This window comes from Serratia sp. CY32780, assembly GCF_052169135.1.
GTDB lineage: Bacteria > Pseudomonadota > Gammaproteobacteria > Enterobacterales > Enterobacteriaceae > Serratia > Serratia sarumanii.
In genome coordinates, this window is the sequence record NZ_JBJNLI010000001.1 from 2,471,470 (window position 1) to 2,529,002 (window position 57,533).

A 57,533-nucleotide genomic window follows, 5' to 3' on the forward strand; every position below is an offset into this window, starting at 1 on the left:
TACCTCTGTGAATCTTGATAGATTGCACATCCTAAATGTCTCAGTTCCTTTTTTTGTTTTTGGAATGTGGTAAACCTGTTTATTAAAGTTATAATCCACAGCCATATGAACACTGTAGTCATCAAAATGAGGATTTATTATTATATAATCATTGCTATTTTTAGGATATTTTACAGCAGCTATAACACTAGGTTCTAAAACATTAAACTCACCTTTCTTAGTATTGCAATCCTTGCATGTCAGTGCATAATTATGCGGCTCGTAGGTGAATTGAGGGTGTGTGTCTTTGGGGATAATATGATCTATATCCCAGCAATACCCATGGAAGTCTTGCCTGAATCTATTGCAATAAGCACAATGATAATCTTGCTGCGCAAGATAATGCTTTCTTATCGCTCCCCTCAGCTTAACTCTAATTTTGTCAGTTCCATCCCAGTGGCCTGAATCACCATCAAAAGTCTCCACATGTCTGAGTAAGTCACCTTTGAACTCGATTGCTTGCAATATCATTAAAATCCCCTTAAATTAGCAATAGCTTTAATTTGTTTGTACATTACCAATACAGGATCGCAGTCATCTATTTTTTCATTTCTAATTAAATTTTGAACACCATCAATAAAATTTTCATCTTCATAATTTATCTCAATTTTTTTTGTCTGTTTAGTGAGAATTAATAATAACTTATTTATTATTGCCTCATTATCAAAACCAGGGCTTTTAAAAATATCCACTAGTTGATGAGCAGCGGATTTTCTTCTATACGATGATGCTGAATGTAACTCTTGCCAATTTGTTGAAATTATTTCCCCAGTTGTTGAAATATGATTTCTGTTATTTTTATGCATAGGATTTAAATTTAACAAAGACACTATGCAACCATTATTGCTCTGTAGTCCTGAAATTATTTGTGGCGAGTGTGTCGCAATAAAAATATGACTTTGCAGATTTGATGGACATAAGCAGTCTAGAAACTTCATATAGTTTATTTGCCACTCAGGGTGAAGACTATTTTCTGGTTCATCAATGCAAATCAAAGAATTTTTTTTCGCGAAAATAGATATGAGTATTGCATTTAAAAGTAAAGATTGTTGTCCAGAACTAAGGTCATGATGGCTTACCCATTTCAAAGAGTTGTCACGCTGAACTTTTATTTTTGCAGGGGCAATAAAACCCACTGCTATTCCGATTCTTAATAAGTCAGTATTAGTCTGTTCTGATAGAATCTGATATCTAGGGGAATCAAAGTGTAAAACACCCTCTCCTAAGCTAATTGTTTTATTGTCAATAAAATCATAAAAATTGAAAAATTCTTCAATATCACTTGAACTAATGTGATTCATCCTGGCGAGATAAAGGAACTCCCTAGAGAGGGAATGAACAACTGAGACATGACTAGGTTCATTTAATTCCTGACGCTCGTACGCATCCTTTATTTTACAAACTCTATCAACATTTAATTCCAAATTAAATCTAATCTCAGGGTGTATTCCGATCATGGAAAAAGCTTTAAAGCATCTTTCTTTATCCTGTATGGTTCTCACCGTTTTGTTATTGATTTCATTTTGTGTATTAGTTATTTCCCTTAATGATAATTGGATTACTTCATTTAAGGCCCTCCCTACTTCCAAGGTAGGATCTGCTTGGATATAATAATCAGGATTATAGATTTTATTTTTTTCCAAGAAGGTTTTTTTTAGCGCAAACTTATTATATCGAGCATTGCATATGGCAATTATTCTCGATGGTTGCGATTTTGACGAAGAAGAAACTTGACACTCTTTACTTTTCTTAGGGTTGATAAATAGAAAGCTATTAATAGCTTTGCTTAGTAAAGTAGACTTACCACACCCATTCTCACCTGTAATTAATGTGTAAAAGCTCTCATTATTCAATTTATTGTCAATGCTAACTATAACGTCATCTTTTCTGTGATTTTTTATTGTATCAAGCTTAAACATTATGATCTCCCTATATTAAGTTAGAATCGTATTCGTAGGCTTACGATTTAACCTTCTATCTTCTATTATATTTTTTAATTTATAACTTGTGAATATAATTTTTCACCCTACGTGAATTATAAAAAAAGTACGCGCGTATCGTCCACTAAAACAATGCGTACTTTTCAACGTCCGCTCCTGGCACAGGGCTGCTGTTGCAGCCCTGATAACCTTAGACTTCAATCGATTCAGAAATCTCTAACGCATCATCGACTTCAATGCCCAGATAACGGACCGTGCTTTCCAGTTTCTTATGACCTAACAGGAGTTGAATCACACGAAGATTCTTAGTTTTCTTGTAGATCAGGTAAGGTTTTGTTCTTCTCATGGAATGTGTACTGTAAAGCGAATCTTCGAGACCAATTTTTGCTACCCACCCATGAAAAATTCGGTTGTATTGCCGGGGTGATATGTGTTGGTTAGTACCGACCCGAGATCGGAACAGGTAGTCTTTACTGCGTAAATTGCCAAGCTTTATCAATGCAGAAACAGCCTCTCTTGTCCCTTTGGTTATCTCAAATTGGACAGGGCTGCCGGTTTTCTGTTGTAGCACCGTAGCTCTGCTTGAAACAGAGCTACCATATGCAACATCAGATACTTTGAGTTTTACCAGATCACAGCCTCGAAGCTTACTATCAAGGGCCATATTGAACAGAGCCAAATCGCGCGTTTTACCTTCCAGCTCAAGCCTGATTCGGATCCCCCAGATATGAGATATCTGAAGTGGTCTTTTTTGGCCGATGATACGGTCTTTGTTCCACGGTGATGTGTTCATACTCAAATCTCCTGAAATGTGGGTGATCTGAGTATGGCTGTCCCTCATGAGTGAGAAGCGGACATCTTTTCCTATAACGGGCTGCACGCCTTAATAACCATTGGTCATCCACAATATTTTAGCTACATCATCTAACCCGTCTGGAAGATGTTCCCTATACTAGTTGAGATATGAAGGAAATGCTGCTTTTTGCAAATCATCAAGTATCGCAATAACTTCAGTGCCTAACCCACATGCCAGAGGCCCTCTAAAGGAGAATGGTATGATCATGCAGGATACTTACATTCCCATCGATAATTAAATTATCCCTCAGGCTGTACACCAAGATGAGTACGGTTCATCTCAATAAAAACTATGTTTTACAGTATGTTGTGGATCATTAATGTCACCATCAACCCGACAACGGCTGATATTTTTGAATAAAGCTCCTAAAGAGTGATATATATATGCCGATAACTAAGTAAATATAACGTCTATTGCCTGAGATTGGATATATACCTCATGAATGAGAAAAGTATTGTCGGAACAACCGCTGGTATAATTGGCAGCTCTGAAAATTACGCAGACAATGTAGTCTTGGGGGCAACCAGAGGTCATGGATTTGCTGCTGAAAAAGCGAATCACCTTAAGGATGTGATGTCAGGGAAAAATGCAAAGATTGTTGGCGGTGACAATGTCAAAAATGGCGCTGACAGACTGGTGGATGGCATTCACATACAAACAAAATATTGTAATTCAGGCTCAAAATGTATCAGTGAATGTTTTGAAAATGGAACTTTCCGCTACTTAAACACTGATGGTACTCCTATGCAAATAGAAGTACCGTCAGATAAATATGATGATGCGGTGAAGGCAATGGAGAATAGAATAAAAAATAATCAGGTGCCAGGTATAAAAGATCCAGAATTAGCGAAAGATATTGTCAGAAAAGGTTCATTCACATATGAACAAGTAAGGAATATTGCTAAATTTGGTACTATTGAAAGCTTAACTTATGATGCAATAAACGGCATTAAGTTGGCTGGTACTGCAATGGGAATCTCTGCGGCTGTTTCATTCGCTGTCGCTCTATGGAATGGCGAAGACTGGGATAAAGCTCTTGAATCATCTTGCTATGCTGGATTAAAAGTGGGGGGTGTAGCCTGGGTTAGTAGCATCATTACTGCTCAACTTGGCAGAACAGGTATAGAACAAAGTTTGCGTGGCGCTACAGATTGGATCGTTCAGCAAATGGGGCCTAAAGCTGCCGCATGGATTGCAAATGGTTTACGATCAGGTAATGCGATTTATGGTGCCGCTGCGATGAACCACGTTAGCAAACTTTTGCGCGGGAATATCGTCACAGGTGTTGTCACTACTCTGGTTATATCTTCGGTAGATTTTGTTCGAATGTTTCAGGGCCGATGCTCAGGCGCTCAATTATTCAAGAATGTTACAGCTACTGCATCTGGAGTTGCTGGCGGAACAGGTGGCTGGATGGCAGGCGCTGCTGGAGGAGCCGCATTGGGTTCACTTATTCCTTTCGTTGGCACGGCTGCAGGCGGAATCATCGGGGGGTTACTAGGTGCGTTTGCCGGTGGTACGGCTGCAAATGCTGCAGTTTCAGCTATTCTCGATGAGTTTATTGAGGACGATGCTAAAGAAATGCTTAAAATAGTTGAAGAAGCATTTGGTGAACTTGCTTTTAATTATCTGTTAAGTGAGCAAGAGGCAAAGTCAGTTATTGATGGTTTTAAAGAGAAGGACGTACCAGATTTTTTGCGAGATATGTATGCATCTTCTGACCGCCCGTTGTTTGCAAAAAATGAATTTGAACCAATGATTATAAATATTGCTAAGAATAGGAATGTTATTTCTCTACCTACTGATGCTCAACTATTACAAAAAACCGCAAAAATCATAGATACCCTTGTAGCAGCTTAATTATTCAGTGTGTATTAGCTCAGGTATGAGCTAATACATCACATTACGTCCATATCATTCCCAAATAGAATATTAATTCGTTTAATAGTAATTAAATTTTTATGCCTCATTAGGTTTGGGAATCGGAACATGAACCAACTGAAAGCAACCTTTGGTGACAGAGCCCATCTGATCTGCCCCCTGTTGATTAACATGGGCTGGCACTAGCAACGTCCGCTTCTGGCAAAACGGACTTCCATGCTCGACTTCTCCCGTAGAAAACTCCTTACCCACTCCCCCCTAGCACCGCCCCCGCCCTTTCCCTACAATAAGGGATCTGTTGAGGCATAACGCAAGGAAAGACGGTGTCGAAAGCCAATCCCAATGCCACTATCGTGGATATCGCCCGCCGCGCCAGGGTGACCAATATCACCGTTTCCCGCGCCTTCAATAAGCCCGAGCTGGTCAAGCCGGAAACCCGCGAGCGCATTCATGCCATCGCCAAAGAGCTGAACTATGTGCCCAACGCCTTCGCGCAGGGGCTGAAAAGCAGCAGCAGCCAGATTATCGGCATCGTCACCAGCAGCATGTACAACCCGTTCTATTCCGGCCTGATCAAGACCGTGTCGCGCATTGCGCGTCAGCAGGGTTACCAGATCATGCTGTTCGACACCGACGGCAGCGAGGAGGCGGAAATGCGCGCCATTCAGGCGCTGTTCGGCTATAAGGCGCGGGGCATCCTGCTGTCGGCGGTGCGCGACGACAAGCGCTACCGCCCCGCCTATCTCGAGCTGGCCGTGGTGTACGGCGTGCCGCTGATCCTGATCGACCGCGATCTTTACGATCAGCAGCTGAGCGGCGTGTTCCTCGATAACCGCGAGATCGGCGTGCTGGCCGGGCGCTATCTGGCGGAGCAGCCGGAGAAGAAGCTTTTGATTATCGGCGGCCCGGCGGATTCGGAGATTACGCTAACGCGCACCGCCGGCATCGTCGCGGCGCTACAGGGCAGCGGGCGTGAGATTCATATCATCAACGGCGACTACGATTTCACCTCGCAGGAAAGCGAGGTGCGCGCCTATCTGGCGCAGCCGGAAAACCGCCCGGATTACATCATCGGCCTGAACGGCATCATCACGCTGGGTGCCATCGCCATCTGCCACGAGATGGGTCTCTATCAGCAGGTGAAGTTCTTCTCGATAGACGAGCCGCCGCGCGCCGGCGCTTACGGCCTGCACATTCCGGGGGTGTATCACGATACGCAAAAGCTGGGGGAGATCGCCGCGGAGCTGCTGTTCAGCGCCATTAATAGCCCGCGCGGCGAGTTGCCGGTGCGCAGAGAGTTCTTCACCGGCTCGCTGTTGAATCGCTGACGGGCGCTATTGCCCGTAGTAGGCGTGTTTGCCGTGCTTGCGCAGGAAATGTTTGTCCAATAGCTCCGGCTGCATCGGGGCGATGGCCGGCGCCAGCTGGCGCGTCGCCATCGCCATGATCGCCACCTCCTCCAGCACCACCGCGTTGTGCACCGCATCCGCCGCGTCCTTGCCCCAGGCGAACGGGCCGTGGGAGTAAACCAACACTCCCGGCACCTGCTGCGGATCGCGCCCCGCCTGACTGAAGGTCTCAATAATCACCTTGCCGGTTTCCCCCTCGTAATCCCCGGCGATCTCCGCCTCGCTCATCGGCCGGGTGCAGGGAATGTCACCGTAAAAGTAGTCGGCGTGGGTGGTGCCCAGCGCCGGGATCGGCTGCCCGGCCTGCGCCCAGATGGTGGCGTTGCGGCTGTGGGTGTGCACCACGCCGCCGATATCGGCGAAGGCGCGGTACAGCGCCAGGTGGGTGGCGGTGTCGGATGAGGGCTTGCGGTGCCCTTCGCGCACCTTGCCCTCCAGATCCACCACCACCAGATCCGCCAGCGTCATCGCCTCGTAGGCGATGCCCGAAGGCTTGATCACCACCAGCCCGCTCTGGCGATCGATCGCCGAGACGTTGCCCCAGGTAAAGGTCACCAGCCCGTATGCCGGCAGGCTGAGGTTGGCGGCCAGCACCTGCCGCTTGAGTTCGTTCAGCATGCGATGCCTCCCTCATTCATCTGTTGTTCGATCCAGGCCTTGGCCTGGGCGATGCGTTGCTTGTCCTGCCCGTCTTCGCGCGCCCACATCTCCAGCAGGTAGGGGCCGCGATAGCCGAGCGCATTGAGCACGGAAAAGGCGTGGGCGAAATCCACGCAGCCCTCGCCGAACGGCACGTCGCGGAACTGCCCGGCGCTGCCCTGCCCCACCGCGACGGTGTCTTTGAGGTGCATGGCGGTGATGCTGCCGATGCCCAGCGCCAGCTCGGCGGCGACGTCGTTGCCCCAGGCGCTGAGGTTGCCGAGATCGGGATACACCGTGAACCACGGGCTGTTGACGTGGCGGGCGATGTCGCGCCATTTACTGATGCTATTGATGAACGGCGTGTCCATCACCTCCACCGACAGCATCACCTGCGCCCTGGCGGCCTGCGCCGCCGCCCACTGCATGCCCTCGATAAAGCGCTCGCGGCTGTGGCGATCGGCGGGTTCGTAATAGACGTCGTAACCCGCCAGCTGGATGTTGCGGATGCCGAGATCCGTCGCCAATTCCAGCGCCTTGCTCATCAGCCCCCGCGCCCGCTCGCGGGTGGCGGCGTCATGGCTGCCGAACGGATCGCGCCGGTGCGCCGACAGGCACAGGCTCGGCACCGTCACCCCGCTGTCGAGCCGCGCCTGGATAAACGCCAGCCGCTGGCGGCGATCCCAGTCCAGCCGCTGCTGGCGCGCCGGCTGTTCGTCGATCGACATCTCCACGAACTCAAAGCCCAGCTCGGCGGCGGTGGCCAGCCGCTGCGGCCAGCTCAGTTCAGCGGGCAGCGCCTTTTCATACAGCCCCAGACAGGCGGCGTTAGTCGTTTGCATCAGTCACCTCACTCAAAGCCTGAGCGACCGCCAGATAGCGCGCCTGCTGGGCGCGCAGGCGCCGATGGGCGGCGGTCGCGGGATAATAACAGCGCAGTTTGGGCGGCGCGGCGGCGATCGCTTCGGCGAACCCGGCGTACTCCCCGGCGCCGACGGCGGCGCACAGGGCAGCGGCGCGGCAGCCGCTCTGGCGCGTTTCCACCACCTCAAGCGGCAGGTTGCCGGCGTCGGCGTACATCTGCATCCAGACCTCGGACTGCGTCGGCCCGCCGGTCATGCGTACCCGCTCGATGCGCGGGTTCAGCTGCACCATGCGCTCCTGATGGATCAGGTGCGAGAACACGATGCCCTGGTAGATCGCCTGCACTACGTCCGCCATCTCGTGGTGGGCGCTCAGGCCAATCAGCCCGCCCGGCGTGTTGCCGCCGAGGTTGGAGCCGTACAGATAAGGCAGGAACAGCAGCCCGCTGGGCTGCTCGCGGCGCTCGGCCACCCAAGCGTTGAACTGGGCGTAGCGCTGCCGGTCGTCGGCGCAAAACTGGCGCAGGAACCAGGCCAGGTTGCCGGCCGAGGTCGGGCTGCCTTCGTGCACGAAATAGCGGCCGTCGATGCAGTAGCGCCCCCAGGCGTAGGGATAATCGGCGGGAATGATGCGCTCGGTCACGCAGGTGGCGATCGACCAGGTGCCCGCCACCGCGCTGAGCGTGCGGTCGTCCGCCACGCCGGAGCTGAGCGCCGCGCCCACCACGTCGAATAGGCCGCCGTACACCGCGGTGCCCGTTCGCAGGCCGCACTGCGCCGCCGCCGCGGCCGTCACCCGCCCGGCCAGCTGCGCCGAGCCGATCACCGGCGCGGTCTTCTCCTGCGCCTCTTCGATGCCGAAGGCCGCCATCAGCATCGGATCGTAAGCGCCGCTGCGCTGGTTAAACAGATTGCTGCCGGAGATGTTGGTCACCTCGGCCGCCGCCTCGCCGGTGAGGCGAAAGCGCAGGTAGTCGTGTGCCATCAGGATGCGATCGACGGCGGCGTACTGCGCCGGTTGCCGCTGCTTCAGCCAGCGCAGCAGCAGCGCCGGGTGGCTGGGCCACAGCGGCTGCAGGCTGCGCGGGTAGGTCTGCGGGCCCACGCCGGTGCGGCGCAGCTCAGCCGCCGTGGCCGCCGCGCGGTTGTCCGAAGAGAGAATGCCGTTGCCGACCGGCTTGCCGTGGCGGTCGATGGCGTACAGCCCTTTGCCGTGCGCCGAGAAGCTGACGCCGCGCACCTGCCCGGCCTCCAGCCCCGCCGCGTGCAGCGTCTGGCGGATCGCCGCGCAAACGTCATCCCACAGCGCGTCCATATTGCGTTCGCTGAAGCCCGGCTGGGCGGCGATCGCCGCGCCGTCGCGCTCGGCGATCGCCAGCTCTTCGCCGCTTGCCCGGTACAGCCCGGCCTTGATCACCGTGCCGCCGACGTCTATGCCAAGAAAGACTGCCATCGCGCCTCCTATTTGCGCCGCACGGAGCTGAGGTAGATGGCGGCCAGGATGATGCCGCCCTTCACCACGTTCTGGATATACGGCGACACGTTCATCAGATTGAGGCCGTTGTTGAGCACCCCGAGCATCATCGCCCCCACCAGCGTGCCGACGATGGCGCCGCGCCCGCCGGAGATCGCCGCCCCGCCCAGCACCACCGCGGCGATGGCGTCCAGCTCGAAGCCTTCGCCGGCGTTGGGCTGCCCGCTCATCAGGCGCGAGATCAGCACCAGCCCGGCCAGCGCGGCGGTCAGGCCGCTGATCACGTACACCAGCATCTTGTAGCGCGGCACGCGGATGCCGCTCAGCCGCGCCGCCTCTTCGTTGCCGCCCATCGCATAGACGTAGCGGCCGAACGGCAGTTGGTTGAGCATCAGCCAGGCCAGCACGTACACGCCGAGCATGATCAGGATCGGCACCTGGATGCCCAGCACCGTACCGCGGCCGAAGAAGGAGAAGACGTCGGGCAGGCCGGAGATCGGGTAGCCGCCGGTATAGAGCAGCGCCAGGCCGCGGGCGATGCCCATCGACGCCAGGGTGACGATGATCGGCGGCATGCGCAGATAGGCGATGCAGGCGCCGTTGGCCAGGCCGAACAGCGCGCCGACCGCCAGCGCCGCCACCATCGCCAGCGGGATCGGCACCGCCGCCAGCATCAGCCCGGCGGCGACCGAACCGGCCAGCGCCATCACCGGCCCCACCGAGAGATCGATGCCGCCGGTCAGGATGGCGCAGGTCATGCCCACCGCGATGATGGCATTGATAGACACCTGGCGCGCCACGTTGGTCAGGTTGTTGACGCTGAGGAAGCTGTCGTTCAGCAGGCTCATTAATACGAACAAGATCACGAAGCCGATAAACGGCAAGACCGCCGGGTGATGCAGCAGTTTTTCCCAGCGCTTGCCGAGGCTGGGGCCGGCGGCGCGGCGCGCCACGGCGGGTTGTTCAATTCCGATCATAAGGCACTCCCGGTCGCGTGAAGCATGATGTGGTTGGATTCGATGTCGTCGCCGGTCAGCTCGGCGACGATGTGGCCGCCGCGAAACACCAGCACGCGGTCGCACACGCCGATGATCTCCGGCAGTTCGGAGGAAATCATGATGATGGAGATGCCCTGCTGGGTCAGTTGCTGCATCAGCTGGTAGATCTCGGCCTTGGCGCCCACGTCGATGCCGCGCGTCGGCTCGTCGAAGATCAGGATGTTGCAGTCGTTGTTGAGCCAGCGGGCGATCACCACCTTCTGCTGGTTGCCGCCGCTCAGGGTGCTGACGGCGGTCTCGGCGTCCGGGGTTTTCACCCCCACGGCGCGGATCAGCCGCTGCACCACGTCGCGATCCTTGCGGGCGCTGACGAAGATCTTGCCGCGCCGGTGGTGCCGGTTGAGGGTGATGTTCTGCGCCACCGAGAACGGCAGCACCAGGCCCTCAGTTTTGCGGCTCTCCGGCAGCAGGCCGATGCCCTGCGCCAGCGCCTGCGCCGGGGAGCGCAGCGCCGCCGGTTGGCCGCCGAGGCTGACGCGTTTGCGGTGGCAGCGGCTGGCGCCGATCAGCGCCGAGACGGTCTCGGTGCGCCCGGATCCCACCAGCCCGGCGAAGCCGAGGATCTCGCCCTTGTGCAGGTGGAAGCGGTCGGTCGCGCCGTGCTTCTCGCGCTGGATCTCCGCCTCCAGCAGCACCGTCGCGGTATCGACCGGGTGCTGTTTCACCGGGAAGGCGTTCTCGATTTTGCGCCCGACCATCAGCCGCACCAGCTCTTCCACGTTGGTGTCGCCGGTAGCCAGCGTTTCGATGTAAGCACCGTCGCGCAGCACGGTGATGCGATCGCAGATGGTGAAGATCTCGTCCAGGTGGTGCGAGATAAACACCATGCCGACGCCCAGCAGCCGCAGATCGTTCATCACGCTGAACAGGTGCTCGGCCTCGCCCGGCGTCAACGTGGCGGTCGGTTCGTCCAGCACCAGCACCCGTGCCTCCAGCGACAGCGCCTTGGCGATCTCAACGAACTGCTGCTGCGCCACGCTCAGCTGCTCCACCGGGCAATCGAGATCGATAGCCACCGTCAGCCGCTTGAAGATCGCCTCGGCCTTGCGCCGCATCGCCCACCGATCCAGCAGGCCCCAGCGGTTCCTGATCTCCCGGTTGAGGAAGATGTTGTCGATGGCGCTCATGTAGGGAATCAACGAGAATTCCTGAAAAATAATGCCGACGCCGGCCTCGATCGCCTGGCGATAGTTGTTAAAGCGGCGCTGCTCGCCGTCGATAAAAATATCGCCCTCGTCCGGCTGATAGATGCCGCACATGATTTTCACCAGCGTCGATTTGCCGGCGCCGTTTTCGCCCAGCAGGGCGTGCACTTCGCCGCGTTGAATGGCCAGATCGATGCCGTCCAGCGCCTTCACGCCGGGAAAGCTCTTCTTTATTCGCTTCAGTTCCAGTAAAGGTGTCACCGCATTGCCCTCCGCGCCGAACGCCCCGCCGCAGCGGGGCGAACCTGGCCGCTGTTACCAGCTAAAGCCGGCCGCATTGCTGCGGTCGATCAGCTTCACTTTCACCGGCACGGTTTTCGGCACCGTGGCGCCCCAGTAGCGGGCCAGCGCAATGCCGAGCGCGATGCGCAGCTGGTCGCGCGGGAACTGCGCCGAGGTGGCGATAAACGGCGAGTTCGGCTTGAGGATCTCTTTGATGGCTTCCGGCTGGCCGTCTACGCTCACCAGCTTGACCTTGGCGCCGTTGCTTTCGATCGCCGCCAGGGCGCCGAGCGCGCCGACGTCGTTGACGCTGAAGATGCCCGCCAGATCCGGCGCCGACTGCAGCATGTTTTCGGTCACGGTCAGCGCGGTGTCGCGCTCCTGCTTGCCGTTTTGCTTGGTGACGATCTTGATGTCGGGGTATTTCTTCATCGCCGCTTCAAAGCCGCGCACGCGCTCCAGGATCGGCACCACCGGGATGCCGTCGAGGATCGCCACCTTGCCTTTGCCGCCCAGCGCTTTCGCCAGGTACTCGCCCGCCTGGAAGCCGGCGTCGTAGTTTTCCGAGCCGACGAACGAATCCAGCGGCCCTTCCGCCTGGGCGTCGATCGCCACCACCACCGCGCCGGCCTTATGAGCGGAGATCACCGCCGACTGCACCCCCACCGAATCGGTCGGGTTGATCAGCAGGATGTCCACCTTCTTCTGCAGCATGTCTTCCACGTCGCCGATCTGTTTGGCGACGTCATGGCGCGCATCGGCCACGTACACCTTGGCGCCGATATCCGCCGCCGCCTGATCCAGCGCCTGCTTCATGGTGACAAAGTAGTCGTTGTTCATTTCCTGGAACGACATACCGATAGTGATTTGCTTGGCCAGCGCCCCATGGCTGGCCGCCAACATTCCACCGGCGACGATAAAAGGCAGGGTCTTTTTGAATAATGAAAACATAGCCAATTCTCCTGTAGGGAAGCTTCTTGTTGTGGTTATCAGAGCAACAGCATGTCTTTACGTTTGGCCGACCGGCCGGCCCCCCATTGCGAGCGGGCCGGCGATCGTGACTGCAACAACGGTACAGCGGGAGGGTCAGGGAACCAGGATCACCTTGATGGAGTCGGTCGAGTCCGCCAGGGCGAAGGCTTCGTCCCAGTCGTTCAATGAATAGCTGTGGGTAACCACGCCATTGGAGGTCACCAGCCCGCGCTCGAACAGATCGATGGCGATTTCGTAGCTGTAGGGCGCCAGGTGCGCGCCGCGAATGTCCAGCTCTTTGCGATCGCCGATGATCGACCAATCGACGGTGGTTTCCTTGCCGAACACGCTGAACTCCACGAAGCGGCCCAGCTTGCGGATCATCTGCAGCCCCTGGGTGACGCCGATCGGCGCGCCGGTGGCCTCGATATACACGTCGCAGCCGTAGCCGCCGGTCAGCGATTTGACGATCTGGTCGGCGTCTTCCTTCAGCGGGTTGATCACCACGTCGGCGCCAAATTCTTTCGCCAGCGCCAGCCGCTCGTCGATGGCGTCGATCACGATCAGTTTCTTCGGAGTCTTCAGGCGCGCCACCTGCACCATGCACAGCCCGAGCGGCCCGGCGCCGGCCAGCACCACCACGTCGTCCAGCTGGATGTCGCCGCGCGCCACGGTGTGAATGGCGCAGGCCATCGGCTCAATCAATACCGCGTCTTCATGGCTCAGGCTTTCCGGGATCTTGTGCACGATGGCGTTCTCGGAAAAGCGCATGTACTCGGCCATGCCGCCCTCCGCCACGTCTTTTTGGAAACCGTAAATGTTATGCGTCTCACACATCCAGTAACTGCCGGATTTGCAGTAGCGGCACTCCCAGCACGGCACGATCTGCTCGGCGATCACCCGCTCGCCGAGCTGGTATTTGCCTTCCGCGCCCTCGCCCAGCGCGGCGATGCGGCCGTAGAACTCGTGCCCCGGCACCACCGGCGGTTTGACCCACGGGTTTTCCCCCCAAAACATCTGCGCGCCGTTCTTGCACTTGCAGTCGCCGGCGCAGATGCCGCAGCCTTCCACCTTGATCACCAGCTCGCGCGCCTTCGGCAGCGGGGTGGGCACCTGTTCGAAACGATAGTCCTGCGGGCCGTGGCAAACGACCGCGCGCATTTTTTCCGGCAACTGGCTCATCTCTTCCTCCAATACACTCATTAAACGCTTGAATTTTATTAATGTTGACGTTGTCATTTTTATCCAACAAAAAACAACAAACGTTATAAAGTGATAAATTTCAATTGATTAATCATCAAACACCCAGGAAAACCAAAAATGACAACGTGAACATAGAGAAAAATATAACCAAAGCTGCAAAAATAATTATTTGAGCGAAATCACATATCGTTAACATTGCGGCTAAAAATGCTACAAATGCGGATCGCGATCCCATTTACGGGATCGGCGATCCGGGGAGATCCGCTAAATCAGCAGGCGCACGCGATCGTAGATCTGGCGATCTTCCGGCCGCGACGATCGCGCCTGCTGGCGCAGGGTGCGCACCAGCGTGTCGATAAACGCATGGGCGGCGGCGCTCAGAATGCTGTTGCGCCGGGTGACGATATTCAGCTGCACCGGCCGGCAGCTCTCCCGCAGCGCCAGCGGTTGCAGGCGAGAGGCGAACTGCGGCAGCGCGACAATCGGCTGCGGACAGCAGGTACACATTTCGGCGAACTCCACCAGAGCCTGCAGCATGCCGAACGAATGCGCCTGGATAATGCGCTGGCGCGGCAGGCGCACGCCGTGGCGGAGAAACACCTCGTCGAACAGCGCATCGAAACTTTCCGGGGTATAGCTCATCACCCAATCCTGCTCCAGCAGCTGATGCAGCGAGGTACTGTGCGCCAGCGGGTGGCCGCGCCGCACCATGTACGCCGTTTCATACTCCAGCAGCGGCTCGCAGTGGAACTCCTGCGGCGCCGACGACGCCGGCAGCGGCGTGATGGCAAAGTCCATCGTGCCCTCGCGCAGCTGCGACTGGGCATTGGCCATCAGGCTTTCCGACAGTTCCAGCCGCACCGCCGGCACCTTGCTGCGAAACGCCATCACCGCCGGCGGCAGCACCGTCAGTATCAGCCAGGGGGTGATCGCCGCCTTGACCAGATCCGCCGTTCGCCCGCGCAGCGCCGCCATTTCCCCTTGCGCTTGCTCCAGCTGGTTCAGCACCAGCCGGGCGTGCGCCAGCAGGGTTTTGCCGTAGGGGGTAAAGCCCAGCCCGGTTGGGGTGCGGATCAGCAGCGGCAGCGCCTGTTCCTGCTCCAGTTCGCGCAGCGCGCGGGTCACCGCCGCCTGCGACAGCCCCAGATGCCGCGCCGCCGCGCGAATGCTGCCGCTGTCGGCGCTGGCCACCAGCGCCTGCAGTTGGTGTAGTTTCACGTTCACCTCCTGACAATCATCGGTTGTCAGCATAACCGAACGGCGGCTACCCGGCAAAAACGGAGTTTGCTAGTCTCGATGCCTACCCCTCTGCCCCATTCCCCGCCCGTTGGCCGGGACCCTTTGCCGGAGACCGTGATGAGCCCTTCACTCGTACTGCCTGAGATCGCCGCCGTTCATGATGAGATGGTCGCGCTTCGCCGCCACATACACGCCCACCCGGAGCTGGGATTTAAGGAGTTCGCGACGTCAGAGCTGGTGGCGCAGCGTCTGGAGGAGTGGGGTTACCGCGTCACGCGCGGCGTAGGACAAACCGGCGTTGTCGCCACATTGCAGCGCGGGCCGGGAAAATCACTCGGCATCCGCGCCGACATGGACGCCCTGCCGATCGCCGAAACCACCGGCTTGCCGCATGCCAGCACCCATGCCGGGGTGATGCACGCCTGCGGCCACGACGGGCACACCGCCATGCTGCTGGCGGCGGCGCGCTGTCTGGCGCGGCAGCCCAACTTCAGCGGCACGCTGCACCTGATCTTTCAGCCAGCGGAAGAAGGCGGCGGCGGCGCCAGAGTGATGATTGAAGACGGCCTGTTTGAACGCTTCCCCTGCGACGCGGTGTTCGCCATGCACAACGTGCCCGGCTTCCCCACCGGCCACCTGGGCTTCGCCAGCGGCCCCTTGATGTGCTCGGCCGATACGGTGCACATCACCCTGCACGGCCACGGCGGCCACGGCGCGGTGCCGCAAAGCACCGTCGATCCGGTGGTGGCCTGCGCGGCCATCGTCATGAGCCTGCAAACCATCGTGGCGCGCAATATCGATCCGCAGGAAACGGCGATCGTCACCGTGGGAGCGATGCAGGCCGGCCAGGCCGCCAACGTAATCCCGGCGACCGCCACCCTGACGCTCAGCGTGCGCGCGCTGACGGCGGTGGTGCGCGCGCGGCTGGAACAGCGCATCACCGAGCTGGTCACGGCGCAGGCCGCCAGCTTCGGCGCCCGCGCGGAGATCGACTACCGGCACGGCTATCCGGTGCTGGTGAACCACCCGGCAGAAACCGAACTGGCGCGCGCGGTGGCGCTGGACTGGGCCGGAGAGAGCCAGGTTATCCCCACGCTGCGGCCGTTTACCGCCAGCGAAGATTTCGCCTTTATGCTGGAGAAGTGCCCAGGCAGCTACATCTCGATCGGCAACGGCCCCGCCACGCCGGGCAATTCCCTGCACAACCCCGGCTATGACTTCAATGACGACAACCTGTCGGTAGGCGCCACCTACTGGGTCAAATTGGTCGAGCGCTTTTTGGCTCGCCCCACTGTTTAATCGCCAACGCTGAGGAAATGACATGAAAACCATCAAAGGGCTGTTGTTGCTGCTGCCGCTGGCCGCGAGCTTTCCCGCGCTGAGCGGCGAATTCAGCGGCAAGGTGATCAAGCTGGGCATCGATCCCACCTTTCCGCCGCTGGAATATAAAAACCCGCAGGGCAAGCTGACCGGCTTCGGCGTCGATATCGCCCAGGCGCTGTGCGACCAGATGCAGGCCAAATGCGTGTGGGTGGAAAGCAGCTGGGACGGCATGATCCCCGGCCTGCAGGCGAAGAAATTTGATGCCATCGCCTCGTCGATGACCATCACACCGCAGCGCCAGCAGCAGATCGCCTTCTCCAGCAAAGTCTCCAACGCCCCGGCGCGGCTGGTGGCGCATAAGGGCAGCAACCTGCAGCCTACCGCCGCCTCGCTGAAGGGCAAATCGGTCGGCGTGCAGCAAGGCTCCAGCCAGGAGGCCTATGCCAACGCGCTGTGGCGCCCGGCCGGCGTTAACGTGGTCGCCTACCAAAGCCAGCAGGAGGTGAACGAAGATCTGGCCAACGGTCGTCTGGATGCGTCGCTGCTGGCCAGCGTCAGCGCCAGCGAGTTCTTCAAAACGCCCGGCGGCAAAGATTTCGCCTTTATCGGCGCCGAACTGAACGACAGCAAATACTTCGGCGTCGGCGACGGCATCGGAGTGCGCAAAGAGGATACCGCGCTGCTGAACGCCTTCAACACCGCGCTGCAGGCGATCCGCGCCAACGGCACTTACAAGAAAATCAACGACAAGTATTTCGACTTCGACATGTACGGTGCGGAGCAGTAACCAGCGTTCCCCGGCGGTCACCTGCAGATCCTGCAGGATGGGGAGGCGCCTTCGGCCGCCGGGGAACGCCCCAACGGAAACGGCAGTGTCGGCAAGAACGGAAAATCAGGCGGGATAAGGATGCGGGCCAGGCAGGACGCCCGGCCCGCTAAAGCGGGTTACTTCACTTCGCCCATCGCTTTCAGCTTTTTGGACAGCTCGCGGCGCTCTTTGGACAGATCGGCATTTTTGATGATGTAGTCATCAACGCGATCTTCGTAGTCGCTGCGCATGTTGGCGATGATGCCCTGAATGTCTTCGATGCTCATGCCGGGCTTGATGTACTCACTCAGGTTGTCGAGCAGCAGCACGCGCTTCTGGTTATCACGAATTTTCTTTTCGTTGTCGACGATCTCGCGTTGCAGTTTGTTTTTGCGGCGGAACATACGCACAAACTCCAGCACGTCCTGGAAACTCGGCTTATTTGCATTATCCATCTTTATACCCTTGCTTTAGTAATACACAGATTCATTTGCTTACGGCCACATGGCACCAAGATACAGGTTTGTGGCGGTCCGGCACAACAGTGATTGCCTTATCTTACCCACTTTGCCCCGGCGGCCAAAACCCAAAGCGCCGCCTTCATGATCTGACCCCTTATTCGCGCCCGGCGGCGGTGCAGACCAGGAGCAGATCCCCCAGCTCTTCCAGTTGCTGCGCCAGCTCCATGCTGAGCCAGACATAGCCGTAAATCGGCGCTTCGCCGTGCTGGCCGAGGCTGACCTCCTGCATCAACGTTTTCAGCTCGCCGGCGATCTCCGCCAACTGCCCCGCCGCCGCCTGCCGCTGTTCCTGCGGCCCTTCGCGCATCAGCACCGCCAGCGATTCCAGCGAGCTCAGCGTCAGCAGCTGGGTGCTGCGCAGCGTGCGGGCGTTCAACATGATGAAGTGCGTTTCACGCGAGGCCCAGTAGGCGTCGGCCATCAGCTCCAGCGTGCATACCAGATTGCGGCTGAGGGTTTGCACCGCCTCGAACACCGCTTTGGGGATGCGGGTTTCCTTACTGGCGGGCACGATCAGGCTGCGCAGCTTCACCACCTGATTCAACAGATCCTTGAGCTGCGGCTCCAGCCGCGGCCGCTCGATAACGTTCGGCGAAAAATAGGCGCCATAGAGGCGGGCAGCGGTTTGCAGGCAGTCCGCCATTTGCATGCGCCACAGAATATAGGCGCGCTGTGGGTAGATGCTGGTGAACAGCAGCGCCAGCAGCGAGCCGAAGATAACGTCGCCGCTGCGCCACAGCGCGGTGTGCATGTCGCCGGCGCCCGCGCCGCACACCACCGCCAGCGTGATCCCCACCAGCAGCGCCATATACGGCCGCTTGCCGAGCGTCAGGTAACCGCAGACGAACATCACCACGCCGCACCAGGCCAGCATCAGCGGCAGCGAATAGAGTTCCAGATACAGGGCGATCAGGCCGGAAGCGGCGCCGAACACCGTGCCGGCAATGCGTTGCAGCGCCCGCTGCAGCACGTTACCCCAAAATGAGATCGGCCCCATCACCACCACCAGGGTGATCAGCGGCCAGGTGCCTTCGGGCACCGCCAGCAAGCGGATCAGCAGAAAGGTCAGGATAAACGCCAGCCCGATGCGCACGCCGTGAACGATGCGATAGTGCCGATAGGTCAGCAATTCAAGGGAAGAGATTTTTCGATCGAGGCGCACGATGCCTCCGATAAAGACCAGCCAGGCCGCTATTTTAGCGGAGGAAACCCGGCAAGGAAAAGGCGAATGAGGCGTCCCCCATTCGCGGTCAGGCTCAGGCGGCGTACTTGTCGACCAACGCGCGCAGAGCGGCGGCGGTTTCGACATCCATCACGCCGTCATACTTCTGCTGGCGGAAGTGCAGCTGGAACGCGCGCACCAGCTGGCGATAGCCTTCTGCGGTATTGGCCGCCGAGGTATCGTAGCCGTATTGGGCGAACAGTTTCAGCAGCTCGGCCTGCGCCGGCAGGCCCTGGCGGCAGTATTCCTGCTGGCGCTGCTGCTTGGTCGCCTCGTCATACCAGGCGCCGACGCCGGCCTGATACAGCTGCTGCCACGGGAACTGCGGGCCCGGATCGCTCTTGCGGCCCGGCGCAATGTCGGAGTGCGCCACCACGTTCACCGGCGAGATGTCCGGATAACGCTGCAGGATGTTCTGCGCCAGCTGGGTAACCGCCTCGATCTGCTGCGGGTTGAACGGCGGGAAGGTGATGTTTCCACCGTCGCCGCTCGCCAGGTTGACGATCTCGATGCCGATCGAGGTGTCGTTGATATTGCTGCGGGTGCCCCAATGGCTGGCGCCGGCATGCCAGGCGCGCTCGTTCTCATCCACCAGATTGAAAATGCGCACGCCGCTGAAGCCAGCGGCCTGATAGGTGGCTTCGGTCGGATCCGGCACCAGATAGTGTGCGCTGACCGATTTTCCGGTCAACGACTTCACCGAGTCGGCGAAGTTTTGCGCCGTGTAGTGCAGCACCAGAAAACGCACGCGGTGGCCGAAGCTGGCGACCGATCGGTAGCTATTGTAATCAATCTTGTACATCGTAAAGTCCCTCTCTCGCTTGATTTCACTGAGCGGCCCCTCATCATGACAGGCCACCCCGCACAGGTGAACCTTTGGCTCACCCTTTTTGTTTTAGCTAATTGCTAAATTATGCGCAAGCGTTTTTTAGCAAAACCGTTATTTACCTTTTTGCTAAAGAGTGCGATCATGGCACGATGGAAACTAAAGAAATCAGGCGCAACAATCTGCGCGAATTGATGGCCCGCTACGCCCGGCAAGGCGTCAACCAGAATGAATTCGCCACGCTGGTTGAGTCTTCCGCGCCGACGCTGAGCCAAATCATCGGGGAAAAATCCTCCCGCAATCTTGGCGACAATCTGGCCAGGCGGATCGAGGCCAGGCTGAATTTGCCCAAGGGCTGGTTCGACGTGTTTCATGAAAAGCAGCTGGTGCGCCCGTTTGACAACGTGGCGGCGGAGTCGGACTTCCAGCCCGCCCGTTTGAAACCGGTGGTATGGGAAGATACCGAACAAGACAAGGAAGAGTTTGTGGAGATCCCGCTGCTGGATATCGATTTTTCCGCCGGCGACGGCTGCTACGAAATCGTCGATCGCGAGGAGTTTTCGCTGATCTTCCGCCGTTACTATCTGCACAAGATGGGGGTGGCGGTCAACGCCGCGCGCATTATCCGCATCTCCGGCTCCAGCATGGAGCCGCGTCTGCAGGACGGCGACGTGGTCGGCATCAACACCGACGATACGCGCATCCGCGAAGGCAAGACCTACGCCATCCGCCACGGCAATTTGCTGCGGGTGAAGGTGCTGATCGAGCAGCCGGACGGCGGCGTCGTCATCCGCTCCCTCAACCGGGAAGAGTACCAGGACGAGCATCTCAGCTATCAGCAGCGCAAGGAGCAACTGGTGGTGCTCGGCCGCGTCTTCTGGTCCTCTTCGTCCTGGTAGCGGAGCAACCTCGGGCGCCCAGTGCGCCCGGTGGTTATTTGAAGTCCACCACCATCTGCTGCTGGATAGACAGCCCGCGGGTCGACTGCACGCAGCCGGCGATATAGTCGGTAAAGCGCGGCGGCTTCGGCATGCCCAGCTTGAGGATCTTTTCGTTGCTGAAACGCACGTTGAGCATGGCGAACGATCCGTACAGGCGCATCGCCTTGAGCATCAGCCGCTCGTTGCACGGGCCGAAAATGTCTTTCAGCTGGCGGCGCATTTTCACCAGCGCGTCATACGTCACCTGCGCATACTCATCGCCCACCGGCGCCTTTTCCAGCGCCGCCGCCATGGCGCGGTCGATTTCGGCAAAGCTGACGCTGCTCTCCTCACCGGCGGAGATGTGATAAACGTCGTTCTCCAGCGTTTCGCTGTTCATCAGCATCACCAGCGCATCCGCGCAGTAGTCCGCCGGGATCACATCGATATTGTCCTGCAGCGAGCACATGAATTTGCGCAGCATCAGCGCCATGCCGAACACCCAGAAAATGCTGCTGGAAGGTTGGCAGCCCAGGCGGGTGTGGCCCACCACGATCGACGGACGAGCGATGGTCAGCGGCAGTTGTGGGCAGCGCTGGCGCATCAGCTGTTCGATGGTGGATTTGGAACGGGTGTATTCCACCAGATGCTCGGCGTCTTCCTCAAACTCGCCGCTCTCCGCCACCAGCGAACCCGGCTCCGGCGAACAGGACATGGCGGTACCAACGTGCAGGAAACGTTTTAATCCCGGCACCTGCGCCATTCTTTCGGCAAAGGCCAGAGTGCCTTCTACGTTTACCTTCCAAATGAGCGGGTTATTACCAAATGAAGCAACGGCCGCGCAGTTAATAACGTGCGTGACTTTGTTAATACGTGCGTCAGTTAAAAAGTCGGCTGGCTCGGAAAGGTCGCCCAACAATATATTTTCTATCGTAATTTTAGACAGCAGGTTCGCGTCGATATTAAACTTTTCCATATTCGCGCGAATACGGGCCAGCCCTTGTTGTGCATCGTCGGCGCGCACCAGAAAAAGATAATTAACAGACTGATTTTCAATCAATAATTTCTCGAGAACCGCACCACCCAAAAAGCCGGTAGCGCCGGTCAACAGTAGCGTTTTCATAATTGTCATCCACATTGGTATTGAATGTGGGAGATTGTATCTGCGGGTATTTAAACAAATATTAAATAGAATTACGGCGCCAGAAATCACTTCTCTTAATATTATCTTAAGGAATCTTTTGATACATCCAACGTGGATTTAGTAACAAAAGAATCTCATCTATTTTATGATTAATCTCTGCCGTTTAAATACCATTGATGTAGCACCTGATTTAATTTAGCGGTCAATGTTATTTCTCTTATCGTCCGTGGAGGACTTATGACCTATAACCAAAAAATCTGGTTGGGGGTTTTGCTGCTGTGCGCCCTGTTTTGGGGGGCGGTGATAAGCGGCGCCTGTTCGCTGTATAACCGGGCGGATCGCTTCCAGGCTCACCACCCGGAGAGCGAGCTCGCCGCTCGCCACAGCCAGCCCCCTTGCACGCAACCCAGCTCACAGGCATCAAACGCCCCCCGGAATGGGTAGGGACAAGACCCGCTAACGATCCTATTATGCCCTAAGGTTAACAGGGAGATAACGATGGCTCGAAAGCTGGATAGCTTACCGCAGGCACAACGCGAAAAAATAGAAACCGATTTGCTGGCCATCAGCGTGATCTACAATGAGCGCTACGGCATCGCCTCGACCCAGGCGGAAACGGAACGACAGATCCCCGACCACCTGCTCCCCTACTTTCATCAACGGCTGGATTACTATCGCCGTGCGTAATTGCGCGCATTTCGCTAACCGTCGCTTGGCATCGCTCCCTACACCGTTACAATAGGAACATATTGTATCCGCCACTGAAGAGACGCGATTTTGAGCAGCAAGGCAACGGCCACATTTTATATTCACGATTACGAAACCTTCGGCAAAAGCCCGTCGCTGGACCGCCCGGCGCAGTTTGCCGGCGTGCGCACCGATATGGATTTCAACATTATCGAAGAGCCGCTGGTCATCTACTGCGCCCCGGCCGACGACTACCTGCCGGAACCCGAGGCGGTGATGATCACCGGCATCACGCCGCAGGTGGCGCGCGCCAAAGGCGTTAACGAAGCCGAATTCACCCGCCAAATCCACCAGGCTTTCAGCGTGGCCGGCACCTGCATTCTCGGTTACAACAACATCCGTTTCGATGACGAAGTGAGCCGCAATATCTTCTATCGCAACTTCTACGATCCCTATGCCTACAGCTGGCAAAACGGCAACTCGCGCTGGGATCTGCTGGATGTGATGCGCGCCTGCTACGCCCTGCGCCCGGACGGCATCGTCTGGCCGGAAAACGAAGACGGCTTCCCCAGCTTCCGCCTGGAGCATCTCACGCGCGCCAACGGCGTCGAGCACACGCAGGCTCACGACGCAATGTCGGACGTTTACGCCACCATCGCCATGGCCAAGCTGGTCAAACAGGCGCAGCCGCGGCTGTTCGATTTCCTGTTGCAGCACCGCAACAAGCACAAGCTGAACGCCCTGATCGACGTCGCCGAAATGACGCCGCTGGTGCACGTCTCCGGCATGTTTGGCGCGGCGCGCGGCAACACCAGCTGGGTGTCGCCGTTGGCCTGGCACCCGGACAACAAAAACGCGGTGATCATGTGCGATCTCGCCGGCGATATGACGCCGCTGCTGACGCTGAGCGCCGAGCAGCTGCGTGAACGGCTGTACACCCGCCGCGACGATCTGGCGCCGGATCAGGCGCCGGTGCCGATCAAGCTGGTGCACATCAACAAATGCCCGGTGCTGGCGCCGGCCAAAACCCTGCTGCCGGAGAACGCCGAGCGGCTGGGCATCGATCGCCAGGCCTGCCTGCAAAACCTGCAGCTGCTGAAACAGCACCCGGAAGTGCGTGAGAAAGTGGTGGCGCTGTTCGCCGAAGCCGAGCCGTTCAAAGGCTCCGACGACGTCGACGCCCGGCTGTATGACGGCTTCTTCAGCGACGCCGACAAGGCGGCGATGAGGATTATCCAGCAGACCAAGCCGCAGAACCTGCCGGCGCTGGATCTGGCCTTCAGCGACGGCCGCATGAAAGAGCTGCTGTTCCGCTTCCGCGCGCGCAACTACCCGAATACGCTGGACGATGCCGAACAGCGCCGCTGGCTGCAGCACCGCCAAGAAGCGCTGAGCGCGGAGCGCGTGCAGAGTTACCTGCTGCAGCTCGAATCGCTGTATAACCTGCACGAAGGCGACAAAGAGAAAACCGCCCTGCTGAAAGCGCTGTTCGATTACGGCAAAGAGTTGGTGGGGTAAACCCGCAGCAAGCAGAAAAGGAAAAGGCCGCAAATGCGGCCTTTTTTGTGGCTGAGGAGACGGCTCGCGCTTAGGCGGCGTCTTCGCTCGCTTGCGGCACCGGCAGACGGAAGCTGCGGGTGACGAAGGCCAGGTAGATCAGACCGATGGCCGCCCAGACCAGGCCCAGCGTCATCGAGCTGGCTTCCAGGTTGATCCACAGCGCGCCGACGGTCAATGCGCCCAGCACCGGCAGGATCAGGTAGTTGAACGTGTCTTTCACGGTGCGGTTCATCTTGTCGCGAATATAGAACTGCGAGATCACCGACAGGTTGACGAAGGTGAAGGCCACCAGCGCACCGAAGTTGATCAGCGCGGTCGCGGTCACCAGGTCAAACGACACGGCGGACAGCGCGATGGCGCCAACCAGCAGCACGTTCAGCGCCGGTGTACGCCACTTCGGATGTACATAGCCGAAGAAACGAGTCGGGAACACGCCGTCGCGGCCCATCACGTACATCAGACGCGAAACGCCCGCGTGCGCCGCCATGCCTGACGCCAATACCGTCACGCAGGAGAACACCAGGATCACCGACTGGAAGAATTTGCCCGCCACGTACAGCATGATTTCAGGCTGCGACGCGTCAGGATCCTTGAAGCGCGAGATGTCCGGGAAGTACAGCTGCACAAAGTAAGACACCACGATAAAGATGATGCCGCCGATCAGCGCCGTCAGGAAGATGGCTTTCGGGATCACTTTTTCCGCGTCTTTGGTCTCTTCAGACAGCGAGCTGATGCCGTCGAAGCCCAGGAACGAGAAGCACAGGATGGTCGCGCCGGTAATCATCGGCACCACGTGCGCGTTATCGGACCAGAATGGGCGACTGCTGACCAGCGTACCGGCGCCTTCGCCGTGGTAAACGCCGTTGATCACCAGGCCGAGGAACACGATCATGATCGCCACCTGCACCACCACGATGATGGAGTTCAGGTTAGCCACCAGCTTGATGCCGCGCAGGTTGAAAATCGTCATCAAGCCGACCAGCACCGCCACGAAAATCCAGGACGGAACGCCCGGGAAGATCGCTTCCAGGTAAATCTTGGCCAGCAAAATGTTGATCATCGGCATGAACAGGTAGTCCAGCAGCGATGACCAGCCCACCATAAAGCCGACGTGTGGGCTGATGGCTTTCTGGGCGTAAGTGTAGGCGGAACCGGCGGAAGGGAACTTCTTCACCAGCTTGCCGTAGCTCAGGGCGGTAAACAGGATCGCCAGCAGAGCGAAGGCGTACGCGGTCGCGACGTGACCATCGGTCAGGCCGGATACGATGCCGAAGGTATCGAAGATGGTCATTGGCTGCAGATAAGCCAGGCCCATCATCACTACCGGAACCAAAGTCAGGGTTTTACGCAGCTGAGTGCGCTGAGCCGGAGCGGCGTTGAGGGTGTTATCGGACATTGTTCAGCCCCCCCTTACCTTGAGCCTTGCGGATGGCGGACACGCCAAGACTTAAGGTTGCGGGGAAACTTCGCAACGAGCGACTTAATTCTAAAAGAAGGGGATTGTAAGCTGGATAACGGGTCGAGGTAACCTCGGCTGCTCCATAGTCGCTGCGGCCACAGCGGAAACCGGCGGGCACCGGTGCTAAAGTGAAAAATTGCCCCATCTTTCTAATCCTCATGAGTCACGACCATAAAGTTTTGTTTGATCGTGCACGAAACTATTTATCTATCCGGATCGGTGTCCGGCCTCGCTTGGTGTATGAAACGCTACGTTGGTAAAACTTAATGCAAAAAAAATAACCGACGCGTTAAAACGTCGGCTATCTGCATTTGAGATATTTTGCACCAGAATGCCTCCGGATGACAAGATCCGGAAGCCCTCAAATACAAATTCTTTTTGTCGATCGAACGGAAAACCGGCCCGGCAGGCGAATTAATCCACTACCGGCAGGCCGGTCGGCCGCACATACCTCTTACTTTATACGCCCATTCAGGCATTTTTCAACATCCAGTCAATCTCGGTTTCCGTCACTCGCCGCTCGAACTGCAGCAGTTCGTCGGTCTTGCAGGCGTGATAAACCTGGGTGAAACGCTCGCCCAGATAGTGGGTCAGCGCGTGCTGATGCTCAAACTCGTACAGCGCGTCGCTCTGGCGGATCGGCAGCGGCAGCCCCTCCTGCTCCAGCCCGTTGCCGGTCACCGGCTCAGGCAGCGGCAGCGCGTTGTCCAGCCCGTACAGCATGCCGGCCAGGATCGCCGCCATCACCAGATATGGATTGGCGTCGGCGCCGGCCACGCGATACTCCACCCGATGGTTCTCCGGTTCGCCGCAGGGAATGCGCAGCGCCACGGTGCGGTTGTTGTGGCCCCAGGCGGCCTGGATCGGCACATACATCCCAGGCTGGAAACGCCGGTAGGCGTTGACGTTCGGCGCCAGCAGCGCCATCGACGCCGGCATCAGGGTGATCATCCCGGCCAGCGCCTGTTTCAGCAGTGGCGAATCCTCGCCTTCGTCGTCGGCGAACAGGTTGTTGCCCGCGCCGTCCTGCATGCTGACATGCACGTGCATGCCGCTGCCGGCATGATCCTCGTAGGGCTTGGCCATAAAGGTGGCGTGCATGTCGTGGTTCTCGGCCACCAGCCGCACCAGCCGTTTCAGCGCCAGCGCGTGGTCGCAGGCCAGCAAAATATCGTCGGTATGACGCAGGTTGACCTCGAACTGCCCCGGCGACGCCTCCGCCACCGCGCCGTCCGCCGGCAGCCCCTGCAGCTTCGCCAGCGCGTCAATGTCGTTCAGCACCTCGGCGAAATGGTTCAGGTTATCGACGGAGTACACCTGGCTTTGGGTGTTGCGCTCCTGGGTGCCGGGCGCGCACGGCGGCTGCAGATCGCCCTCCGCGTCGCGCTGCCGATCGATGAGATAAAACTCCAGCTCTACCGCTGCCACCGGGAACAAGCCGCGCTGTCGCAGCGCCTGCCACACGCGGTTCAACACATTGCGGGGTTCAACGTCAAAGGGAGTGCCATCTTCATCCAGCATGGTCAGCAGCACCTGGCCGATATGCTGCGGATCGGCGGCCGACGGCGTCAGCGAGCCGGGTACCGGCAGGCAAATGCGGTCCGGCTCGCCGAGGTCTTGCCCAAGGCCGGTCTCCTCCACCACGTTGCCGAGGATGTCCATGGCGAACACCGACGCGGGGAAGTAGCTGCCTTTTTCCAGTTTTTTCAACCCTGAGACGGGTATGCGTTTGCCGCGGAAGGAACCATTGAGATCGGTGAGAAGGATATCGACATACTGCGTGGCGGGATGGCGTTCCAAATAATGAGCAACCTCATTTTGGAACGCGCTACTTCGCCTCTCTTCATGATGCTGTGCAAAATGTTCAACTGCTGCGCTATTGGTTTGCATATGTCACCCGCCATTATGCTCTTAAGGCGCGTTGGCGCCCGTCCGCCGTTCGATTCAACACATGATTGGATTTCTCGCCAGGCTGCGCCGCTGCCGGGCGCTCAAAATAACATCCACACCATGAAACATAGTCTTAACAGAATAGGTTTGCAAATGTTACAATCCTGTTTGATTATTCGCCGCCGGCTGCTAAATTGATAAAATATTGACCGAAAAGGCCTTGCCGCCATTTTTACGTCAACTATTTCGTCCAACGCACCGAGAGTGAACATGGGCAATATATTTTCCAAACCTGCCCTAACTACCGATATCATGCAGCATCGTTATCGCCCAGACAGGCGCCCGATAGCGATATTCATGTCTGCCTGTCGCCCCTACCAGAAGGAAGTACCGCTATGAGCGAAGCCAGCTTGGCACCGGGCAAACGCCTGTCGCAGATCCGTCAGCAATTGGGTTTGTCGCAGCGCCGGGTCGCCGAACTGTCCGGGTTAACCCACAGTGCGATCAGCACCATCGAACAGGACAAGGTCAGCCCGGCCATCAGCACGCTGCAAAAGCTGCTGAAGGTGTATGGCCTGTCGCTGTCTGAATTCTTTGCCGAACCGGAAGCCGTCGACGAGCCGCGCGTGGTGATCGACGCCGAGGATCTGATTGAGATCGGCAGCCAGGGGGTGTCGATGAAGCTGGTGCACAACGGCAGCCCGACGCGTAACCTGGCGATGATGCTGGAAACCTACCAGCCCGGCACCACCACCGGTGAAAAGATCAAGCACCAGGGCGAAGAGATCGGCACCCTGCTGGAGGGCGAGATCGTGCTGACCATCAACGGCCAGAGCTACTGCCTGACCGCCGGCCAGAGTTACGCCATCAACACCGGCATTCCGCACAGCTTCAGCAATACCTCGGCGCGCATCTGCCGCATCGTCAGCGCACACACCCCCACCACCTTCTGAGCGCTTCTCGCACCGGCGCAGCCTGACGCGGGTTGCGCCCCTACCCGCCAACGCGTTTTCCACCGCCGTTATGCCATTTTGTTGGTTGCCAACGGCGTAATCTGTGTTACAACAGAGCATAACAGCCATCTAAACATCTAAACGGCCTTAATACCCTATGTCAACCGCAACGCCTTCACGCCTCGAGATGCGCAATATCTCGATCGCCTTCGCCGGCTTCAATGCGCTGCAGGACGTGGACTTCACGCTGCAGGGCGGTTCAATCCATGCGCTGGTCGGCGCCAACGGCGCGGGCAAGTCGACGCTGATGGCGATCCTCTCCGGCGCCCACGATCATTATCGCGGCGAGATCCTGATCGACGGCCAGGCGGTGGCGATCCACTCCCCGCTGCAGGCGCGCCGCCACGGCATTCACGTGGTGCAGCAAGAGGTCGACGTCGCGCTGATCCCCACGCTGTCGGTGGCGGAAAACATCATGCTGGACTGGCTGAACGAACCGGGCCATTGGCTGAACTGGGCGGAACTGCACCGCCGCGCCGCGCAGCTGCTGCAGCAATGGGCGCTGCCGCTCAACCCGCGCAGGCGGCTGGCGGACTGCACGCTGGCGGAAAAACAGCAGGTGCTGCTGGCGCGCGCGCTGTCGCACCGCTGCCGTTTTCTGGTGCTCGACGAACCGACCGCCCCGCTCGATCGCGCCGAGAGCGAGCGCCTGTTTAACGTGGTTCGCCGCCTGCAATCCGAAGGCATCGGCATCGTATTTATTTCCCACCGCATCCACGAACTGAGCGACATTTGCGATCGGCTGACGGTGCTGCGCGACGGCCGTCGCGTCAGCGAAGACGCCATGCGCGGGCTGAGCGGCGAACAGATCGTCGAGAAGATGCTCGGCCATCGGCTGGACGATATTTTCCCGCCGCCGCGCCCGCCGCACGCCGAGCGAACGCTGCTGCAGGTGCAAGGCTTGCGCGATCGCCACAAGCTGCGCGACGTTTCGCTGCGGCTGCATGAGGGCGAAATTCTCGGCATCGCCGGGCTGGCGGGAGCCGGCAAAACCGAGCTGTGCAAAGCGCTGTTCGGCGCCAGCGCCGTGCAGCTTGAGCGCGGCGAACTGCGCGGGCAGCCCTGGGCGCCGCGTGCGCCGCATCTCTCGGTCGAACAGGGGCTGGCGCTGGTGCCGGAGGAACGCCGCAAAGAAGGCATTTTCATCGATGAGGCGATCCCGATGAACCTGAGCGTCAGCGCCGACGACAGCTTCTCGCGCTGGAGCCTGTTCAGCCGGCGACAAGAGCTGCGCTGGGCGCGCGAGATCATGCAGCGCCTGAACATTCGCGCCTCGGGCCCGCAACAGCGGCTGGCGCGCCTGTCCGGCGGCAATCAACAAAAAGTGGCGATCGGCAAATGGCTGCGCGGCGACGCCGAGGTGCTGATCTTCGATGAACCGACCAAGGGCGTGGACATCAAGGCCAAGCAGGAGCTGTTCAGCCTGATCGACGGCCTGGCGCGCGCCGGCAAGGGCGTGATTTACGCCTCCGGCGAGTTCGCCGAGCTGGTTGGCCTGTGCGATCGCATCTGCGTGCTGTGGGACGGCCGCATCGTGGCGGAGTTGAACGCCGCCGACATCGACGAAGAAACCTTATTGCTCTATTCCACCGGAGGAACCCCTGCGTGAGTAAAGAATTAGCCCTGCGGCCTGCGCTGCCCTGGCGCCAACAGCTGTTCGATTTCCTCTACAAATGGGGCATGCTGCTGACCGTGGCGGCGCTGATCGCCCTGTTCGGCCTGGCGTCGGACAACTTCCTCGATGCCAACAACATCATCAATATCCTGCGTTCGATCGCCATCGTGACGGTGATCGCCATCGGCGTCTCTATCTCGCTGTCGGTCGGCGGTTTCGATCTGTCGGTCGGCTCGACCGCCTCGCTGGCCAACGCGCTGGTAATTTCGCTGTTCGTCTGGCACGGGTTCGGCACCACCGGCGCCATCGTGGTAACGCTGCTGCTGTGCACGCTGGTCGGCCTGTTCAACGCCCTACTGATCGTGGTGTTTAGAATTCCCGATATGCTGGCGACGCTGGCCAGCCTGTTCGTGATCCAGGGCGTGGCGATGACCTACAGCTACGGCGGATCCATCACCCAAAACATGGTGCTGCCGAATGGCGACATGGCGGAAGGCCTGATCCCGGAGGTGTTTTCCGCCCTCGGCCAGGTGCCGGTGATCGTGCTGATCATGCTGGCGGTCACCGTGGCGGTGCAGCTGTTCCTGTCGTTGACCAAGCATGGCCGCCGCATGTATGCCATCGGCGGCAACCCCGAGGCGGCGCGCCTTTCGGGCATCCGCACCGTGCGTTACAGGGTTGCCGCTTATGTCATTTCCTCTTGGCTGGCGGCGCTTGGCGGCATCTTGCTGGCGTCACGTATCGGCTCTTCGCAGGTCAACGCCGGCGGCGGCTATCTGATGGACGCGGTGGCGGCGGCCTATATCGGCTTCTCGCTGGCCGGGGCCGGCAAACCTAATGCGCTCGGCACTCTGATCGGCGCGGTGATCCTCGGCGTGCTGCAAAACGGGCTGGTGATGCTGTCGGTGCCCTACTACGCCATGGACATTATCAAAGGCCTGGTGCTGGCGCTGGCGCTGGCCATCACCTACATCCAAAAACGCTGATCCTCCCCGGCGCACGCCCGCTGCGCCGCTTTTCCCTTTAATTCATCCGGTTAACCTTTCCCGCCAGCAAAACCAGCATACAAATGATATGGATTATCATTAGCGTTTACATTCAGAAAAAAATCCTTACAATAGCCTCACGCAACGTTGACGAAGCTAAGCATTTCTCAGCGAAAGACGAACAATTTCATTAGAAATTCAATTGGTTAATTACTTTCACTTCAATCCAGGAAAGGTTTACCTCATGGAAACGCCACGTTACAGCAAGCTCGCCGCTCTGGTGATCGCCTCACTCAGCGCCACCGCCGCGCTGGCCGCGCCGCAGGACGACACCCAGGACACCATGGTCGTCACCGCCTCCGGCTTCCAGCAAAAAATTCAGGACTCCGCCGCTTCCATCTCGGTGATCCCGCGCCAGCAGATCGAAGACAAGGCCTATCGCGACGTGACCGACGCGCTGAAAGACGTGCCGGGCGTGGTGATCACCGGCGGCGCCAGCAGCAGTGACATCAGCATCCGCGGCATGTCCTCCAAGTACACCCTGATCCTGGTGGACGGCAAACGCGTCGACACCCGCGGCACCCGTCCGAACAGCGACAACGCCGGCATCGAACAGGGCTGGCTGCCGCCGATGGAAGCCATCGAGCGCATCGAAGTGGTGCGCGGGCCGATGTCTTCGCTGTACGGTTCTGACGCCATGGGCGGCGTGATCAACGTCATCACTCGCAAGACCTCCCGCACCGAGTGGAAAGGCTCGCTGCACGGCGACGCCACCATTCAGGAAAACCGCGATTCCGGCGATCTGTTCCAGACCAACGCCTACGCCTCCGGCCCGCTGGTTGAAGGGCTGCTCGGCCTGCGGGTCAACGGCCTGCTGTCGCGCCGCGCGGAAGATAAAATCGTCAACGGTTACAACGAACAGCGCATGCGCAGCGGCACCGCGGTGTTCACCCTGACGCCGGACGAGAAAAACGAATTCGACTTCGAAATCGGCCGTTCGCTGCAGGATCGCAACAGCACGCCGGGCAAATCGGTGGTGGCGGAGCGCTGCAGCAAAGGCAAATGCTCGCCGACGTCCCGCAGCGAAAGCCTGTATACGCGCACCAACTACTCGCTGACCCACAACGGCTATTATGACTTCGGCAACTCCACCAGCTACGTGCAGCGCGAAGAAACCGGTAACCCGGGCCGTAACATGAAGGCCTACAACACCATCTTCAACACCCAGAACCAGTTCGAGCTGGGTTCCCATATGCTGAACCTCGGCGGCCAATACCGCTATGAAAAACTGGGCGACGGCGGCAACCAGCTTGAATCGGCTCAAGGTCTCAGCAAGCTGACGCGCTGGAGCTGGGCATTGTTCGCTGAAGACGAATGGGCGCTGACCAACGACTTCAGCCTGACCAGCGGCATCCGCATGGATCAGGATGAAAACTTCGGCAGCCACTGGACCCCGCGCATGTACGGCGTCTGGCACCTGACCGAACAGTGGACGCTGAAAGGCGGCGTCTCCGCCGGTTACAAATCGCCGGATCTGCGCCAATCCTCCCCTAACTGGGGGCAGGTCACCGGCGGCGGCGTGCGTAAAGGCATCATCGTCGGTAACCCGGATTTGCAGCCAGAGAAGAGCCTGAGCGAAGAAATCGGCCTGATGTGGGATAGTCTGAAAGGCATTAACGCCGGCGTGACGGTCTTCAACACCGACTTTAAAGACAAAATCACCGAAGTGCGCCGCTGCGAAGACACGCCGGATTGCACCATCGGCGGCACGTCCTACGACTTTATCAGCGATCGCGTCAACGTCGACAAAGCCAATATGCGCGGCGTAGAAGCCACCTTCGGCTGGCAGATCAACAAAGACTGGAAGTGGAACACCAACTACACCTACACCGCTTCCGAACAGAAGAGCGGCGAGTTCCAGGGCAAGGCGCTCAACCAGATGCCGAAGCACATGCTGAACACCGTGCTGGACTGGCGCGCCACGCAGGACCTCAGCCTGTGGTCGCGCGTCAACTTCCGCAGCCGCACCTCTGACTACCTGAGCCGCACCTCGATGGCCAAGAGCACGCCGTCCTACACCTTCGTCGATGCGGGCCTGAGCTACCAGGCGGCGAAAAACCTGCAGCTGACCGGCGGGGTCTACAACATCCTCGACAAGACCGTGGATTACGACCACTACAACACCACGCTGGACGGCCGCCGTTACACCGTCGGCATGACCTATAACTTCTGATGCCCCCGGGCGCGCGCTGCGCGCCCTTTTCATTCCATCACCGTGAGGAAGCCCCATGAGATTACGCCGCTCCCCCCTGATGATCGCCCTGCTGGCAGCGATGGCGCTGGCGGGTTGCCACAGTAAAACCGCTACGCCGGTAGCCGCAACCCCGGCCACCGTCAACGTCCAGCACCTGAACGGCAGCACCGAGGTGAAAAAGCACCCGCAGCGCATCGTGGTGCTGGATTACGCCTCGCTGGAAACGCTGCAGCTGCTGGGCGTCGAGCCGCTGGCGCTGCCCGGCAACCGCAAGAACTTGCCGGATAGCCTGAAGCGCTATCAGGACGACAAATACCTCAATGCCGGCACCCTGTTCAAGCCGGATATGGCCGTGCTGCGCGCCGCCAAGCCGGATCTGATCCTGATCGCTGGCCGGGCGTCCAAAGCCTATGATGAGCTGAACGCGCTGGCGCCGACGCTGAACATGTCCGTCGATCCGCAGGATCAGCTGGGCAGCCTGAAACAGCGCACGCTGCAGCTGGGCGAGCTGTTCGATAAGCAGCAACAGGCACAGGCGGCGGTCGATAAGCTGGATGCGCAGATCGCGGCGGTCAAACCGCAGGCCGCTCAGGCCGGGCGCGGGCTGGTGGTGCTGTTCTCCGGCGGCAAGATCAGCGCCTACGCCCCCAAGAGTCGTTTCAGCTTCGTCTATGACGCCCTCGGCTTCTCGTCTGCGCTGCAGTCCGACGAAAAAGACGTACGCGGCAACAAGCTGACGCCTGAGCAGGTGGCCAAACTGAATCCGGACTGGCTGTTCGTCATCGACAGAGACGCCGCGACCGGGCGGCCGAACGCGGTGGCGCCGCAGAAGATCCTCACCGGCACCGCGCTGAAGAAAACCACGGCGGTGAAAAAAGGCCAGGTGGTTTACCTGCCGGCGGCCGAGGTGTATCTGTCCGGCGGCATCGTCACCGCCCAGCACGTCGTCGAACGCGTGAGCGAGGCGCTGAACCACGCAGCACGATAAAGAAAGCCCGGCGATGCCGGGCTTTTTCTTGGATTAAATCGTCGGCTGGTTCACCAGACCGTCTATCAGCACCTGCGGCGTGCCCTGCGAACAGCGCTCGATACGCCCGCGCACGCCGTAGACCCGCGCCAGGCTCTGCGGCGTAATCACCTGATCCGGCGCGCCGTCGGCGATCAGTTCGCCATCCTGCAGCATCAGCACGTGGTCGCCGTGGCGCAGCGCGATGTTGATGTCGTGCACCACCACCACCGTCACGATGTTGCGCTTGCGGGTTTCGCGGCGCACCAAATCCATCACGTGGAATTGATAGTTGAGATCGAGCGCGCTCAGCGGCTCATCCAGCAGCAGCAGCGAGGGCTGACGGATCAGCGACTGCGCCAACCCCACCAGCTGTTTCTGGCCGCCGGACAGCTGATCGAGATAGCTCAGCGCCAGGTGGGCGATGCCCAATTGCTCCAGCAAAGCCATCACCTCCGCTTCGCTGCCGGCGTTGCTGCGGCCGCCCGAGGCGCGCTGCGCCACGATGATCGACTCCAGCACGTGCAGATGCACCCCGGCGGGCAGCGACTGCGGCAAATACACCACTTTCTCCGCCCGACGGGCGAACGGCATCTGCATCAGATCGCCGTCGTCCAGCCACAGCTTGCCCTGCGCCGGGTTCAGCCCGGCCAGCGAGCGCAGCAGCGTCGATTTGCCGCTGCCGTTCGGCCCCAGCAGCACGGTGATTTGCCCGCGCGGCAGCATCGGCACCGAGAGATCGTCGATCACCTGGCGCTTCGGGTAGCCCGCCGAGAAGTGTTCTATTCGCAGGCCCTGGCTCATACGTTCCCCCGGTGGCGCAGAATAATGCTCAGGAAGAACGGCACCCCGACCAGCGACGTGACGATGCCCACCGGAATGATCACCCCGGGCACCAGATTTTTCGACGCCACCGAGGCCATCGACAGCACCAGCGCGCCAATCAGCGCGCTGGCCGGCAGATAGAAACGGTGATCTTCGCCGAAGATCATGCGGGCGATGTGCGGCGCCACCAGGCCGATAAAGCCGATCGGCCCGACGAACGCCACCGCCAGCGCCGAAAGGATGCTGATGCGCAGCAGCGTGGTCAGCCGCAGACGGCGCACGTCGATGCCGAAGCTCACCGCCCGGTCTTCACCCAGGCGCAGCGCGGTCAGTTTCCACGAGCTCATCATCGACAGCGGCAGCAGCACGGCGAACACGCCGAACAGAATGCCCAGCTTGTCCCACGAGGCGCGCGCCAGGCTGCCCATGGTCCAGAACACCAGCCCCTGCAGCGTGTCCTCGCTGGCGATGAACTGCATCATCGACACCAGCGCGTTGAAGGTAAACACCAGCGCGATGCCGAACAGCACCACGCCGGAGGTGGCGACCCGCGTCCAGCGCGTGATGCCGTCGAGCATCAGCGCGGCGAACAGCGCAAAGATAAAGGCGTTGGCGGAGATGAACCACTGATCGGGAATGCCCGGAATGCCGATGCCGAGCACGATCGCCAGCGCGGCGCCAAAGGCCGCGGCGGAAGACACGCCGAGGGTAAAGGGGCTGGCCAGCGGGTTATTCAGGATGGTCTGCATTTCCGCCCCGGCCAGGCCGAGCGCAAACCCCACCACCACCGCCATCAGCGCGTAAGGCAGGCGGATGTCCCAGACGATCACCCGCGTGCCGGCATCGGCCGCCGCGGGGTCAAGCAGCGTTTGCCATAAGGACGACAGCGACAGCCCGGACGGCCCCATGGTGAAATCCAGCAGCAGCGACCCCAGGATCGCCAGTGCCAACACGCCCATCATCAACAGGCGATGGCGAAGAATATGCTGATAACGCCCCATCACGCCGGCGTTGGGTTGCCCCTTGGCGTCAGTCATGGGATCGGTGGATACGCTCATTCGTTAAGATACCTGTTACAACCATCATGACAGCGGCGCGAAAGCGTCCGCCGTAAACCGGAAAGCGCGCGGCGACAGCCTGCGCGCAGCCGTCAACAATAAAGCAAACGATAATACTTATCAATCATATCAATAGGTGAAAACGGCGTTATCGAAATGTAATAAATTGTTTTTCCACGCCATTCTTCAATCCATCGCGTTTACCCCCGCTGCCGCCAGCAGGTTCATTATTCTGAAAGTTATTCCTGATCCGACCAGACTCTGACAAATAACGAAAAAACCACATAGAATCCAAAATCACAGCACCGAGCGTGCAAAAAACTTCAGGCCGCCGCAAGAGCGGCCTTATTGACGAGGCTGTAATGAGAAGTCCATCTCCGGCGGTAACGCCCAAACGCCCGGCGCTGCTGAACTGGCTGTTGCACAGCCCGCTGCACGCCGATGACGAGCCGTTTAAACGCCAGCTGCGGCTCACGCTGACGCCCTCTCCCCTCACTCCCTGGCTGAATGCCGTGGGGCCGGCGGCGCTGTTGGTGGGGTACGCCTGGCTGAACCAGCGGCTGGTCGGTATCGTTCTGCTGCTGCTGTTGCTGCTGCTGACCGCCGGGCGCGCCTGGCTGGCGCAGAGGCGCCAACCCGCCTGGCCGGACGCCATGCTGGTGACGGTGTTGCTGTGGATGCTGCTGGTCGGCGCCAGCGCCGCGCTGGCGATGCTGTCGGGCCGCTTTGTGCTGATCCTGTTCGCCGGTCTGACGATCACCGCTCTGGCCTGCTGGCTGATGCAGCGCCATGCCGCCGCGCCGCGTTTCGCGCTGCTTGAGGTGATCGCGCTGACGCTGCCCTACCTGCTGGCGGCGCCGCTGTCGCGCGTGCAAAACCTGTTCGTCCTGGCGGATCTCACGCCGCTGTGGCTGGTGCTGGCCCATGGCATGATCGCGCGCTACCACCGCCAGCGGGTACAGCACGTCACGCTGGCGTGGGAGAAGCAGCAGGCGTCCCACCGCGATCGCCTGACCGGCTTCCTCAACCGCGCGGGCGGCGAGGCGGTGATGCGCAACATCTGCCGCCCTGGTACGACACAGCCAATCTCCCACCTGTTCATTCTTGAATTCGGCCCGCTGGCGGCGCTTTACCAAAGCCACGGCGTGCAGATCGGCGACGACGTGCTGCGCACCGTCGGCGAGCGCCTCAAGACGCTGATCCGCCCCAGCGACTACGTCTGCCGCTACACCGGCGGCCTGTTTTTGATACTGGTGCACGATCTGCCCTACGGCGCAGAAAGCGAGTTCCTGGCGCGCATTGTGCCGCCGCTGGAAGCGCCCTACGATTTTGGCGCGTTCGGCGAGGTGAACATGCAACTCAACGCCGGCATTTTGGCGCTGACGCAGGATTATGCGACGGTGGAAGATTTGATGATTTCGGCGCAGCAGGCGCTGGCGGAAGCCAAAGGCGGGAAAAAGTAAAACCACACGCGGCGGGAGCTCCCGCCGCGTGTCACTCACCGAAGATTACTTCACGTCCATCTTCGGGAATTCCATTTCGCTGTACTTCACGACGCGGGTGCCGCGCGACAGCTTGTAACCGAACCAAATCAGCAGGAACAGCGGAATGCCGATGTAGGTGGCGGTCACGCCGTACCAGTCAATCTTGTCTTGCAGGAAGGCCTGGTAGTTCTGGCCCAGGGTAATGATCAGGCACAGCACGAAGGCGAAGATCGGCCCCAGCGGGAAGAACCCGGAACGGTATGGCAAGTCGTTCAGATCGCGCCCCTGCAGCATGTAACCGCGACGGAAACGGTAGTGGCTGATGGCGATGCCCAACCAGGCGATGAAACCGGTCATGCCCGAGGTATTCAGCAGCCACAGGTAAACCGACTGGTTGCCGAACATCGAGGTCAGGAAGCACAGCCCGGCCACCACGCAGGTCGCATACAGCGCGTTGCGCGGCACGCCGCCTTTCGACAGCTTGGCGAAGATGCGCGGCGCCTTGCCTTCCGACGCCAGGGTGTACAGCATGCGGGTAGAGGCGTACATGCCCGAGTTACCGGCGGACAGCACCGCCGTCAGGATCACCGCGTTCATCACCGCCGCCGCCGACAGCAGGCCGGCATGCTGGAACACCAGGGTGAACGGGCTGACGCTGATGTCTTTCACGTCATTGCGCAGCAGGCTCGGATCGGTGTACGGAATGATCAGGCTGATGATCAGAATGGCGAAGATATAGAACAGCAGAATACGCCAGAACACCTGACGCACCGCGCGCGGGATGTTTTTACCCGGGTTCTCCGATTCGCCGGCCGCGATGCCGATGAGCTCGGTGCCCTGGAACGAGAAGCCGACGATCATCGCCACGCCAATCATCGCCGAGAAGCCGCCGGCGAACGGCGCGTCCCCTATCGTCCAGTTCTGCCAGCCGGCGTGCTCGCCGCCTTTCAGAATGCCGACGATCATCAGCACGCCGACGGCGATGAAGATAATCACGGTGCTGACCTTGATCAGCGCGAACCAGTATTCCGCCTCGCCGAACCCTTTCACCGAAATGTAGTTCAGCAGGAACATCAGGCCGAGGAACAGCGCGCTCCAGATCCAGCCGGGGGTGTCCGGGAACCAGTAGCTCATCACCAATTGCGAAGCCACCAGGTCAACGGCGATGGTCACCGCCCAGTTGTACCAGTAGTTCCAGCCCAGCGCGAAGCCGAAGCCTTCTTCCACGTATTTGGCGCCGTAGGTGGAGAATGAACCGGAAACCGGCATAAAGGCCGCCAGTTCGCCCAGGCTGGTCATCAGGAAGTACACCATCAAACCGATCAGAGCGTAAGACAACAGCGCCCCGCCGGGGCCTGCCTGAGAAACCGTGGCGCCCGAGGCGACAAACAGGCCGGTGCCGATGGAGCCGCCAATGGCGATCATGGTCAAATGCCGGGCTTTCAGCTCGCGGCGCAATCCGGGTGCTTGCTGCCCCGATGTTTTTATATCCTGCTGAGCCATTCGTACCCTATCTGCTCTTTGAAAAAATGAGGGCGGATTGTAACAAATACCCGCCGGTGAACTAGCAACATTGCACTGATATAAGATAGCTTCATAATTCAGAGGCAATTATTAGCCGCGGCCCTTATGGCCTTACTTACTCTCATTAATGTGAGCGCGCGCAGGTTTTTATGCTTTCTTCGGCCTGCGCGGCAGCAGAGGGCGTGACGCGCTGTCGATTACAGCGCGCAATAGCTGAGAAAACGCTGCAAGGCGTTGGAAATGTGCTTTTGCCGATGGCGGATCAGATACAGGGTGCGCCGCAGCGGCGGCAGCGGCACCGGCAGTTCCACCAGCGCGCCGCTGGCCAGCTGTTCCGCCACCACCCGCCGCGACAGGCAACTGATGCCGATGCCGTGCCGCACCGCGTGCTTGATCGCCTCCGAGTTGCCGAGCTCCATCACCAGCTGGAAATGCGGCAGGTGCGCCAACAGCAGATGATCCAGCACCTCACGGGTGCCCGAACCGCGCTCGCGCAGGATCCAAGGGGCATTGGCCAGCGCCTCCAGCGTTGGCGGCTGACGGGTCAGCGGGTTGTCCGGCGCGGCGAACACCACCAGCTCGTCCTCCAGCCACGGCTGCGTCACCAGCTCCGGCATATGGCAAGGCCCTTCGATCAGCCCCAGATCGACGCGGAAATCCGCCACCGCCACGATCACGTCCTGGCTGTTGCCGACGTTCAGCTCCAGCGGCGTGGCCGGAAAGTCCCGGCGGTAACGGGCGATCATCTCCGGCAGCATGTAGTTGCCGATGGTGCTGCTGGCGGCGATGCGCAGCGCCCCGCCGTCATGGCGAAACAGCTGCTCGATCTCCCCCGCCTGCTCCAGCAGCGCCAGCGCCTTGGGATACAGCAACCGGCCGTGCTCGTTGATCACCAGCCGTTTGCCGACGCGATCGAACAGCTGCACGCCCAGCTGCCCCTCCAGATCCGCCAGCGCCGCGCTGACCGCCGACTGCGACAGCGCCAGCACCACCGAGGCCTGAGTGGTCGAACCGCTTTTCAGCACTTCGGTGAAGACTTCCAGTTGACGCAACGTGATATGCATAGCCGTCCCGGTAATGAAAAAGGGTTCTGCCAGAGAACCGCAAAATGATGTCAACATGCTGTGGGGAGCCCGGCGAGGCCACCCCGTTTACGGCCAATTCGGCGCGCTACTTACCCAAGGCGACCAGCTGCGCCGCCGCAGCCAGCGCCGCCTCGCGCGGCGTGCCGGCTTCGTCCCGCTGTATCAATTGCAGCATCGCCACGAGATGGTCGCGGTCGATCGCCTTGTTTTCTTCAATCAACCGCCGCACCGCGCGGCCCACTTCCCGGTCTATCTGCTCTCTGCGTTGATCGTCGGTATCCATCGCCTGCTCCTGTTCAGTTGGAAAGTTGACGGCGGTTCGCCGCTCCTCCTCACCCTAGCCGCAATGCGGCTGTATGCCAATGCCTGACGCCATACCACTTATTCAGATAGGTTATAAATATATAATCAATTTCTCTTTTATTCAGCCCAAACGTACTCTTGGCAGCAAGAAACAGACTGAAGGACTGACTTTTATGGCGACTGATACCACTCATACTTACCCCGAGCGACGCTTTCCGCTGTTCGGCCTGCCGCGGCTGGTGCCGGGGCTGGCGCTGACCGGTGCGCTCACCGCGCTGGCCGTCTGGGCCGGCGACATTCCCTGGGTGGCAGAGCTGGGCCTGGGGGCGCTGACGCTGGCGATCCTGTTCGGCATTCTGGTGGGCAACACGCTGTATCCCCGCTGGCAAACCGTTTGTCACGGCGGCGTACAGCTGGCCAAGCAGCGCCTGCTGCGTCTGGGCATTATCCTGTACGGCTTCCGCCTGACCTTTCAGCAGATCGCCGACGTGGGCGCCAGCGGCATCATCATCGATGCGCTGACCCTGACCACCACCTTCTTGCTGGCCTGCTGGCTCGGCAAGAAAGTGTTCGGCATCGACAGCCAGACCGCGATGCTGATCGGCGCCGGCAGCAGCATTTGCGGCGCGGCGGCGGTGATGGCCACCGAGCCGGTGCTGAAGGCCGACTCCAGCAAAGTGGCGGTGGCGGTCTCGACCGTGGTGGTGTTCGGCACCCTGGCGATCTTCGCCTACCCGTGGCTGTATCAATTGAACGAGCACTTCCAGTGGCTGCCGTTCAGCCAGGAAACCTTCGGCATCTACGCCGGCTCCACCATCCACGAAGTGGCTCAGGTGGTCGCCGCCGGGCACGCCATCGGGCCTGACGCCGAAAATGCGGCGGTGATCGCCAAGATGATCCGCGTGATGATGCTGGCGCCGTTCCTGCTGCTGCTGTCGGGCTACATCAGCCGCGGCGGCGCAGGCAAGGCGGAAAAATCCGCGATTACCATTCCGTGGTTTGCCGTGCTGTTTATCGCCGTCGCCGGGCTGAACTCCTTCAACCTGCTGCCGGCCACGCTGGTGCAGCACCTGATCACCGCCGACACCTGGATGCTGGCGATGGCGATGGCGGCGCTGGGATTGACCACCCACATCAGCGCCGTGCGCCAGGCCGGGATGAAACCGATTCTGTTGGCCACGCTGCTGTTCGTCTGGCTGCTGGTCGGCGGCGGCGCGATAAACCAGCTGGTGCAACACTGGCTCTAATCACTCCCTTCTGCCCCTTCTGCGGCTCGCTTCGGCGGGCCGCATTTATTCCGCCCGCCATCAATGCCATAATGTCACCGATAACACAGGAGAATGAAGATGAAGTTTGTCGGTGCACATGTCAGCGCGTCAGGCGGCGTGGATCAGGCGGTTATCCGCGCGCACGAATTGGAGGCGACCGCGTTCGCCCTGTTCACCAAAAATCAGCGTCAATGGAAGGCCGCGCCGCTGGCCGCCGACGTGATCGATAAGTTCAAGAGCGCCTGCGCCCAGTACGGCTTCGGGCCGGGGCAGATCCTGCCGCACGACAGCTACCTGATCAACCTGGGCCACCCGGTGGCCGAAGCGTTGGAAAAATCGCGCGAGGCGTTCATCGACGAGCTGCAGCGCTGCGAACAGCTGGGGCTGACGCTGCTGAACTTCCACCCCGGCAGCCACCTGCTGCAAATCGATGAAGACAAGTGCCTGGCGCGCATCGCCGAATCGATCAACATCGCGCTGGATAAAACCGCCGGCGTGACGGCCGTGATCGAAAACACCGCCGGCCAGGGCAGCAACCTGGGCTTCAAATTCGAGCACCTAGCGGCGATCATCGACGGCGTGGAAGACAAAAGCCGCGTCGGCGTTTGCATCGACACCTGCCACGCCTTCGCCGCCGGGTACGATCTGCGTACCGAAGAAGACTGCGAACACACCTTCAAACAGCTCGGCGACATCGTCGGCTTCAACTACCTGCGCGGCATGCACCTGAACGACGCCAAGAGCGAGTTCAACAGCCGCGTCGACCGCCACCACAGCCTGGGGGAAGGCAACATCGGCAAAACGGTGTTCAGCTACATCATGCGCGATCCGCGCTTCGACAATATCCCGCTGATTCTGGAAACGGTAAACCCGGATATCTGGGCGGAAGAGATCGCCTGGCTGAAAGCGCAGCAGTAACGCGGCGCCAAAACGAAAAAACCGGAGCCTGGGCTCCGGTTTTTTTATGGCTGGACGCCGTTATGCCACGCTGGCCGCCGGCACTTCAGCACGTTTCAGCAGGGCGTAAGCCACGCCCGCCAGCAGCGTACCGGCGGCGATCGCCACCAGGTACAGCAACACCGGCGAAATTGCGCCCGGGATCAGCAGCACGAACAGCCCGCCGTGCGGTGCCATCAACTTGGCGCCGAACGCCATCGACAGCGCGCCGGTCAGCGCCCCGCCGGCAATGCAGCACGGCAGCACGCGCATCGGGTCGCGGGCGGCGAATGGAATCGCCCCTTCGGTGATGAAGCACAGCCCCAGCACCAGCGCCGCCTTGCCGCCTTCCTGCTCGGATTTCGGGAACTTGCGGCGCGCCAGCAGCGTCGCCAGCCCCATCGCCAACGGGGGCACCATACCCGCCGCCATGATCGCCGCCATCGGCGCATACACCGAGGAGCTGAGCAGCGCCACGCCGAAGGCGTAGGCCGCTTTGTTCACCGGGCCGCCCATGTCGGTACACATCATGCCGCCGAGGATCGCCCCAAGCAGCACGGCGTTGGCGGTGCCCAACGATTGCAGCCAATGGGTCAGGCCTTCCATGATTTTCGCGACCGGCGTGCCGACCACGTAAATCATGATAAGACCGGTGATCAGGCTGGCCACCAGCGGAATGATCAAGATGGGCTTCAGCGCTTCCATGCTCTGCGGCAGGCGCAGCTTGCTGCTGATCGCCTTGGCGACGTAACCCGCCAGGAAACCGGCGATGATGCCGCCGAGGAACCCGGCGCCGGTGCTCACGGCCAGCATGCCGCCGATCAGGCCCGGCGTCAGGCCCGGGCGATCCGCGATGGAGAAGGCGATGAAACCGGCCAATACCGGCACCATCAGCGCAAAGGCGGAGCCGCCGCCGATCTGCATCAGCGCCGCCGCCAACGTGCCTTTGACTTCAAACGCCTTGATGCCGAACACGAACGACAGCGCGATACACAGACCGCCGGCTACCACCATCGGCAGCATGTAGGACACGCCGGTCAGCAGGTGGCGATACGGGCCGTTGCCCTCTTTCTTTTTACCCGCCGGCGCCGCGCTACCGCGCTGCTGCGGCTGGAACACCTCGGCCTCGGCCAGCGCCTTGTCCAGCTCCTGGGCGGTTTTCTTCAGCGCCAGGCCGGTGGAGGTGCGGTACATCGGCTTACCGGCGAATTTATCCAGGTCCACCTCGATATCCGCCGCGACGATCACCAGATCCGCCGCCGCCACCTCTTCCGGGGTGATGGCGTTGCCGGCGCCGACGGAGCCGCGCGTTTCCACCTTCACCCACCAACCGCGTTTCTTCGCTTCGCTTTCAATGGCTTCGGCCGCCATAAAGGTATGCGCCACGCCGGTTGGGCAGGCGGTGATCGCCACGATGCGTTTTTGCCCACCGGCTTTCACCGGCGCCGCAGCCTGCGGCGCCTGATAGGTTTCAGCTTCGGCCTTGGCGCGCGCCAGAAAAGCGTCCGGTTCACGCACCGCCTGTTCTACATCGCCCACATACACCAATTTGCCGTTCAGCCCGGCGTCAGCCGGGGCCGACTGCCCCGCCACCGCCACCAGTTCGGCGTCCTGCAGCGACTCGACCAGCGTCAGGCCGGTTTTGGCCGCGGCGGCCTCCAGCATGCGTTTCGCCAGGTGGCCACGGGCCTGCCCCAGCGAACTGTCTACCATCAGCAGCGTTTTCATTCTGCCTCCTGCTATTGATTGAAAGGTTTCAGATCGACGCGCGCCATCATCGCGGCCAACTGGGGACGATCGGTCACGCCGACGTTGCTCTGGCTGACCGCCAGCGCCGCTACCGCCGTGGCCAGACGCAAGGTGTGTTCGCTGGATTCGCGCATCAGCAGGCCGTAAATCAGGCCGCCGACCATCGAATCACCGGCGCCCACGGTGCTGACCACCTCACAGGACGGCGGTTTGGCGATCCAGGCGCCAGAGGCGTTAACCCACAGCGCGCCTTCCGCGCCGAGGGAGATCACCACGTGGGCGATGCCCTGCTCGCGCAGCGCATGTGCGGCCTCGACCACGTCCGCCAGCGCCGGCAGCGGGCGGCCGGCCCAGATCTCCAGCTCGCGGCGGTTCGGTTTCACCAGCCACGGCGAGGCCTTCAGCCCGGCGACCAGCGCTTCGCGGCTGCTGTCGAAAATGATGCACGGGCATTTGGCGCGCAGCTGGGTCATCCAGTCGGTAAAGGCATCGGGATCGACGCCGGCCGGCAGGCTGCCGCTCACCGCCACCATGTCAAACTGGCCCAGCCAGCTCAGCGAGTCGCTGACGAAGCGATCCCAGTCCTGCGGCGTCACTTCAAAACCGGAGAAATTGAAATCAGTGACTTCGCCGTCTTTTTCCGTCAGCTTGACGTTGATGCGGGTGCGGCCCGGCACCACCTGGAAGCGGTTGGCGATCCCCAGATCGCTGAACAGCAGTTGGAAACCGTCCTGATTGTCTTTGCCCAGGAAGCCGCCGACGGTGACGTCGATGCCCAAATCCTTCAACACCTTGGCGACGTTGATGCCCTTACCGGCGGCGTGCAGGCCGGCGGTTTTTACCCGGTTGACTTCCCCGCGTTCGATCTGCGGGCAAAACCCCACCAGATCGTACGCAGGGTTCAGGGTGATCGTTGCTACTCTTCTGCTCATGCTGCGCCCTCGCCCAGTCCTTCATTAATCGCTTCGCCGATCGCCTTCAGCGCGGCTTCAGCATCTTCTCCATTGGCGGTAAAGCGCAGGTGATGCCCTTTTTTCACGCCCAGCGCCACCACCTTCATCAGGCTGCGCCCGTTGGCCGGCTTGCCGCTGCCGTCCAGGTTGGTGACGGTGATGTCACTGTTGAAACTTTTGATCACGTTGACCAGCGCCGTGCCCGGCCGTGCGTGCAGCCCGTGCTCGTTGCGGATCACGAACTCGGCGCTCAGCACGCTGCTCTCCTCGGCCACTTCGCTGGTCAGCAGCGCCAGCACCCCGGCGGCATCCGCCTTCAGCAGGCGTTCAGCTTTGTTGGCCAGCAGCAGATCGCTGAGGTAGTTGAGCACCGCCAGCGGCTGCGCGTCGGCGACCGACACCGTCAGCAGCAGCGCCACCGGCTCGCCGTCTTCCACGAAAGCCTGCACCGGGCGGCTGACGGTGGCCGCGCTGGCCAGGTTACCTTCGACGCTGTCGCTCAGCCAGATGCCCTGCCCCAGGTTCAGCGGCTTGCGGGTAATGGCATCGCTGACGAACTGCGCGTTGACCGCGCCGGCCTTTTGCAGCCGGCCGGCGTTCAGCGCCTGCAGCGTCATCAGGCTGTCGGCCGCGACGTCGAGCGCAATCAGCGAAACGTCGAACTGGAATTCGGCGCTCTGCTGCTCGCCCATCAGCAGGCTGCGCAGCTCTTCCGTGGAGGTGGTTTTCGCCAGCCGCTCCGCCACGCCGTCATCGCTCAGCACGTGAGTAAGCTGGCGCAGCAGCGCCAAATGCTCGTCGGAACGGGCGGCGATGCCGATCGCCACATGGGCGGTCTGGCCTTCGCCCCAGGCGATGCCCTGCGGGAACTGGAACACCTGCACGCCGGTTTTCAGCACCAGATCGCGGGTATCGGTGGTGCCGTGCGGAATGGCGATGCCGTTGCCCAGATAGGTGGACGTCTGCAGTTCGCGCTGCAGCATGCCGTCCACGTAACCGGCGCTGACGCAGCCGGCTTCGGTCAGGGCGGCGGCCACCTGGCGGATGGCCTCCTGCTTATCGGCGGCAACGGCGCCCAGATGAATGTCTTGCGGTGACAACTGGAACATGATTCTCCTCTCCTGCTGAATTGAATCGTTTCAGCTTTATTGAGAAAAAGGAGCGTTACCCGCTCGCCACAAGCGGCCGGATAACGCTGAAACGTTTCAAGGAGTGTGTGAGCAGCGCAAGGCGAAAGCAAGCTTTCTCCCTTTTGCCATTGCAGATTTTTGAGCTTACGCACACTTTCGCCGGCGCATTGGTCAGCGCCGGGGCAAAATGACATACTGTGCTGAAACTTTGCTGACGGAGAAAAGCATGAACGTAGTGACCGGCGTCGGGGTGATCATCGTCAACCCGCAGGGCGAGATTTTGTTGGGCAAGCGCTGCGGTTCCCACGCGCCCTTTTGGTCGATCCCCGGTGGGCATCTGGAGGCCGGTGAAACCTTCGAGCAGTGCGCCCGGCGCGAAATCGCCGAAGAGACCGGGCTGCTCATCGATCCGCCGCGCTTCGTGGGCGTCAGCAACAATCTGCAAACCTGGCGCGCCGAAGGCAAACACACGGTGTCTGTCTGCCTGCAGGTGGATCACCCCGGCGGCAGCGCCGAGTTGAAAGAACCCGAAAAGTGCGCCGAGTGGCGCTGGTGCGCGCCCGACGCCCTGCCGGAACCGCATTTCGAAGCCAGCCGCACCGCCATCCGGCTATGGCTGAGCGGCCAGCCCTATTTGCCCACGGCCTGAGCCATAGCGAACGCGTCCTGCGTTCGCTTCCCCTGCCGCTCGATCCCATCGCTATATACACCAGAATATAACGCTATTTTTTGCGATATATGCCCTTTTTTTGACTACGGATAACCCTATGGGGTTAACCCTCTTCTATATTACCCCTGCAATCGACGTGGCATTCTGACCTCCGGTCGGCGGCCTTTTGGCAAGATTTTATTTTAAATTCATAATTATAAGCGGGTTTACCATGAGCAAAAAACTGACTGGCTTTGAAAAAAAGCGCCGGTGGGGATGGCTATGGCTTTTGCTGCTGGGGATTATCCTCGGCGCGGCGCTGTTGGCCGGGACCGCCACCGTATTCCATAAAACCAGCGATACCGCCTTCTGCGTTTCCTGCCACACCATGCAACAGCCGCTGGCCGAATATCAGGGCAGCGTTCACTTCCAAAACACCAAGGGCATCCGCGCCGAGTGCGCCGACTGCCACGTGCCGCACCAGCCGATCGATTACCTGTGGACCAAAATCCGCGCGGTGAAAGACATTTACGGCGAAATGGTCGGCACCATCGATACGCCGGAAAAATACGAAGCGCACAAGCTGGCGATGGCGCAGTCGGTCTGGAAGACGCTGAAAGAGAACGACTCAGCCACCTGCCGTTCCTGCCACAGCTACGACGCCATGGACATCACCGCCCAGCGCCCTGAGGCGCGCCTGCAGCACCCGGTGGCGATCAAACAGGGCGAGACCTGCATCGATTGCCATAAGGGCGTGGCCCACATCTTGCCGGACATGAGCGGCGAAACCCAGGCCGGCGCCGCCGAGCTGGCGAAGGCCGCGGCGTTGACCGCTCCGGACGCCACCACCCTCTACACCATCGCCACCGAACCGTTCTTCCTCAGCGCGGACGACAGCCATAACGCCGGCAACCTGATGCCTTCCACCGAAGTGCAGGTGGTGAAGCAGGATGGCGACAAGGTGCTGGCCACCGTGAGCGGCTGGCAGCAGGACGGCGTCAGCGAAGTGTTCTACGCTGCGCAGGGCAAACGCATCCTCAGCGTGCTGCTGGGTGAAGACGCGCGCCAACAGCTGAAGACCGCCTCCACCCAGACCGATGCGGAAACCGGCCTGGTCTGGCATCAGGTTTCTCTGCAGGTGTGGCTGCCGCGTAAACAGTTGATTGACGATCAGCAAAAAATCTGGCGCTACGCCGCGGACATGATGTCGGCCAACTGCACCGGCTGCCACGGGCTGACCGCGCTCGATCGCTTCAACGCCAACCAATGGATTGGCGTCATCAAAGGCATGGCGCCGCGCACCTCGCTGACGCAGGAACAGCTGCGCGTGCTGACGCAATACGTACAAAAACACGCCAGCGACATGCCACCTGCCGCACCGGCCAAGCTTTAAGGGAGAAGCGCAATGAGCAACCAACAACCGTTAACCATGAGCCGCCGCCGCTTCCTGACCGGGGCCGCCGCGCTGGCCGCCGCCCCGCTGCTGGCGGGCTTATGGCCCAAAGCGGCGCTGGCGCAGGCCATCAGCGAAGCGCTGCCGCAGTTCATCGCCTTGCGTCAGGCGCAAAAAGGCATTCTGACCGGCGCCCACTGGGGCGCGTTCGAGGCCATCGTGCAGGACGGCAAGATGGTCGGCGTGCAGCCGGTGCAGGACGATCCGTATCCGAATGAGCTGATCGCCATGGCGCCTTATCAGGTGCACGCCGAGAACCGCATCAAATACCCGATGGTGCGTAAAAGCTGGCTGGAGGGCGGCCCCGGCAGCCGCACCGAGCTGCGCGGCCGCGACGAGTGGGTGCGCGTCAGCTGGGACAAAGCGACCGAGCTGGTGTGCAATGAGATCACTCGCCTGCAAAAAGATCACGGGCCGCAGTCGATCTACGCCGGTTCCTACGGCTGGAAAAGCGTCGGCATGCTGCACAACAGCCGCACGCTGCTGCAACGCTTGATGAACCTGACCGGCGGTTTCCTCGGCTACGCCGGCGACTACTCCACCGGCGCGGCGCAGGTGATCATGTCGCACGTGGTCGGTTCGATGGAGGTCTACGAACAGCAGACCGCCTGGCCGAACGTGATCGAGAACAGCGAGCTGGTGATCCTGTGGGGCTGCAACCCGATGGTCACACTGAAAAACAGCTGGAACGTGCCGGATCACGTCGGCCAGACCGGCTTCGAGGCGCTGAAGAAGAAAGGCACCCGGGTGATCAGCATCGATCCGGTGCACAGCGACAGCGCCAAGTTCGTCAATGCGCAGTGGATCGCCCCGCGCCCTTATACCGACGGCGCCATGCTGATCGGCATCGCCCACACGCTGCTGACCGAGAAGCTGCATAACCCGGACTTCCTGAAAACCTACACCGTCGGCTTCGACAAGTTCCAGGCCTACCTGCTGGGCGAGAGCGACGGCGTAGCGAAAACCGCCGAATGGGCGGCCGACATCAGCGGCGTCGATGCCGACACGCTGCGCCAACTGGCGCGCGAGATGGCGAAACACCGCACCATGATCATGGGCGGCTGGGGCATTCAGCGCCAGCACCACGGCGAACAGCAGCACTGGCTGCTGGTGACGGTGGCGGCGATGCTCGGCCAGATCGGCCTGCCGGGCGGCGGCTTCGGCTTCAGCTACCACTATTCCTCCGGCGGCAGCCCGACCGCCAAGGGCGGCATCATCGCCGGCATCTCCGCCGGCAACGCGCCGAAGAGCTCGCCGGCGCCGATCCCGGTGGCGCGCATCGCCGAATGCCTGAGCAACCCGGGCAAAACCATCGACTTCAACGGCGCCAAGGTCACCTACCCCGAGGTGAAAATGGTATATGTGGCGGGCGGCAACACCTTCCACCAGCATCAGGACACCAATAACCTGGTCAAAGCCTGGCAGCGGCCAGACACCATCGTGGTCAACGAGCCTTACTGGACCGCCACCGCCAAGCATGCCGACATCGTGCTGCCGGCCACCACCAGCTACGAGCGCAACGATCTGGAAATGGGCGGCGACTATTCGCAGCTCTACGTGTTCCCGATGCACCAATGCGTGCCGCCGCAGCACGAGTCGCGCAGCGACTTCGACATTTTCTCGGCGATGGCGGCCAGGCTGGGCGTGCAGGAAGCCTTTACCGAGGGCAAGGATGAAACCCAGTGGCTGAAAGGCATGTACGACGACATGAAGAACCAGGCGCGCGCCGCCCGGGTGGCGCTGCCGCCGTTCGACATGTTCTGGCAATCCAACAACTACGTGCGCTTCCCGGTGCCGGAGGCCAACAAGCAGTGGGTGCGCTTTGCCGATTATCGCGACAACCCGCTGCTGAACCCGCTGGGCACGCCGTCGGGCAAGATCGAGATCTACTCCGACGCCATCGCCAAAATGCATTACGAGGATTGCCCCGGCATCCCGACCTGGATGCCGCCGCACGAGTGGTATCGCGGGCCGGAAGCGGCCAAGTATCCGCTGTCGCTCAATACCGCGCACCCGACCAACCGGCTGCACTCTCAGCTCGACAACACGCCGCTGCGCGAGAAATACGCGGTAGCGGATCGTGAAGCTATCCTGATCCACCCGCAGGACGCGCAGCCGCGCGGCATCAGCGGCGGCGATCTGGTGCGGGCGTTCAACGATCGCGGCCAGATCCTGGTGGGGGCGGTGGTCAGCGAAGACGTGCGACCGGGCGTGGTGCGCATCAGCGAAGGCGCCTGGTTCGATCCGGCCGATCCGGCGCAGCCCGGCTCGCTGTGCAAGAACGGCAACGTCAACTGCCTGACCTTCGACATCGGCTCTTCCAGCCTGGCGCAGGGCAACTGCGGGCAGATGGCGCAGCTGCAGATCGAGAAGTATCGGGGGCCGGTATTGAAAAATACCGCGCACGCGGTGCCGCAAGGCGCCTGATCCCGCGATAACGGGGGCGTGTAACGCGCCCCTATTTTCCTCGTCGCCGCGCGACATATCCGCTTACCCTTCGTCGCAAGGGAGCGGTTTGCGTTTCATTTCAACGGGCGTATGATGCGCGCGACCTCCCTTTTTCGACGAATTATCAACCGCCATGCCGACTTCATCCGCAGTAACGCGACGCGCGCCCGATCTCACTTCGCTGGCCTTTTTGGCGGTGGCGTTTCTGACCGGCATCGCCGGCGCGTTGCAAACCCCGACGCTGAGCCTGTTTCTGGAAACCGAGGTCAAGGTACGGCCGGCGCTGGTCGGGCTGTTCTTTACCGGCAGCGCGGTGATCGGCATTCTGGTCAGCCAGTTTCTCGCCGGCCGTTCGGATAAACAAGGCGACCGCAAATCACTGATCTTCCTCTGCTGCATGCTGGGTGCGCTGGGGTTCACGCTGTTCGCCTGGAGCCGCAACTATTACCTGCTGCTGCTCGTCGGCGTGCTGCTCACCAGCTTCGGCTCCACCGCCAATCCGCAGATGTTTGCGCTGGCGCGCGAGCATGCCGATCGCACCGGGCGCGAGGCGGTGATGTTCACCTCCATCATGCGCGCCCAGGTTTCCCTTGCCTGGGTTATTGGCCCGCCGATCGCCTTCGCGCTGGCGCTGGGCTTCGGCTTTAAGGTCATGTATCTGGCGGGCGCGGCGGCCTTTGTGCTGTGCGGCCTGCTGGTGTGGAAGCGGCTGCCTTCGATGCCGAAAACCGCGGCGACGAACGCGCCCCTGGCCGCACCGCGGCAGCATCGCCGCGATTCGCTGCTGCTGTTCGTCGCCTGCACCCTGATGTGGACCGCCAACAGCATGTACCTGATCAACATGCCGCTGTATGTGGTGCACGAGCTGCGGCTGCCGGAGCGGCTGGCCGGGATATTGATGGGCGCCGCCGCCGGGCTGGAGATCCCAATCATGCTGATCGCCGGCATGGTGGCGAAACGCTGCGGCAAGCGTTGTTTGATGCGCGGGGCGGTGGTCGCCGGCGTGCTGTTCTATTGCGGCCTGCTGTTTATCACCGGCAGTTGGCCGCTGATTGCCCTGCAGCTGCTGAATGCGGCGTTTATCGGCGTGCTGGCTGGCATCGGCATGCTCTACTTTCAGGATTTGATGCCCGGTCAGGCCGGCACGGCCACCACGCTGTTCACCAACACCATTCGGGTAGGCTGGGTCATCGCCGGCGCCATCGCCGGTGCGGTGGCGGAAATCTGGAATTACCATGCGGTGTTTTACGCCGCGCTGGCGATGGCGGCAGGCGCGACGCTGTGTCTGTGGACGTTGAGGGAAGCTTAAGGCGCAGTGTCCGCTTCCAGCCTGGCGAGATAAATCAGCGCCTGATCGCGGTGATCGTGGCACATGTCGCGGCTCGGCTGCAGGCTGCCGCACACCTTCGGCCGCAGCGGCGAATGAAACAGGCCACAGCGCAGCCGTTCATCCAGATGAATGCAGCGGGTATTGGCGGGCTTGCCGTTCGGCATGCCGGGGATCGGGCTGGATATTGACGGCGCGATACAGCAGGCGCCGCAGTCGCTGCGACAGTCCATCAGCGCTACTCCTGGTGGGCTGGGGAAAAGAAGCGCGACAATAGCAGCCGCGCGCGGCGGCCGCCAGCAGAATCCCTGCGTCCCGGCGATCTTTACACTCATCGCCCTGCGCCGGCCGGCTGCATCCTATGGCGAAAAAACGCCCAACAAACCTTGATTTAAAGACAAAAACGCGTGAAACGTGCAATTACCACGCTTTACATGCGCCATGCGCCCATGTACCATTGAGCTAGTACAAAAGAACCCGTCCCTCAGGAGCACGCATGTCTACGGACACCATCCAGAAGCTGGCCCGCCCTTCCGTCCTCGGCGGCGCGATGATCATTGCCGGAACCGCCGTTGGCGCCGGCATGTTTTCCATTCCGATCGTCACTTCCGGTGTCTGGTTCAGCGGCTCCGTCGCGCTGCTGGTGTATACCTGGGCCTGCATGTTGCTTTCCGGCCTGATGATCCTCGAAGCCACGCTGCACTACCCGAGCGGCGCCAGCTTCAACACCATGGTCAAGGATCTGCTGGGCAAAGGCTGGAACGCCGTGAACGGCCTGTCGGTGGCATTCGTGCTGTATATCCTGACCTACGCCTATATCTCCGCTGGCGGCTCGATCATCGCCCACACGCTGGAGGGCATCGTCGGCGTCGGCCAGACCACCGCCGGCCTGGTGTTCGCGCTGGTCGTGGCGTTTATCGTCTGGCTCTCCACCCGCGCGGTCGACCGCCTGAGCACCATTTTGATCGGCGGTATGGTGATCACCTTCGTGATGTCGGTGGGCGACATGTTCACCCACGTGCAGCCCGCGGTGCTGTTCAACACCGGCGATGACCAGGCCAGCTATCTGCCTTACGCCCTGGCGGCGCTGCCTTACCTGCTGACCTCGTTCGGCTACCACGGCAACATTCCCGGGCTGGTGAAGTATTACCATAAGGACAGCGGCTCCGTGGTGCGCAGCCTGGTGTACGGCACCCTGCTGGCATTGGCTATCTACATCCTGTGGCAGTACGTGATCCAGGGCAATATCGCGCGCGACGCCTTTAAGCAAGTGATCGCCGAGGGCGGCAACATCGGCAGCCTGCTCAAGCAAATGGGCAACGTCTCCAGCAGCCAGACCGTCAGCCAACTGCTGAACGCCTTCTCCTATATGGCGCTGGCCAGCTCGTTCCTCGGCGTGTCGCTGGGCCTGTTCGACTACCTGGCAGACTTCTGCAAGTTCAAGGACGACGCCGTCGGACGCAGCAAGACCGCGCTGGTGACCTTTGTGCCGCCGACCCTGGCCGCGCTGCTGTTCCCGAACGGTTTCCTGTACGCCATCGGTTTCGCCGGGCTGGCGGCCACCGTCTGGGCGGTGATCGTGCCGGCGCTGATGGCGCGCGCCAGCCGCCGCCGCCACCCGCAGGCCGGTTACCGCGCACCGGGCGGCAACGGCGTGATCCTGTTCGTCATCCTGTTCGGCCTGATCAACGCCGCCGCGCATATTCTTTCGCTGTTCGGCCTGCTGCCGGTCTTCCGCTAATCCCCGACGGGAGGGCGATCGCCCTCCCTTTCCCGCACTGTTTTTACGCCGGGCTATTGCCTGAAATCGGCGGCGCGAGTACCTTGTCGCAACTTCTCTAATACTCTTCATTGCGGATGAATTGAAATGGCAAGAGCTAACGAAATTAAGCGCGGCATGGCGATCAGCTACAACGGCAAGCTGCTGCTGGTAAAAGATATCGACGTGCAGAGCCCAAGCGCCCGCGGCGCCAGCACCCTGTACAAAATGCGCTTCTCCGACGTGCGCACCGGCTTGAAAGTGGAAGAACGCTTCAAGGGCGACGATATCCTGGACACCATTTCCCTGTCGCGCCGCAAGGTGAACTTCTCGTATATCGACGGCGAAGAATACGTGTTCATGGATGACGAAGACTACACCCCGTACATCTTCAAGAAAGACCAGATCGAAGACGAACTGCTGTTCATTCCGGAAGGCGGCCTGCCGGGCATGCAGGTGCTGACGCTGGAAGGCCAGGTGCTGGCACTGGAGCTGCCGCAGACCGTGGATATGGAAATCGTCGAGACCGCGCCGGGCATCAAAGGCGCTTCCGCCAGCGCCCGCAACAAACCGGCCACCATGGCGACCGGCCTGGTGATCCACGTGCCGGAATACCTCAGCGCCGGCGACAAAATTCGCATTCATATCGCCGAACGCCGCTACATGAGCCGCGCCGACTAGTCGCGCCAGCGGGGCCGGAACGCGGCCCCGTTTCATTTTCCGCTACGGCAACTCCGGGAAAAAACGCCGCTTGAGCGCCAGCTCGACGCCGCGCAGCTCCGCCAGCCCTTTCAACCGCCCGATGGCCGAATAGCCCGGATTGGTTTTCTTTTTCAAGTCGTCCAGCATCTGATGCCCATGATCGGGGCGCATCGGGATCGGCCGCCGATCGCCCGCCCGCTGCCGACGCAACTCTTCGGTCAGGATCGCTTCGATCACCGCCACCATGTCCACATCGCCCTGCAGGTGCGCCCCTTCGTGGAAGCTTTTCGGGTTCTCCTCGCGGCAGGTGGCGCGCAGGTGGGTAAAGTGAATGCGATCGCCAAAGGTTTCAATCATCCGCACCAGATCGTTGTCGGCGCGCACGCCGTAGGAACCGGTGCATAGGGTGAAGCCGTTATAGATGCTGTCGACGGTCTGCTTCAGCCATTGCATGTCTTCAATCGTGGAGACGATGCGCGGCAGGCCGAGGATCGGCCGCGGCGGATCGTCGGGGTGCACCGCCAGCCGGATGCCGACCTCTTCCGCCACCGGCACGATGGCGCGCAGAAAGACCGCCATGTTCTCGCGCAGCCGCGCCTTGTCGATGCCGTCGTACTCCGCCAACCGGCGGCGGAACTGTTCCAGCGTGTAGCCCTCTTCTGCCCCCGGCAGCCCGGCAATGATGTTGCCGGTCAGCCGGTTTTTTTCCTCCTCGCTCATGGCGGCGAAATAGGCCGCCGCCTGACTGCGCTCTTGCGGCGTATAGTCGGCCTCGGCGCCGGCGCGCTGCAGGATATGCAGCTCGAACGCGGCGAAGGCGATCTGATCGAAGCGCAGCGCTTTGGAACCGTCCGGCAGCGGATAGGCCAGATCGGTGCGCGTCCAGTCGAGGATCGGCATGAAGTTGTAGCAGACGGTGTCGATGCCGCAGGCCGCCAGGTTGCGCAGCGACTGTTGATAATTAGCGATGTACCGCCGCCAGTCGCCGCTGTGGGTTTTGATCTCCTCATGCACCGGCACGCTCTCCACCACCGACCACACCAGCCCCTTTTCCGCCAACAGCGCATGTCGCGCGCGGATCTCATCGATCGGCCAGACGTCGCCGTTCGCGATATGATGCAGCGCCGTCACCACCCCGGTCGCCCCGGCCTGACGCACGTCATCCAAAGAGACCGGATCGTTCGGGCCATACCAACGCCATGTTTGTTCCATGTTTTGTCCTTATGCCTGTCTCGCACCGCGATGCTGTTATACCAGTTTAATTTAGATGTCAGTTACCTTTAACTTACTCTTTCGCCCTGCACTGTCAAAACCGAACCCGTCATTGGTTGATCCACTTCACGATTCTGGCTTATTTTGGACTGACCAATTCCTTTCGCTGGCCGACATCCTTACACTGGTCGCAGTTTTTTATCGCCGGCGCCACCCTGCCGATGTGGCAGAAAACTGGTCTGCTAACTTGGCGCAACTGGCCCGCCAGCTGTCTTACATGCTTTGGAGATGAGATGAAAACGATCGCCAACACCCCATTGCCGGGCGCCGTCCGGCAGCCGGGCTATGACCGCCGGGCTCTGCGCAGCCGCATCGTGCACCTTGGCTTCGGCGCGTTCCACCGCGCGCATCAGGCGCTGCTGACCGATCGGGTGCTGAACGCCCACGGCGGCGACTGGGGCATCTGCGAGATCAGCCTGTCCGGCGGCGTGCCGCTGTTTGAGGCGCTGCGGCAACAGGATCATCTGTACAGCGTGCTGGAGAAAGGCGCGGACGGCCATCAGGCCATCGTGGTCGGCGCGGTGCATGAGAGCCTGCACCGCAAGCTGGAAGGCATCGCCGCAGTGCTGGAGAAACTGGCCGAGCCGCAGGTGGCGATCGTCTCGATGACCATCACCGAAAAAGGCTACTGCATCGAGCCCGGCAGCGGGCGATTGGATCGGCAGCATCCGGGGATCGTCGCCGATCTGGCGACGCCGCATCAGCCGCAGACCGTGCCCGGCATTTTGGTGGAGGCGCTGCGGCTGCGGCGCGAACGCGGCCTGCCCGCCTTCTCCCTGCTCTCCTGCGACAATATTCCGCAGAACGGCCACGTGCTGCGCCGGGCGGTGCTCGATCTGGCGCAGGCGCGGGATCCGTCGCTCGCCGATTGGATCGCCACCGCCGCCACCTTCCCCTGCACCATGGTGGATCGCATCGTGCCGGCCGCCACGCCGGCCACGCTGGATGAGATTGCCGCCGCGCTGGGCGGCGTGCGCGACGACTGCGCCATCGCCTGCGAGCCCTTTATTCAATGGGTGGTGGAAGACAACTTCGCCGCCGGACGCCCGGCGTGGGAGCTGGCCGGCGCCCAGCTGGTCAGCGATGTGCTGCCGTTTGAGCACATGAAACTGCGCATGCTGAACGGCAGCCACTCGTTCCTGGCTTACCTCGGCTACCTGGGTGGCTACCGCTATATCAACGAGTGCATGGCGGATGAACACTACCGTCGCGCCGCCCTGCGGTTGATGCTGGACGAACAGGCGCCCACCCTGAGCGTTACCGGCATCAGTCTGACCGACTACGCCGCACAGCTTATCGCGCGCTTCAGCAACCCGGCGCTGCAACACCTCACCTGGCAGATCGCCATGGACGGTTCGCAGAAGCTGCCTCAGC

50 protein-coding genes (2 of these 50 only partly in view) are annotated in these 57,533 nt (G+C 60.3%); 23 read left to right on the forward strand and 27 right to left on the reverse strand.

Translation table 11 applies throughout. From position 1 onward, the window contains the following. From ACJ8HH_RS11985 to ACJ8HH_RS11995, 3 genes are all read right to left on the reverse strand, one after another. On the reverse strand, window positions 1-510 hold the 5' portion of the coding sequence (locus ACJ8HH_RS11985) for an HNH endonuclease (RefSeq protein WP_072274572.1). It extends 189 nt beyond the left edge of the window; the window shows 510 of its 699 coding nt (coding positions 1-510); the start codon lies at window positions 508-510; its stop codon lies beyond the left edge, outside the window. After that, entirely contained in the window at window positions 510-1,958 is a 1,449-nt protein-coding gene (locus ACJ8HH_RS11990) for an ATP-binding protein (RefSeq protein ID WP_072274573.1), read from the reverse strand. Before ACJ8HH_RS11990 ends, ACJ8HH_RS11985 begins: the two co-directional genes overlap by 1 nt. Before the next feature lie 211 nt (window positions 1,959-2,169). Then, window positions 2,170-2,772, reverse strand: coding sequence for a site-specific integrase (locus ACJ8HH_RS11995; RefSeq protein WP_048216550.1), 603 nt, complete (start codon window positions 2,770-2,772; stop codon window positions 2,170-2,172). Window positions 2,773-3,273: 501 nt separating this feature from the next. Here ACJ8HH_RS11995 and ACJ8HH_RS12000 point away from each other — a divergent pair. Continuing rightward, window positions 3,274-4,695 (forward strand): hypothetical protein, encoded by a 1,422-nt coding sequence (locus ACJ8HH_RS12000; protein ID WP_060451709.1) that lies wholly within the window; start codon window positions 3,274-3,276, stop codon window positions 4,693-4,695. Between the two features lie 344 nt (window positions 4,696-5,039). Further along, complete coding sequence (locus ACJ8HH_RS12005) at window positions 5,040-6,044, forward strand: LacI family DNA-binding transcriptional regulator (protein WP_060451710.1); 1,005 nt, start codon at window positions 5,040-5,042, stop codon at window positions 6,042-6,044. A 6-nt stretch (window positions 6,045-6,050) separates the two neighbouring features. On the opposite strand, the gene araD is transcribed toward ACJ8HH_RS12005, so the two are convergent. The 8 genes from araD to ACJ8HH_RS12045 form a co-directional block, all read right to left on the reverse strand. After that, complete coding sequence (gene araD / locus ACJ8HH_RS12010) at window positions 6,051-6,743, reverse strand: L-ribulose-5-phosphate 4-epimerase (protein ID WP_016927015.1); 693 nt, start codon at window positions 6,741-6,743, stop codon at window positions 6,051-6,053. After that, entirely contained in the window at window positions 6,737-7,606 is an 870-nt protein-coding gene (locus tag ACJ8HH_RS12015; protein WP_442520232.1) for an L-ribulose-5-phosphate 3-epimerase, read from the reverse strand. Before ACJ8HH_RS12015 ends, araD begins: the two co-directional genes overlap by 7 nt. Beyond that, a complete protein-coding gene (locus ACJ8HH_RS12020; RefSeq protein WP_060451712.1) occupies window positions 7,593-9,080 on the reverse strand; it encodes an FGGY-family carbohydrate kinase in 1,488 nt (495 codons plus the stop codon). Before ACJ8HH_RS12020 ends, ACJ8HH_RS12015 begins: the two co-directional genes overlap by 14 nt. 8 nt (window positions 9,081-9,088) lie before the next feature. Further along, window positions 9,089-10,078: an ABC transporter permease gene (locus ACJ8HH_RS12025; RefSeq protein ID WP_060451713.1), complete on the reverse strand. Its 990-nt coding sequence runs from the start codon at window positions 10,076-10,078 to the stop codon at window positions 9,089-9,091. Further along, window positions 10,075-11,565 carry a sugar ABC transporter ATP-binding protein gene (locus ACJ8HH_RS12030; protein WP_060451714.1) on the reverse strand — a complete coding sequence of 497 codons (1,491 nt, stop codon included), beginning with the start codon at window positions 11,563-11,565 and terminating at the stop codon, window positions 10,075-10,077. Before ACJ8HH_RS12030 ends, ACJ8HH_RS12025 begins: the two co-directional genes overlap by 4 nt. Window positions 11,566-11,619: 54 nt before the next feature. Continuing rightward, on the reverse strand, window positions 11,620-12,537 hold the full coding sequence (locus ACJ8HH_RS12035; RefSeq protein WP_015378502.1) for an ABC transporter substrate-binding protein: 918 nt from the start codon (window positions 12,535-12,537) through the stop codon (window positions 11,620-11,622). A 135-nt stretch (window positions 12,538-12,672) separates the two neighbouring features. Further along, the gene (locus ACJ8HH_RS12040; protein ID WP_019453591.1) at window positions 12,673-13,740 is read right to left on the reverse strand and encodes an erythritol/L-threitol dehydrogenase; all 1,068 of its coding nucleotides are present in this window, start codon (window positions 13,738-13,740) and stop codon (window positions 12,673-12,675) included. A 285-nt stretch (window positions 13,741-14,025) separates the two neighbouring features. After that, the gene (locus ACJ8HH_RS12045; RefSeq protein ID WP_197766255.1) at window positions 14,026-14,979 is read right to left on the reverse strand and encodes a LysR substrate-binding domain-containing protein; all 954 of its coding nucleotides are present in this window, start codon (window positions 14,977-14,979) and stop codon (window positions 14,026-14,028) included. A gap of 138 nt (window positions 14,980-15,117) precedes the next feature. Here ACJ8HH_RS12045 and ACJ8HH_RS12050 point away from each other — a divergent pair, with 138 nt between their 5' ends. Both ACJ8HH_RS12050 and ACJ8HH_RS12055 read left to right on the forward strand, forming a co-directional pair. Continuing rightward, window positions 15,118-16,299: a M20 aminoacylase family protein gene (locus tag ACJ8HH_RS12050; RefSeq protein ID WP_049233051.1), complete on the forward strand. Its 1,182-nt coding sequence runs from the start codon at window positions 15,118-15,120 to the stop codon at window positions 16,297-16,299. Window positions 16,300-16,321: 22 nt separating this feature from the next. Further along, window positions 16,322-17,110 (forward strand): ABC transporter substrate-binding protein, encoded by a 789-nt coding sequence (locus ACJ8HH_RS12055; RefSeq protein WP_033655109.1) that lies wholly within the window; start codon window positions 16,322-16,324, stop codon window positions 17,108-17,110. A gap of 158 nt (window positions 17,111-17,268) precedes the next feature. Here the strand turns inward: ACJ8HH_RS12055 and tmaR are convergent, their stop codons facing one another. The 3 genes from tmaR to ACJ8HH_RS12070 all read right to left on the reverse strand — a co-directional run bounded on the left by tmaR (window position 17,269) and on the right by ACJ8HH_RS12070 (window position 19,676). Further along, the gene (gene tmaR, locus ACJ8HH_RS12060) at window positions 17,269-17,586 is read right to left on the reverse strand and encodes a PTS system regulator TmaR (RefSeq protein ID WP_004935612.1); all 318 of its coding nucleotides are present in this window, start codon (window positions 17,584-17,586) and stop codon (window positions 17,269-17,271) included. A gap of 160 nt (window positions 17,587-17,746) precedes the next feature. Next, window positions 17,747-18,814 (reverse strand): FUSC family protein, encoded by a 1,068-nt coding sequence (locus ACJ8HH_RS12065; RefSeq protein ID WP_033647985.1) that lies wholly within the window; start codon window positions 18,812-18,814, stop codon window positions 17,747-17,749. A gap of 94 nt (window positions 18,815-18,908) precedes the next feature. Beyond that, window positions 18,909-19,676, reverse strand: coding sequence for an N-acetylmuramoyl-L-alanine amidase (locus tag ACJ8HH_RS12070; protein WP_197766256.1), 768 nt, complete (start codon window positions 19,674-19,676; stop codon window positions 18,909-18,911). 176 nt (window positions 19,677-19,852) lie between these two features. Between ACJ8HH_RS12070 and ACJ8HH_RS12075 the strand changes: the two genes are divergently transcribed. Next, entirely contained in the window at window positions 19,853-20,599 is a 747-nt protein-coding gene (locus ACJ8HH_RS12075) for a S24 family peptidase (RefSeq protein WP_004935623.1), read from the forward strand. 34 nt (window positions 20,600-20,633) lie between these two features. On the opposite strand, the gene ACJ8HH_RS12080 is transcribed toward ACJ8HH_RS12075, so the two are convergent. Then, entirely contained in the window at window positions 20,634-21,743 is a 1,110-nt protein-coding gene (locus ACJ8HH_RS12080) for an SDR family oxidoreductase (RefSeq protein WP_049195321.1), read from the reverse strand. Window positions 21,744-22,262: 519 nt separating this feature from the next. Here ACJ8HH_RS12080 and ACJ8HH_RS12085 point away from each other — a divergent pair. Next, window positions 22,263-22,451: a DNA polymerase III subunit theta gene (locus ACJ8HH_RS12085; protein ID WP_033635247.1), complete on the forward strand. Its 189-nt coding sequence runs from the start codon at window positions 22,263-22,265 to the stop codon at window positions 22,449-22,451. A gap of 90 nt (window positions 22,452-22,541) precedes the next feature. Beyond that, on the forward strand, window positions 22,542-23,969 hold the full coding sequence (sbcB, locus tag ACJ8HH_RS12090) for an exodeoxyribonuclease I (protein ID WP_033635248.1): 1,428 nt from the start codon (window positions 22,542-22,544) through the stop codon (window positions 23,967-23,969). Window positions 23,970-24,039: 70 nt separating this feature from the next. Here sbcB and ACJ8HH_RS12095 read toward each other — a convergent pair whose 3' ends face one another. After that, a complete protein-coding gene (locus ACJ8HH_RS12095) occupies window positions 24,040-25,407 on the reverse strand; it encodes an APC family permease (RefSeq protein ID WP_033647989.1) in 1,368 nt (455 codons plus the stop codon). Between the two features lie 534 nt (window positions 25,408-25,941). Further along, a complete protein-coding gene (locus ACJ8HH_RS12100; protein WP_033647990.1) occupies window positions 25,942-27,360 on the reverse strand; it encodes a glutamine synthetase family protein in 1,419 nt (472 codons plus the stop codon). Between ACJ8HH_RS12100 and ACJ8HH_RS12105 the strand changes: the two genes are divergently transcribed. From ACJ8HH_RS12105 to ACJ8HH_RS12130, 6 genes are all read left to right on the forward strand, one after another. Further along, window positions 27,274-27,558, forward strand: a complete 285-nt coding sequence (locus ACJ8HH_RS12105; RefSeq protein WP_162091417.1) for a hypothetical protein — start codon at window positions 27,274-27,276, stop codon at window positions 27,556-27,558. The genes ACJ8HH_RS12100 and ACJ8HH_RS12105 overlap by 87 nt on opposite strands. Before the next feature lie 197 nt (window positions 27,559-27,755). Then, the gene (gene puuR / locus ACJ8HH_RS12110; RefSeq protein WP_016927000.1) at window positions 27,756-28,313 is read left to right on the forward strand and encodes an HTH-type transcriptional regulator PuuR; all 558 of its coding nucleotides are present in this window, start codon (window positions 27,756-27,758) and stop codon (window positions 28,311-28,313) included. 157 nt (window positions 28,314-28,470) lie between these two features. Further along, on the forward strand, window positions 28,471-29,982 hold the full coding sequence (locus tag ACJ8HH_RS12115; RefSeq protein WP_060426034.1) for a sugar ABC transporter ATP-binding protein: 1,512 nt from the start codon (window positions 28,471-28,473) through the stop codon (window positions 29,980-29,982). Further along, the gene (locus tag ACJ8HH_RS12120; protein ID WP_033648150.1) at window positions 29,979-30,974 is read left to right on the forward strand and encodes an ABC transporter permease; all 996 of its coding nucleotides are present in this window, start codon (window positions 29,979-29,981) and stop codon (window positions 30,972-30,974) included. The genes ACJ8HH_RS12115 and ACJ8HH_RS12120 overlap by 4 nt, the downstream gene beginning before the upstream one ends. 244 nt (window positions 30,975-31,218) lie before the next feature. Then, entirely contained in the window at window positions 31,219-33,207 is a 1,989-nt protein-coding gene (locus ACJ8HH_RS12125; protein WP_048321811.1) for a ligand-gated channel protein, read from the forward strand. A 55-nt stretch (window positions 33,208-33,262) separates the two neighbouring features. Further along, complete coding sequence (locus tag ACJ8HH_RS12130; protein WP_048321812.1) at window positions 33,263-34,216, forward strand: siderophore ABC transporter substrate-binding protein; 954 nt, start codon at window positions 33,263-33,265, stop codon at window positions 34,214-34,216. Window positions 34,217-34,249: 33 nt separating this feature from the next. Here the strand turns inward: ACJ8HH_RS12130 and ACJ8HH_RS12135 are convergent, their stop codons facing one another. Together ACJ8HH_RS12135 and ACJ8HH_RS12140 are read right to left on the reverse strand one after the other, a co-directional pair. Continuing rightward, entirely contained in the window at window positions 34,250-35,038 is a 789-nt protein-coding gene (locus ACJ8HH_RS12135; RefSeq protein WP_197766257.1) for an ATP-binding cassette domain-containing protein, read from the reverse strand. Continuing rightward, window positions 35,035-36,117 (reverse strand): FecCD family ABC transporter permease, encoded by a 1,083-nt coding sequence (locus tag ACJ8HH_RS12140; RefSeq protein ID WP_031300718.1) that lies wholly within the window; start codon window positions 36,115-36,117, stop codon window positions 35,035-35,037. The genes ACJ8HH_RS12135 and ACJ8HH_RS12140 overlap by 4 nt, the downstream gene beginning before the upstream one ends. A gap of 362 nt (window positions 36,118-36,479) precedes the next feature. Here ACJ8HH_RS12140 and ACJ8HH_RS12145 point away from each other — a divergent pair, with 362 nt between their 5' ends. Further along, on the forward strand, window positions 36,480-37,580 hold the full coding sequence (locus ACJ8HH_RS12145; RefSeq protein ID WP_060451718.1) for a GGDEF domain-containing protein: 1,101 nt from the start codon (window positions 36,480-36,482) through the stop codon (window positions 37,578-37,580). Window positions 37,581-37,625: 45 nt separating this feature from the next. Here the strand turns inward: ACJ8HH_RS12145 and ACJ8HH_RS12150 are convergent, their stop codons facing one another. The 3 genes from ACJ8HH_RS12150 to ACJ8HH_RS12160 form a co-directional block, all read right to left on the reverse strand. Next, entirely contained in the window at window positions 37,626-39,104 is a 1,479-nt protein-coding gene (locus ACJ8HH_RS12150; protein ID WP_033635259.1) for an amino acid permease, read from the reverse strand. Window positions 39,105-39,322: 218 nt separating this feature from the next. Continuing rightward, window positions 39,323-40,189: a DNA-binding transcriptional regulator YeiE gene (yieE, locus tag ACJ8HH_RS12155; RefSeq protein WP_016926991.1), complete on the reverse strand. Its 867-nt coding sequence runs from the start codon at window positions 40,187-40,189 to the stop codon at window positions 39,323-39,325. Window positions 40,190-40,295: 106 nt separating this feature from the next. Further along, entirely contained in the window at window positions 40,296-40,493 is a 198-nt protein-coding gene (locus tag ACJ8HH_RS12160; protein ID WP_033647996.1) for a hypothetical protein, read from the reverse strand. Window positions 40,494-40,686: 193 nt separating this feature from the next. On the opposite strand from ACJ8HH_RS12160, the gene ACJ8HH_RS12165 reads away from it, so the two are divergent. Continuing rightward, a complete protein-coding gene (locus tag ACJ8HH_RS12165; RefSeq protein WP_033653801.1) occupies window positions 40,687-41,760 on the forward strand; it encodes a YeiH family putative sulfate export transporter in 1,074 nt (357 codons plus the stop codon). 99 nt (window positions 41,761-41,859) lie between these two features. Continuing rightward, window positions 41,860-42,699: a deoxyribonuclease IV gene (nfo, locus tag ACJ8HH_RS12170; protein WP_049205268.1), complete on the forward strand. Its 840-nt coding sequence runs from the start codon at window positions 41,860-41,862 to the stop codon at window positions 42,697-42,699. 60 nt (window positions 42,700-42,759) lie between these two features. Here nfo and fruA read toward each other — a convergent pair whose 3' ends face one another. The 3 genes from fruA to fruB are packed head-to-tail and all read right to left on the reverse strand — an operon-like array spanning window position 42,760 to window position 46,528. After that, entirely contained in the window at window positions 42,760-44,445 is a 1,686-nt protein-coding gene (fruA, locus tag ACJ8HH_RS12175) for a PTS fructose transporter subunit IIBC (protein WP_033635263.1), read from the reverse strand. A gap of 11 nt (window positions 44,446-44,456) precedes the next feature. Beyond that, window positions 44,457-45,398, reverse strand: a complete 942-nt coding sequence (gene fruK, locus ACJ8HH_RS12180) for a 1-phosphofructokinase (RefSeq protein ID WP_004935702.1) — start codon at window positions 45,396-45,398, stop codon at window positions 44,457-44,459. Then, window positions 45,395-46,528 carry a fused PTS fructose transporter subunit IIA/HPr protein gene (gene fruB, locus ACJ8HH_RS12185; RefSeq protein ID WP_043147721.1) on the reverse strand — a complete coding sequence of 378 codons (1,134 nt, stop codon included), beginning with the start codon at window positions 46,526-46,528 and terminating at the stop codon, window positions 45,395-45,397. Before fruB ends, fruK begins: the two co-directional genes overlap by 4 nt. A 247-nt stretch (window positions 46,529-46,775) precedes the next feature. On the opposite strand from fruB, the gene ACJ8HH_RS12190 reads away from it, so the two are divergent. From ACJ8HH_RS12190 to ACJ8HH_RS12205, 4 genes are all read left to right on the forward strand, one after another. Beyond that, the gene (locus ACJ8HH_RS12190) at window positions 46,776-47,198 is read left to right on the forward strand and encodes a nucleotide triphosphate diphosphatase NUDT15 (RefSeq protein ID WP_033635266.1); all 423 of its coding nucleotides are present in this window, start codon (window positions 46,776-46,778) and stop codon (window positions 47,196-47,198) included. 232 nt (window positions 47,199-47,430) lie between these two features. Then, on the forward strand, window positions 47,431-48,591 hold the full coding sequence (locus tag ACJ8HH_RS12195; protein WP_033648001.1) for a NapC/NirT family cytochrome c: 1,161 nt from the start codon (window positions 47,431-47,433) through the stop codon (window positions 48,589-48,591). Window positions 48,592-48,603: 12 nt separating this feature from the next. Then, window positions 48,604-51,078 (forward strand): trimethylamine-N-oxide reductase TorA, encoded by a 2,475-nt coding sequence (torA, locus tag ACJ8HH_RS12200; RefSeq protein ID WP_039565080.1) that lies wholly within the window; start codon window positions 48,604-48,606, stop codon window positions 51,076-51,078. Between the two features lie 154 nt (window positions 51,079-51,232). Continuing rightward, complete coding sequence (locus ACJ8HH_RS12205) at window positions 51,233-52,408, forward strand: sugar efflux transporter (protein WP_033653799.1); 1,176 nt, start codon at window positions 51,233-51,235, stop codon at window positions 52,406-52,408. Here the strand turns inward: ACJ8HH_RS12205 and ACJ8HH_RS12210 are convergent. Beyond that, complete coding sequence (locus tag ACJ8HH_RS12210; protein WP_015378527.1) at window positions 52,405-52,659, reverse strand: YkgJ family cysteine cluster protein; 255 nt, start codon at window positions 52,657-52,659, stop codon at window positions 52,405-52,407. The genes ACJ8HH_RS12205 and ACJ8HH_RS12210 overlap by 4 nt on opposite strands. Before the next feature lie 263 nt (window positions 52,660-52,922). Between ACJ8HH_RS12210 and mtr the strand changes: the two genes are divergently transcribed. Both mtr and yeiP read left to right on the forward strand, forming a co-directional pair. Next, complete coding sequence (gene mtr, locus ACJ8HH_RS12215) at window positions 52,923-54,167, forward strand: tryptophan permease (protein ID WP_033648004.1); 1,245 nt, start codon at window positions 52,923-52,925, stop codon at window positions 54,165-54,167. 126 nt (window positions 54,168-54,293) lie between these two features. Then, window positions 54,294-54,866, forward strand: a complete 573-nt coding sequence (yeiP, locus tag ACJ8HH_RS12220; protein WP_033635271.1) for an elongation factor P-like protein YeiP — start codon at window positions 54,294-54,296, stop codon at window positions 54,864-54,866. A 42-nt stretch (window positions 54,867-54,908) separates the two neighbouring features. On the opposite strand, the gene uxuA is transcribed toward yeiP, so the two are convergent. Beyond that, window positions 54,909-56,099: a mannonate dehydratase gene (uxuA, locus tag ACJ8HH_RS12225; protein ID WP_043147723.1), complete on the reverse strand. Its 1,191-nt coding sequence runs from the start codon at window positions 56,097-56,099 to the stop codon at window positions 54,909-54,911. A gap of 293 nt (window positions 56,100-56,392) precedes the next feature. Between uxuA and ACJ8HH_RS12230 the strand changes: the two genes are divergently transcribed. Continuing rightward, on the forward strand, window positions 56,393-57,533 hold the 5' portion of the coding sequence (locus ACJ8HH_RS12230) for a mannitol dehydrogenase family protein (protein ID WP_039565071.1). The gene runs 332 nt beyond the window's last position; 1,141 of the gene's 1,473 nt are visible here — the first part of the coding sequence; its start codon is at window positions 56,393-56,395; its stop codon lies beyond the right edge, outside the window.

What these genes read in the sequence shown, in the direction of transcription:
- ACJ8HH_RS11990 (WP_072274573.1), bottom strand. Translation starts at nt 1,958, where the DNA reads ATGTTTAAGCTTGATACAATAAAAAATCACAGAAAAGATGACGTTATA.
- ACJ8HH_RS11995 (WP_048216550.1), bottom strand. Translation starts at nt 2,772, where the DNA reads ATGAACACATCACCGTGGAACAAAGACCGTATCATCGGCCAAAAAAGA.
- ACJ8HH_RS12000 (WP_060451709.1), top strand. Translation starts at nt 3,274, where the DNA reads ATGAATGAGAAAAGTATTGTCGGAACAACCGCTGGTATAATTGGCAGC.
- araD (WP_016927015.1), bottom strand. Translation starts at nt 6,743, where the DNA reads ATGCTGAACGAACTCAAGCGGCAGGTGCTGGCCGCCAACCTCAGCCTG.
- ACJ8HH_RS12015 (WP_442520232.1), bottom strand. Translation starts at nt 7,606, where the DNA reads ATGCAAACGACTAACGCCGCCTGTCTGGGGCTGTATGAAAAGGCGCTG.
- ACJ8HH_RS12020 (WP_060451712.1), bottom strand. Translation starts at nt 9,080, where the DNA reads ATGGCAGTCTTTCTTGGCATAGACGTCGGCGGCACGGTGATCAAGGCC.
- ACJ8HH_RS12025 (WP_060451713.1), bottom strand. Translation starts at nt 10,078, where the DNA reads ATGATCGGAATTGAACAACCCGCCGTGGCGCGCCGCGCCGCCGGCCCC.
- ACJ8HH_RS12035 (WP_015378502.1), bottom strand. Translation starts at nt 12,537, where the DNA reads ATGTTTTCATTATTCAAAAAGACCCTGCCTTTTATCGTCGCCGGTGGA.
- ACJ8HH_RS12040 (WP_019453591.1), bottom strand. Translation starts at nt 13,740, where the DNA reads ATGAGCCAGTTGCCGGAAAAAATGCGCGCGGTCGTTTGCCACGGCCCG.
- ACJ8HH_RS12050 (WP_049233051.1), top strand. Translation starts at nt 15,118, where the DNA reads ATGAGCCCTTCACTCGTACTGCCTGAGATCGCCGCCGTTCATGATGAG.
- ACJ8HH_RS12055 (WP_033655109.1), top strand. Translation starts at nt 16,322, where the DNA reads ATGAAAACCATCAAAGGGCTGTTGTTGCTGCTGCCGCTGGCCGCGAGC.
- tmaR (WP_004935612.1), bottom strand. Translation starts at nt 17,586, where the DNA reads ATGGATAATGCAAATAAGCCGAGTTTCCAGGACGTGCTGGAGTTTGTG.
- ACJ8HH_RS12070 (WP_197766256.1), bottom strand. Translation starts at nt 19,676, where the DNA reads ATGTACAAGATTGATTACAATAGCTACCGATCGGTCGCCAGCTTCGGC.
- ACJ8HH_RS12075 (WP_004935623.1), top strand. Translation starts at nt 19,853, where the DNA reads ATGGAAACTAAAGAAATCAGGCGCAACAATCTGCGCGAATTGATGGCC.
- ACJ8HH_RS12080 (WP_049195321.1), bottom strand. Translation starts at nt 21,743, where the DNA reads ATGAAAACGCTACTGTTGACCGGCGCTACCGGCTTTTTGGGTGGTGCG.
- ACJ8HH_RS12085 (WP_033635247.1), top strand. Translation starts at nt 22,263, where the DNA reads ATGGCTCGAAAGCTGGATAGCTTACCGCAGGCACAACGCGAAAAAATA.
- ACJ8HH_RS12095 (WP_033647989.1), bottom strand. Translation starts at nt 25,407, where the DNA reads ATGTCCGATAACACCCTCAACGCCGCTCCGGCTCAGCGCACTCAGCTG.
- ACJ8HH_RS12105 (WP_162091417.1), top strand. Translation starts at nt 27,274, where the DNA reads ATGAGCAACCTCATTTTGGAACGCGCTACTTCGCCTCTCTTCATGATG.
- ACJ8HH_RS12100 (WP_033647990.1), bottom strand. Translation starts at nt 27,360, where the DNA reads ATGCAAACCAATAGCGCAGCAGTTGAACATTTTGCACAGCATCATGAA.
- puuR (WP_016927000.1), top strand. Translation starts at nt 27,756, where the DNA reads ATGAGCGAAGCCAGCTTGGCACCGGGCAAACGCCTGTCGCAGATCCGT.
- ACJ8HH_RS12115 (WP_060426034.1), top strand. Translation starts at nt 28,471, where the DNA reads ATGTCAACCGCAACGCCTTCACGCCTCGAGATGCGCAATATCTCGATC.
- ACJ8HH_RS12125 (WP_048321811.1), top strand. Translation starts at nt 31,219, where the DNA reads ATGGAAACGCCACGTTACAGCAAGCTCGCCGCTCTGGTGATCGCCTCA.
- ACJ8HH_RS12130 (WP_048321812.1), top strand. Translation starts at nt 33,263, where the DNA reads ATGAGATTACGCCGCTCCCCCCTGATGATCGCCCTGCTGGCAGCGATG.
- ACJ8HH_RS12135 (WP_197766257.1), bottom strand. Translation starts at nt 35,038, where the DNA reads ATGAGCCAGGGCCTGCGAATAGAACACTTCTCGGCGGGCTACCCGAAG.
- ACJ8HH_RS12140 (WP_031300718.1), bottom strand. Translation starts at nt 36,117, where the DNA reads ATGAGCGTATCCACCGATCCCATGACTGACGCCAAGGGGCAACCCAAC.
- ACJ8HH_RS12145 (WP_060451718.1), top strand. Translation starts at nt 36,480, where the DNA reads ATGAGAAGTCCATCTCCGGCGGTAACGCCCAAACGCCCGGCGCTGCTG.
- ACJ8HH_RS12150 (WP_033635259.1), bottom strand. Translation starts at nt 39,104, where the DNA reads ATGGCTCAGCAGGATATAAAAACATCGGGGCAGCAAGCACCCGGATTG.
- yieE (WP_016926991.1), bottom strand. Translation starts at nt 40,189, where the DNA reads ATGCATATCACGTTGCGTCAACTGGAAGTCTTCACCGAAGTGCTGAAA.
- ACJ8HH_RS12160 (WP_033647996.1), bottom strand. Translation starts at nt 40,493, where the DNA reads ATGGATACCGACGATCAACGCAGAGAGCAGATAGACCGGGAAGTGGGC.
- ACJ8HH_RS12165 (WP_033653801.1), top strand. Translation starts at nt 40,687, where the DNA reads ATGGCGACTGATACCACTCATACTTACCCCGAGCGACGCTTTCCGCTG.
- nfo (WP_049205268.1), top strand. Translation starts at nt 41,860, where the DNA reads ATGAAGTTTGTCGGTGCACATGTCAGCGCGTCAGGCGGCGTGGATCAG.
- fruA (WP_033635263.1), bottom strand. Translation starts at nt 44,445, where the DNA reads ATGAAAACGCTGCTGATGGTAGACAGTTCGCTGGGGCAGGCCCGTGGC.
- fruK (WP_004935702.1), bottom strand. Translation starts at nt 45,398, where the DNA reads ATGAGCAGAAGAGTAGCAACGATCACCCTGAACCCTGCGTACGATCTG.
- fruB (WP_043147721.1), bottom strand. Translation starts at nt 46,528, where the DNA reads ATGTTCCAGTTGTCACCGCAAGACATTCATCTGGGCGCCGTTGCCGCC.
- ACJ8HH_RS12190 (WP_033635266.1), top strand. Translation starts at nt 46,776, where the DNA reads ATGAACGTAGTGACCGGCGTCGGGGTGATCATCGTCAACCCGCAGGGC.
- ACJ8HH_RS12195 (WP_033648001.1), top strand. Translation starts at nt 47,431, where the DNA reads ATGAGCAAAAAACTGACTGGCTTTGAAAAAAAGCGCCGGTGGGGATGG.
- torA (WP_039565080.1), top strand. Translation starts at nt 48,604, where the DNA reads ATGAGCAACCAACAACCGTTAACCATGAGCCGCCGCCGCTTCCTGACC.
- ACJ8HH_RS12205 (WP_033653799.1), top strand. Translation starts at nt 51,233, where the DNA reads ATGCCGACTTCATCCGCAGTAACGCGACGCGCGCCCGATCTCACTTCG.
- ACJ8HH_RS12210 (WP_015378527.1), bottom strand. Translation starts at nt 52,659, where the DNA reads ATGGACTGTCGCAGCGACTGCGGCGCCTGCTGTATCGCGCCGTCAATA.
- mtr (WP_033648004.1), top strand. Translation starts at nt 52,923, where the DNA reads ATGTCTACGGACACCATCCAGAAGCTGGCCCGCCCTTCCGTCCTCGGC.
- yeiP (WP_033635271.1), top strand. Translation starts at nt 54,294, where the DNA reads ATGGCAAGAGCTAACGAAATTAAGCGCGGCATGGCGATCAGCTACAAC.
- uxuA (WP_043147723.1), bottom strand. Translation starts at nt 56,099, where the DNA reads ATGGAACAAACATGGCGTTGGTATGGCCCGAACGATCCGGTCTCTTTG.